We start from the raw sequence: 57,671 nt of genomic DNA, 5'->3' as shown, positions 1-57,671 counted from the left end.
ATAAGCATAAGATTAGGAGGTTTAAATGACAAAGNNTTAAATTTAATAAAATCTAACCCTTTAATATCTCAAAATGAGCTCAGTGAAGTTCTAGGGATTACCAGATCCTCAGTCGCAGTTCATATTGCAAATCTTATTAAAAAAGGATATATATCGGGTAAAGGTTATATAATTAATGATGAAAATTTTGTCACTGTAATTGGTGGCGCTAATGTAGATATTTTGGGATTTTCGTCTAATGAATTAAGATACAGAGATTCTAATATTGGAAATATAAAAGTCTCATTAGGTGGAGTGGGAAGAAATATAGCAGAAAACTTAGTTAGACTTGGAATTAATACTAGATTGATAACGGCAATTGGTGATGATATCTATGGTACAAAGATATTAAATGAATGTAGAGATATAGGTATTGATTTAGAACATAGTTTAAAATTAGAAGGATATGATTCATCAGTATACATGTCAATTTTAGACTCAAGTGGAGATATGCATTTAGCTATATCGCAAATGGATATTCTAGATAATATGTCTATTGATTTTATAAAGCAGAAGAAAAATGTAATTGAAAGTTCAAAAATATGTATTATAGATACTAATCTTCCTAAAGAAATTATTGAATATACAGTAAATAATTTTAAAGATACAAAATTTTTCTTAGATACTGTTTCTACTGAAAAAAGTAAAAAAGTTAAAGATATTATTGGAAGATTTCATACTATTAAGCCAAATAAATATGAAGCAGAAATATTGTCTGGCATAAAGATTACTAGTAATGAAGACTTACCAAAGGTATGTGATTATTTCTTAAATAAAGGAGTAGAAAGAGTAGTTATTTCTCTAGGAGCAGAAGGAGTTTACTATAAAGATAAGTCTACATCTAAATATGTGCCTAATTCTAAGATAAAAGTAGTGAACTCAAACGGAGCAGGTGATGCTTTTATTTCTGGGCTAGTTTACAGTTATCTAAATAATTTTGATATTGATAATACAATAAAATTTGCTATGGGATGTTCTTATTTAGCACTATCCCATGAAAATACAATTAATCCTAATATAAATTTAGACAGTGTTAATGAAAAATTAAAGGAGATGGAATTATGTTAAAAAACTATTTAGAAATAAGTGAAGAAGTATCAAAAGCATTAAGTGAGGGAAGACCAGTAGTAGCATTAGAGTCTACAATAATATCTCATGGTATGCCTTATCCAAGAAATGTTGAAACTGCATTAAATGTAGAAAAAATAATAAGAGAAAACGGTGCTGTACCTGCAACTACAGCTGTATTAAATGGAAAGATAAAAGTTGGACTATCTGCTGAAGAAGTAGAATACTTAGGAAAAGCTAAAAATGTTATTAAAATGAGCAGAAGAGATATGCCATTTATAATAGCAAATAAATTAGACGGTGCAACAACAGTAGCAGCTACTATGATAATTGCGCAATTAGCAGGAATTAAAGTTTTTGCTACAGGCGGAATAGGTGGAGTTCATAGAGGAGCACAAGAAACTTTTGATATATCTGCAGATTTAGATGAATTAGGAAAAACTAATGTAGCAGTAGTATGTGCTGGAGCAAAATCTATATTAGACATAGGTTTAACATTAGAATACTTAGAAACAAAAGGAGTTCCTGTTTTTGGATTTAAAACAGAAGAATTACCAGCTTTCTTTACTACTAAATCTGGATTCAAAGTAGATTATAAAATTGATAGTGAATTAGAATTAGCTAAAGCTCTAAAAGCTAAATGGGATCTAGATTTACAAGGAGGAGTAGTTATAGCTAATCCAATACCTAGTGAATACGCTATGGATTTTGATAAAATAAATAATGCTATAAATGATGCTGTAAAAGAAGCAGAAGAAAAGGGTATAAAAGGTAAAGAAAGCACACCTTTCTTATTAGGTAAAGTTAAAGAAATTACTGAAGGACAAAGCTTAGAAGCAAACATTCAACTTGTTTACAACAATGCAAAATTAGGTGCAAAATTAGCTGCTGAGCTTAGCAATTTAAAATAGAAGATAATTTATAAAGAAGCAAGTTCACAAATATAATAATTTGTGAACTTGCTTCTTTTATATGCCTATATTAATGTAGAGAATTTTGTACTAGAGAAAGAAATAAAACTATGCTATTATGAATATTGGGAAAAGTTACATATATTTTATTTGGGGAGGAAGTGACATATGGAGAATAGCTTAGATAACAAGAGAAGGTTTTATAAGACAATGTTATCTTTAGCACTTCCAATTATGATTCAAAATTTAATATCATCATCATTAAATATGGTTGATACTATGATGATTGGAAAATTAGGAGAAGCACAAATTGCATCTGTAGGTCTTGCAAATCAATTTTATTTTTTATTCTCCTTATTTATTTTTGGATTAAATAGTGGATGTGCTATATTTATAGCTCAATTTTGGGGGAAGAGAGATGTTAAAAGTATAAGAAAGGTATTAGGATTATGTATAATCTTAGGTAGCTTAGGAGCGGTATTCTTTACAATAGTAGCATTGATATTTCCTGAAAAAGTTATGAGCTTTTTTACTAAGGATAGTATGGTTATTTCATTAGGAGCAGATTATTTGAAAATTGTAGGGTGGAGTTACATAATAACTGCCATTAGCTTTGCATTTTCTTTTGCATCAAGAAGTATAGGAAGAGCCAAATTACCTATGGTTACTAGTGCAGTTGCACTAATATGTAATACCGTTTTTAATGCAGTACTTATATTTGGTAAATTAGGCTTTCCCGTTTTAGGAGTTAAAGGTGCAGCTATAGCTACGGTTATAGCAAGAGTAATTGAGATGGTACTAATTCTATCTGTTACATATACAAGAAAAACTGCTTTAGCTGGTAAGCTGAAGGAATTTTGCGATTTAAGTAAGGAATTTATATTTAACATAATTAAGACTATATATCCTGTAGTAATAAATGAGATATTTTGGTCTTTAGGTATAACTATGTATTCTGTAGCCTATGCAAAAATTAGTACTAATGCATTAGCCACTTTTCAAATTGCAGGTACAGTTCAAAATATATTTACTGTAGCGGCTTTTGGACTTGCTAATGCTTGTGCTGTAATGATAGGAAATGAAATTGGTGCTAATAGAGAAGAAAATGCTATGACTTTTGCTAAAAGGTTTATTAAAGTAAGCTTTTCACTGGGAATACTCATAGGTGCATTATTGTTTATTTTCTCATCATCAGTAGTTTCAATGTATAACGTATCACCAGAAGTTATTCGTAGTGCTAAGATAATACTTAGAGTATTCTCCTTTGTTATACCTTTTAGAATGATAACTTCACTGTTCATTGTAGGAATATTGAGAAGTGGAGGAGATACAAAATACTCATTAATTCTTGAGATGAGCGGGGTTTGGCTAGTGGGAGTTCCTATTGCATTTTTGGGGGCCTTAGTATTTAAATTGCCTATAGAACTTATAGTTTCGTTAGTGTACCTAGAAGAGATAGTTAAAATATCTTTTTGCTTTCCAAGGCTTTTTTCTAAAAAATGGATACGCAATTTAGTAAAAGATATTTAAAAAACTTTAAAATAGTATAAAATAAGAAAGTCTATACATATAATATGCATAGACTTTCTTTAATTATTTATTTGATTTGTAACAAGTCATAAAGAATTTTAATATGTTTACTGCAGCTAGTCCAACTAAAATATATACAAGTCTACTTAAAAATACAGTAATAGATGGTGATGGAATTAATGAAAAGAATTTCGCTATTAAATTGAAATTAAATAATCCAACTAATCCCCAATTAAAAGCACCAATTATTACTAATACAAAGGAAATTTTGTCTAATAAATTGACTCTATACATAATATTCCCCCTAAAACTGATATTTATATGTTCAGGAATATTCAAAAATAACTAGTCAGTACGCTCGTCTATTTTTCGTTATACTGCGTCACTAGAACTCCATGATAGCTTGACTATCATGAAAACCTGATGCAAAATATATTTCGCATATTTGACTAATTATTTTCTTTAATATACCCTATATAAATATATGTTTTAAATTGTGTTTTAGAACGAATTAAACACGAACAAATATATTACTTTTTTATATTAAGTATGTTATAATGTGAATGATATTATAATAATAATAAATTAAGTACGGAGGAGACTATGAGAAATTTATATAGTTCACCATTTAATAAAAGATATTCTTCAAAAGAAATGTCATACATATTTTCAGACGAAATGAAATTTAAGACTTGGAGGAAACTTTGGATTGCACTAGCAGAAGGCGAGAAGGAATTAGGTCTTAATATTACGGAAGAGCAAATAAATGAGCTAAAAGAAAATATAGATAATATAGATTTTGCAGCGGCAGAAGCAAAAGAAAAGGAAATACGTCATGATGTTATGAGCCATGTTTATGCTTATGGTCTAGTAGCACCAAAAGCAAAGGGAATTATACATTTAGGAGCTACTAGCTGTTACGTAGGAGATAATACAGATCTTATAGTTATGCGAGAAGCCTTATATTTAATTAGAAAAAAGCTTATTAATGTAATTAATCAATTAAGTATTTTTGCTATGAAGTACAAGGATATGCCTACCTTAGGCTTTACACATCTTCAACCAGCTCAATTAACTACAGTGGGAAAAAGAGCTACATTATGGATTCAAGAATTATTGATGGATTTAGAAAATCTAGATTTTGTTATTGAAAATATGAAATTTAGAGGAGTAAAAGGAACTACAGGAACACAAGCTAGTTTTATGGCTTTATTTAATAATGATGAAGATAAAGTTAAAAAACTAGATAAGATAGTTTCTGAAAAAATGAAGTTTAAGGCTTCTTACCCAGTAACAGGTCAAACTTATTCAAGAAAATTAGATTCTATAATTTTAAATACCTTATCAGAAATTGCTCAAAGTGCATATAAGTTTAGTAATGATTTAAGAATACTTCAGAATATGAAAGAAATGGAGGAACCTTTTGAAAAAAATCAAATAGGTTCATCTGCTATGGCTTATAAGAGAAATCCTATGAGAAGTGAAAGAATAAGTTCACTTTCAAGATATATTATAGTAAATTCATTAAATCCAGCTATAACTGCAGGAACTCAATGGTTTGAAAGAACATTAGATGACTCTGCTAATAAGAGGATATCGGTAGCAGAAGGTTTTTTAGCTTTAGATGGAGTTTTAAACTTATACTTAAATATAACAGAAAATATGGTTGTATATCCTAAAGTAATAGCATCTCACGTTAACAACGAACTGCCATTTATGGCAACGGAAAACATATTAATGGAGGCTGTAAAGCGTGGTGGCGATAGACAAGAATTACATGAAAGAATAAGAATTCATTCTATGGATGCAGCAAGAAAAGTTAAAGAAGAAGGGGAGAGCAATGACTTAATTCAAAGGATTATAGAAGATGATAGCTTTAACCTTACAAAAGATGAAATTCTTTCAATTATAGATCCAAGCAAATTTACTGGTAGAGCTAGTGGTCAAGTTGATGATTTCATTCAAGAAGTTGTTAATCCAATATTAAAATCCAATAGAGAATTATTAGGAGAAAGTATTGAAATAAACGTATAGAGCTTATAATAATGTACACTCATAGAAATTAAAGAGTATATAAAAATAAAATTTCATATAAAATTGCAAAAGTGGATTCCCAAGAATCCACTTTTTTGTATATAATCTTATTACATAGAAACTAAAATTATAAAAGAGAATATGAAAAAATAAACTAGTAGATTAAGAGGAGTGAAAATAAAAATATATGAAGGATTTAATTGATAAATTATATAAGACACGTAGCTTAGAAAGAGAAGAGTTCATATTTTTGATAGAAAATTTTAATGCTGAAGTTAGTGAATATCTTTTTACAAGATCTAGATATTTGAGTGAGAAACACTTTGGAAAGGATATTTATCTTAGAGGACTAATCGAATTTACGAATTACTGCAAAAATGATTGTTATTATTGTGGAATAAGAAGAAGTAATAAAAATTCTAATAGATATAGACTTAGTAAGGAGGAAATATTGTCATGTTGTGAAACAGGATATAAGTTAGGTTTTCGTACGTTTGTCTTACAAGGCGGAGAAGATGGTGCTTTTACTGATGATATAATAGTTGATATTGTTAGTAACATTAGAAAGAGTTATCCTGATTGCGCTATAACACTTTCAATGGGGGAAAAAAATTATAAAAGTTACTTAAAGTATTTTAAGGCAGGAGCAGACCGATATTTACTTAGACATGAAACAGCTAATGAAAAACATTATGAAATGCTTCATCCCAATGATCTTTCTCTAGAAAATAGAAAAAATTGCTTATATAATTTAAAAGAAATTGGATATCAAGTAGGTACTGGATTTATGGTTGGCTCACCTTACCAAACAGCAGAACATATAGCTAATGACCTGTTATTTATTAAGGAGTTATCTCCTCATATGGTAGGAATAGGTCCTTTTGTTTCGCATAAAGATACAAAATTTGCAAATTTTCCATCAGGCAGTGTAGATTTAACATTATTTTTAATAGGACTTTTAAGACTAATGCTTCCAAAAGCTCTCATTCCAGCAACAACTTCACTTGGAACTCTTGATAGTAAAGGTAGAGAAAAAGGAATATTATCCGGAGCTAATGTATTAATGCCAAATCTGTCTCCTGTAAGTGTTAGAAAAAAATATGACTTATATGACAATAAAATATGTACTGGGGAAGAGGCGGCAGAATGTAATGTTTGCCTGAGAAATCGTGTAGCTTCAATAGGTTATAATATTGTAGAATCACGAGGTGATTATAATGATATTTCTACTAGGATAGATGAAGGAGAAAAAATATATCCAAAAACTATTGTAACATTATAAAGAGAAGTATTTAATAATTTTGATATAGAAAAAATTAAAACACTTGTTAAAGATGGGATTGAAATAGGGGATAGGAAATAGAATAGGTGTCAAGAAATCTTTATGATAATGTAGATTATAGAGAGGAAAAGGAGAACATTTTAAAATTTTAAATAAATTATTATTTAAAAGCTGTTAACAAAGCATATTTGTTAACAGCTTTTTATATTTATCTATTAACAAGGGCAGACAAGTAAAGTTTAGCTTCCGTACTCAGTTTTATTAAACCGTAATCTTAAGAAATCTTAAGATTTAATTATAATTTTCTTAAAGTTCTTCTTGTAATATTTGTAATATAAGGCATTGAAAAGTATGAAAATACAATATAAAAAATAAAGGGGAATTAATTATGAAAAGAAAAGTTTTAACAGTTTTAATATCGGCAATACTTTGTATATCGCTGGTAGGGTGTAATAAGTCTACAGGAGGAGATTCAAAACAAGCTAAAAATGAAATTAAAAAAACAGATACTACAAAAGAAAATGCAGAAAGAAAATTTGAAGAGTTAGGAATTAAATTCAAGCTTCCTAATAAGTGGGAAGCGAAAGAAAGAAATATAGATATGTATGGAACCTTACCAGAAGAAAATGTAGAAGGACAGCTAATCATTAGTTTTATACTTGATGAGACTATGGATAAGGCACAAAAATTAAATAAGGATTCAGAGAAAATTCCAGAAACAGACAAAGCAAAAATCAAAGAAATTGCAGCAGAAATTATGGATTTAACTAAAGAGTTTAAAGAATTATGTACTGTAGTAAGTATAGATAAGAACAAAGCAGAAGGCAAAGTTCAAAAAGAATTATTCTCAAAATATGAAAATAAGGATTTAATAGGTAAAGAGGGTAACCTTGAGTTTTATTTATTATATAATAATAAACCTGATACTAATGGTTTATTAGAAAAATCTAAGAAAGACTATGAAGAAATACATGGAGAAATTAAAAAATTTAAAAGTTTAATTAAAGTATTTAAACCAGTATCGGAAAAAGAAAAATTAAGCAAATATAAGAAATTCGAATTTAAAACTAAAACTATAGATGGTAAAGAAATAGATAGTAGTATTTTAAAAGATAGTAAACTTACAATGGTAAATATATGGGCTACATATTGTGGACCATGTATAGAAGAAATGCCTGATATTCAAAAGCTTTATGAGGAAGTTAAGGGTGAAAAAATTAATGTGATTGGTCTTATTTCAGATACACCAGATGAAGACAATGAAGAATTAGCTAAGAAAATTTTATCAAAAAAAGCTGTAAAGTATACTAATATTATTCCAGATGAGAGTATTAAAAATAACATATTAAAAGATATTTCAGGAGTTCCTACTACATTTTTTGTTGATAGTGAAGGAAATATTATTGGAGATTTTTTAGTAGGCTCTAATAGCAAAGAAGAGTTTAAGAAAGAAATTGAAGATAGATTAAAAGACATACAATAACAAAGTACCTACCTCATCTTACAATAGGTGAGGTAGGTAGCAAAATTAGAATTCATATATCAATAAAGGATGTGAAATCTATGAATATAAGTAAATTCAATAAAAATAAAAGTGAAGTATTTATAAAATATAGTATCTTAATTATGAGTATTTTATTCATTTTTACTGGAATATATAGAAATGAAGTGAGAATTGTATTAAAAAAAGCAATAAACATATGTCTGGAGTGTATAGGAATTGGATAAAAGAAGAATAACACAAATTATTGCAGCTATAACCACAAATGCAAATATAAATGGATTTTTAAAAGGTAATATATTTAAAGGAAATACAAAAAAAATCTGTGTTCCAGGTCTAAACTGTTATTCTTGCCCTGGAGCTATAGGATCTTGCCCTATAGGCTCTTTGCAGGCTGTCATTGGAACTGTAAGGTATAATTTTTCATTATATGTAGTTGGACTTATGTCTTTATTTGGTATTATATTTGGTAGATTTATATGTGGGTGGTTATGTCCCTTTGGTCTTATTCAGGATTTATTATATAAAATACCGTCTAAAAAGATAAGAGTAAATCAAAAAGTAAATAATGTACTTAAATATCTAAAATATATTATATTAGCATTATTTGTTATAATATTACCTATGTTTTTAGTAAATGAATTTGGAATAAGTCCTCCTTATTTTTGTGAATATATATGTCCAGCAGGAACACTAGAAGGTGGGATACCGTTAATTTCATTAAATAAACCTTTAAGAGGAGCTATAGGATACTTATTTGCCTGGAAGATATTTTTGCTAATTATCATTATTATAGCATCAATATTTATATATAGACCGTTTTGTAGATATATATGTCCATTAGGAGCATTTTACTCATTATTTAATAGAGTAAGTTTCTATAAATATGAGGTAGATAAAAATAAATGTACAAGCTGTAATGCTTGCACATATAAATGTAAAATGAATATAGAAGTTTATAAAAATCCTAATAGCTCTGAATGTATTAGATGTGGGGAGTGTATAAAAATATGTCCTACAAAATCTATAAAAAAGAATTTAAATTTTAAAATCTCAAATATGAATAAGCTAAAATCCAATGAGGTTGATGTAATTAAGAGATCTATGGTAAAAAATAGGCATTAAAAAAGTAGATAATGAATTAAAATGAAATCAATATAGTTTAAGTCAATCTACAAGAACAAGAAGTTGAAATTATATCTAAAAAATAAGAATAATAAAGTTTTAATTAATATAAAAGTTATTGTATAGATTAAATATAAAACATTATAAAAATTGGGTTTCCTATGCTATACGTATGAAAGAGTCAAGGCCGAATGATGTAATAGACTTTAAATCAGTTATTGCTCCTCCATTAGTAGATTTTGTTGTTAAATATAATAAAAATAATCAAGAAGCGAATCTGATGGTCTTTAATATTAAAAATTAAGACTAAAAATCTAATTCAATTTAGATAATAAAAGAATATTAGATGTAGTATCTTTAATATTAATTTTACTGCATCTAATATTTTTTTATTAACAATATTTAGCTATTAACATAATATAAGTATATAAATAGATAATTGTATATGTATAGAACTATTATTGCTTATTTTTTAGAACGTATATTGACAACATATAGATAATAATCTATATTATATACATAGACAGCCATCTATGTAATGATTGATTAAAGTTAATTTAAGGTATGAATAATATTTAAAAATAGTTGAAATGTTATACGATTTAAACAAATAAATATTGTTACTTATGCAGATAAAAATACATCTGTAAAAATAAATTTTATTTAATAGAAGGAGTGAATTAATATGAAAAGAATGATTATATTTGACCCAGCTATGTGCTGTTCGACAGGGGTTTGTGGCCCAAGTGTAGATCCAGAATTATTAAGAGTTTCAACTGTATTAAACAATTTGAAAAACAAAGGAATATTAATTGAGAGGTATAACCTTACTAGCAATCCGCAGATATTTGTTGATAATAAAGTAATAAATGAAATTTTAAACAGACATGGAGTAGAGGTGCTTCCAGTAATAATGGTGGATGGTGAGGTTGTAAAAACAAAAGCTTATCCAACTAATGAGGAATTTTCTAAATTACTAGATATACCAGAAGATTATTTAAAAACTACAATCAAAATAAAATCTAATAATTGTTGTTGTGATGGTGGATGTTGTTAATATAGAAAAGAGGGATACAAATGTTTAGGAACTTTAAAGTATCAGATATAAATCTAACTAAGTATTTATTTTTTACTGGAAAAGGAGGAGTTGGGAAAACTTCAACAGCATGTGCAACGGCAGTAGCCTTAGCTGATGAAGGTAAGAAGATTATGCTCATAAGCACTGACCCAGCTTCAAATCTTCAAGATGTTTTTAATACTGAACTGACTAATAAAGGTGTCGCTATAAAAGAAGTGGAAAATCTAGTTGTTGCGAATTTTGATCCTGAGGAAGCAGCCGCTGAATATAGAGAAAGTGTAATAGCTCCATATAGAGGAAAATTACCGCAAACTGTTATAAATAATATGGAAGAACAACTTTCAGGCTCATGTACTGTTGAAATAGCTGCATTTAATGAGTTTTCAAGTTTTATAACTGATGAAAAAGCAGAAGAAGAATATGATCATATTATATTTGATACAGCCCCAACAGGTCATACTCTTAGAATGCTTCAACTTCCTTCTGCTTGGAGTAATTTTATTAGTGAAAACACTCATGGTGCATCATGTCTTGGGCAGCTTTCAGGATTAGAAAGTAAAAAAGAAGTTTATAAAAGTGCTGTTGCTACTCTAGCTAATAAAGATAAAACTACCCTTATTCTTGTATCACGCCCAGAGGCTTCACCATTAAAAGAAGCTGAAAGAGCATCTAAAGAACTTCAAGATATAGGAGTTAACAATCAAATTTTAGTTATAAATGGAGTGCTTAAAGAATATGATGATTCCCTTTCAACTGCTATTTATAATAAACAACAGGATGCATTAAAGAATATACCGGAAGGAATTAAAAATATTGAAGCCTTTGAAATTCCATTAAGGCCTTATAATGTAACAGGTATTGAAAATGTAAGAGCATTTTTAAAAGAAAGCAATGTTAGATTTAACAGTGAAGAGTTAAATGTTACTGACATTTCTAATTTAAATAATGTAATAGAGGACTTATATACCAATGACAAAAAAGTAATATTTACGATGGGTAAAGGTGGAGTAGGCAAAACTACTATAGCTGCTGCAATTGCATTGGAACTTAATAAAAAAGGTAAGAAAGTTCATTTGACAACTACTGATCCAGCAGCACATTTAAAGTTTGTGTTAGAAGATGATTGTGGTATTACATTAAGTAATATTGATGAAAAGAAAGAGCTTGAAAAGTATAAGGAAGAGGTACTAAGTAAAGCTAGGGAAACCATGAGTGGAGATGATATTGCTTATATAGAAGAAGATTTAAGATCTCCTTGTACTCAAGAGATTGCAGTGTTTAGGGCATTTGCTGAAATAGTAGAAAGGTCGGAAAATGAAGTTGTAGTTATTGATACTGCACCAACAGGTCACACACTGTTACTATTAGATTCAACTCAAAGCTATCATAGAGAGATACAACGCTCACAAGGGGATATTCCAGAGTCTGTTAAAAAACTTTTACCTAAACTAAGAGATGAAAAGGAAACAGAGGTTATTATTGTAACACTTGCTGAAACAACTCCGGTTTATGAAGCTATGAGATTGCAAAAAGATTTAGAGAGAGCTGACATAAACAGTAAATGGTGGGTAATTAATTCAAGTTTCTATGCAGCTAATACAACTAATAATATTTTAAAAGTAAAAGCAAGTAATGAGGTGCAATGGATAAATAAAGTTAATGAAATATCAAAAGGAAACTTTGCACTTATAGAATGGATGCCAGAAGAAATAAAAGGAGATAAACTTTATCGGTTAATCGATTAGAACTAAAATTCCACTACAAAACAATAAAAAATCTTTGTAGTGGAATTTTAAAAATAATAAATCAGATAGGAATTATTTTATAGAAATATAATTATATAAAAAAATAAAATGTTTCAGTAAAAGGAGTGATAAGTATGAGTAAAGAGAAAGCATCTGGAATAGGATTTTTTGAAAGATATCTAACAATATGGGTTATAGCTTGTATGGTTTTAGGTGTGCTTATTGGAAAGTTTATTCCTGCTATTCCAGACTTTTTAAATAAGTTTGAGTATGCTAATGTTTCTATTCCAATAGCAATACTTATTTGGTTAATGATTTATCCTATGATGATGAAAGTAGATTTTCAAAGTATTAAGAATGTGAGAAAAAATCCAAAGGGGCTATTTGTAACATGGGTTACTAATTGGCTTATTAAGCCATTTACTATGTTTGGTATAGCATCATTGTTTTTTTATGTAATATTTAAAGGATTAATTCCTGCAAATCTTGCAAAGGATTATCTTGCAGGAGCAGTATTATTAGGAGCAGCACCATGTACTGCTATGGTTTTTGTATGGAGCCACCTTACAAAAGGAGATCCTGCATATACAGTTGTGCAAGTAGCAACTAATGATCTTATTATTCTTATCGCATTTATACCTATTGTTAAATTCTTATTGGGAATAAGTGATATATCAGTACCATGGAATACACTTATTTTATCAGTTGTTCTTTTTGTAGTTATTCCATTATTAGGAGGTATTTTAACAAGAATATTTATTACTAAAAACAAGGGAAAAGAGTATTTTGAAAAGGAGTTTATTCCTAAATTCAATAATATAACAGTGATAGGATTACTTTTAACTTTAATAATTATATTCTCATTCCAAGGGGATGTAATTATTGAAAATCCATTACACATTATTTTAATTGCAATACCACTTATTATACAGACTTTCTTAATTTTCTTTATTGCTTATATAGCAAGTAGAATACTAAAGCTACCACATAATGTTGCAGCACCTGCAGGTATGATTGGAGCATCTAATTTCTTTGAATTATCTGTAGCAGTAGCAATTGCATTATTTGGAACAACATCACCAGTAGCACTTGCTACAATTGTGGGAGTTCTTGTAGAAGTACCTGTAATGTTGATACTTGTTAAGATTGCTAATAATACAACTGAATGGTTTCCTAAATAAGTAGATGGTATGATAAACAGGATATAACATTTTAATTAAAAACCCACTGTTTAATACAGTGGGCTTTTAATACAGTGATTATTGACACAATATGTGGGAAAGGATATATTAAGAAGATATAAACATCTATATAAAAGAGGTGATTAAATGAGCTTAAATTATGAAGAAAATTCAAAGATTATCAAGGCTGTGTCTGATCCAAATAGATTAAAAATAATTGATATTCTATCCTGTGGGGAAAAGTGTGCTTGTGATATATTAGAGTATTTCAATTTTACGCAACCAACACTATCTCATCACATGAAAGTATTAATTGATTGTGGTCTCGTAGATTCTAGAAAAGAGGGCATCTGGAATTATTATTCATTAAACAGGTCTAACTGTAATAAATTAGTGTTATTCTTTATGAATCTTATAACAGATACGGATGATTGTATATGTAAAGATAAATCAAAATGTGAATGCAAATAAAAGGTAGAAATTTTTATGAGGATTTTAGTTATAGGAGCTGTAGCAGCTGGAACTTCAGCAGCTACAGCCCATAGAAATGACGATAAAGTCGAGATAATTATATATGAGAAAGATAAAGACATATCTAGTAAAGAGGTTGAAAATCTAATAAATGAGGGAGAAGAGGTTCAGATTGTTGATGCAAGAGTAAATAAACAATATAATGAATCTCATGTGGATACAGCAATAAACATATCACATAGTAATCTTAGAGATGAAGTTGATACTTTAAATAAAGATATTTTAACAATAACATACTGCAATAAAGGAGTAACTGGAAATGCAACTCAAAATATATTAATTAACCATGGTTTTAAAGAGGTATATAATCTTTCAGGAGGACATAAATTTTATAAAGAAACTAAATAGATTAATATATTAAAGTATACATAGAAAAGAAATGCACCAACTTTTGTGTCATTCTACAAAAATAAAGGATTTTACCTCTCTTTTGTAGAATATTTATGTCGTGAAATGTAAGTTTCACGACATTATCATATATTTTGGAGGAAAACATGAATTATAATAATAATTATAAACTTAAGTATGAATCATCTAATTTTAATAAGCTTCCCCCTTTTGTTAAGGATTACTTAAATTATCTTTTAACTGTTAAAGGTGTATCTAAAAATACTATAACTGCATATACTTCTGATTTGACTCTTTTTTTGAAGTTTTTAAAAATACATAAAAATCTCTTACCTATTAATTTTGATGGTGATTTTGATAATATACCAGTTAATGACATTGACCTTTCTGTTTTAAAAGATCTTACACTAACGGATTTTTATAGCTATCTCTCCTTTTTAGAGAAAGAAAGAAATAATAGATCAAGTGCTAAAGCTAGAAAAGTTGCTTCGCTAAAGTCATTCTTCAATTATCTAACTACAAAAGCAAAGTTATTACCTATTAATATAACTGTAGACTTAGAGTCCCCTAAGCTTGGTAAAAGAAGTCCTGTATATTTAACTTTAGATGAAAGTAAAGATCTATTACAAGCTGCACAAAATAGAGAAAAAAATTCTGAAAGAGATTATTGTATTATAACCCTATTTTTAAATTGTGGTTTAAGACTTTCTGAACTTTGTAGTATAGATATATCTAAAATTAAAGGAGATACTTTAACCATAATTGGTAAAGGAAATAAAGAAAGAACTATATATTTAAATAAAGCTTCATTAAAGGCAATAAATCGTTATATGCCATATAGGAATGAAATTAATTTTAGAGTTGATAAAGAAGATAAAGATGCCCTATTTATTAGTGGTAAATATAGAAGGATAAATAAAAGAACTGTTGAACGTATAGTAAAAAAATATGTAGGATTAGCAGGACTTGATAAGGATAAATATACTCCACATAAGCTTCGTCATACTTCTGCTACATTAATGCATAAGCACGGGAAGGTAGATGTTAGAACACTTCAGCAAATATTAGGTCATGAAAATATTGCAACTACTCAAATTTATACCCATGTTGATGATGAGAGGCTTAGAACTGCTATAAATAAGAATCCCCTTTCAGATGAAGATTAGAATACTATAAAATTAGGACTAAAAAAGTATAAGTAGATGCCTTTTTGGTCCTTTTAAAAACTATCTTTTATATATAGTCTATTTTGAAATGGTTGATTCCCCTACCCTAATCAACTTTAGCACTGGATAATTTATTTAAAATTTAGGCTATGTTTAAGAATCAACTATCTGTCCGCCATTTTAAGCATTACTTTAATAGTTGGAATGTTACTTTTGTATGGAAATAACTTTATATCGTTATAACCAAAGGAGATACATTTCTTTAATAATTTCTTAAACAGGATATTTCCATAACCCTTTCCACGGTATAGTTTACTAACTGCGTACCCTAAATTACCGACGCCTATACTTTCTAAATACTTACTTGACCTATGTCTAATTCTTTCTATACCAACAGGGTTATCATCAATGTATAAGAAGTAGGTTGTTTCTGGAATCCATCCATCAGTTTAATATGACTTTATAAAAGACCTGCTAAAGTAAGTTAATTATTTTAGTAGCAATTTTAGTAGCAATTTTAATCCTATTCGTAACTCTAAGTAGTTTTTTTACTTATAATAAACTTTGTTAGAAAAATTGATAATACCTTATATAATTTTAAAAATGGGAACAAATGTTCAACCTTCCTATTCTTAGCTATTTTTTTAATAGTATAACTAAATATTTAGCTATAATCTCCATAAAGTGATCAATTGAGCAACTTTGAACATATGTTCGTAGTGCGTTAGAATAATACTAACTTCTTTAATGATATAAAGATGAAACATCCATACCTTACATAATGTAAGTGATAAATTTGTTGTTGATAACCATAATTTAAATGCTACCTTTAAAATATGATAAATACATGTTAAAGGTAGCATAAATACATCTTTATTAAATTAAAAATAGCTTCATTCTTAATGCTTCAAAATAATCACTACAAGTAAATTCTATAGTATTATTATCTTTTAATTTTACATTAGGATAAAAGCTTGCTTTATAAGCATCTGTATGACGATTATAGCAAATTTCTACTTTAAATTCTTCAGGCATTTTTCCTAAGAAAGATTCTTTATTATAATTTTTAATAGTATTCTCAACGGTTTCTTTAATTTTCTCTTCTACTAATACTGGGTGTAAATGTTTTGCCCCAGCACCTATCCCTTCTTTAACTGCTAAACCTTTTATATTTGGATTAGTATTATTAACATCTTTAATTAACTCCTTATCTCCAGATACAAAGATTACTGGAACTCCTAAAGAAAGAGCTGTATAATAATTTAATTTAAATTCACTTGCTAGTTCATTATTTAATTTTATATATCTAATTTTATTGCTACTTATTGTGTGGGCTAATGGGTTACCATTAAATCCAGCACCACAATGGTATCCAATAAATAGAACTCCATCAAAACTTTCATCTAAGCCTTCCATCATACTATAAGGATGATCATACCATCCATTTATTAATTCAGTTTCTTTAGGTAAAAGTTCATGAATTATATTTCTAGCTGAATCATGTGCATCTTTAATTATAATTTCTTTAGCACCAGACTTAAGTGCGCCCTCAGCAGCAGCCTTTACTTCTTTTGTCATTTGTAATTGAAACGTTCTATAATCACTATGATTTTTATTTGTTTCTGTCCAGTCTACTATACCAGAAACTCCTTCTATGTCTGCGCTTATAAATAATTTCAAAATAATCCCTCCTTTTTTAAATATACTTATTCCATTATGGAGGGATATAGTCCTTTATTTATAATGTGATTTTTATTATGTATTTTTTATAAATAATATATTTCAAATTTATAATTTATTAGTTGGTTTTGGATTCATACCAATTTCCAAACTTTTTTATACAACTATCCTCTTTTAAATTGTCATATGCTATAAAATCCTCTTCAGTAAATTCTGCCAGTGTTTTATTGAAATTTTTTGGTTTAAATATGTACCATAAATCAGACCATTTATTTTTATTATCTTTACCCTGTATACTTTTCGAAATTATTCCTGGAGATTTGCTTTCAAAAAAATTCATATTTACTCCATCGTAATATGCCAAGCAAGATCTAAATTCACAATATCTATCCTCTACTACATACATAAGTTTTAATAGTCCTTTTATTCCTATAGTTTCTAACATATGATTAACATATGCTTTAGGAAAGCCATTTAACTCATTTATAAAAAATCCTGAATCTAATGATATACATGGTTTATTTACAATTTTATATGCCTGTAAAACCTTTTGCTTGGCTATTTCTTTTATATCATCACTTCTTGGCTCAATTAACTCAGCGTTATAGGCTAAAACTACTATGTTTTTTAATTCCCTTTGCGCAGAAGCAATTTTCCCTCTATTAGTTGTTACAAAAATAATTTCCTTCATTGTATCTCACTCCACCTCTTTAGTTATACATATCTCATAAAAATTAATGAGTTTAAAATTAATTACAATTATAGCATAGGAATATAGATAAAATAAATTTATTATTATGAGGAATTATAAAATACTATTCTAAAATATGGTAAATCATGATAAGATGATGTATAGTAATAACGTAATTATAAAGTGTTACGAAGTAAAATAATCTATAGTTTTTATAGGAAACATTTTTTACTTTTTTAGTTTAAATGGAGGGGGAAATTTATGAAGGTTATATTTTTAGATATAGATGGAGTTCTTAATTCGGAAGAATTTTTGAAGAATAACCAAGATGAAGTAATTGATAGAAATAATGTAAATGTTTTAAAAAACATAATTGATAAAACAGGCGCAGTTATTGTTATCTCTTCTGGCTGGAGATTATGGTTTGATGAAAATATGATGCCTAAAGATGGATATTCACAATGCTTATATGATATTTTCTGTGAGTTTGATATAAAGTTATTTGGGAAAACACCTGATTTCAGCACCGAAGAAATCCGGACTAAAAAAACTTTTAGTCATGTAAAAGCCAAAGAAATTATTGCCTGGTTAAGCGAACATAAAACCGTTGACAAATATGTTGTGTTAGATGATTTAGATTTGAATAATGAAGAAATTAACTCGCATTTAGTTAGAACAAATGCTATGGTTGGTATTACTGAAGAGGATGGAAAACGTGCAATTGATATGATTAACTTATGAAAATGATTTTGTTATAATAAAAATTACCATAGCTAACATAGTTAAAATATAATAAAGAAAACCAGGTTTTTATAATAAAATAATAATTATAAGAACCAGGTAAAATTATCACATAACATATTTAGAACTGTGATATTAAAAGAATATTAACCATCGCCTCTTTAATTTGTGTTGTTTTTTAAAAAAGTTATATATACGAATATCATCTATGTCTACACCATTATCATTAATTAATAAACGATTATGAGGATTTTCATCATCAAGTTTAAATACTGGAAATTTATCTGAAACACGCATGGATGAAGCTAGTGAGAAAAGTGTTCCTATATATATTCTTTCATCTCCAATCATAACTACACAATTTTGATGTATACCACCACCAATTACTGGAGACATTTTGAAATCTTTTTTAAAGTTTATTATATGTTTTTTCCAGTCATAGTTAGCTATATTTTCATCTGTTATAATTGGTGATTCTTCTAATGTTAAATCATTTATATCTTTTTCCATTCCTTCTATAGTTTCATCTCTGTCAACTAAATAAATTGCAAATTTTTCTTTAGAATTGTTGTTATTATTACTTTTTTCAATATTGAAAGAAACTATTATAAGGATTATTAATGATAAAACTAATAAAAACTTCTTCATAATTAACCTCGATTATATAATCTGTGTATATTAAGGATATATTCAATATTGAACTTCTTATGACCTTTATTTTAATTTTAAATTTTTATTAATTATCAGAAGTAACCTTATTTACTATCAGATTAATATAAATTCATGAAAAATAGATCCACCTCTAGATGGCCTATTCTCAGCCTCTATATTCCCAATAGCTTGAATTATTACATAAAAAATATATCAAGCTCATTTATTAATAATAGGATATTTTGATAAAAATATTTATTTTTAGAAAAGTATTAGACTTATACATAAAATAAAAACAAGAGTACTACAACTCTTGCTGATAAATAATATAAGAAAGTTGTGTAGCAAGCTCTACATGTTATCAATTCCAAGGTAATCTTTTCTAAATGCATCGATTGAATCATAGGTAAGTACTTGCAGCTGTAATTTATCATAATCTTTCTTATATAACTGCATTGCTTCTTCAAATGCATTGGTAAAAGAATTTAGGTCATTTGCTTGAAAATGTTTCATTAGATTAATAGAGATAGTACCGTATTCACTATGCATTAAATCATAAAAATTCTGGCAACTAACACCAGAAGAAAAAGCTAGAAATATATCTGTATGATCTGCTGCATATTGTATTTTATTTTTCCAGTTTGACCAGATTTCTTCATATGTTCCTTTAAGATTGTCTTTTGTTGGAACTGCTTTTTTCAATGTTTCTTCTTCTATTTCATCTTACATATCTTTAACTGTTTTAATTAATTTTGTAGTAGCTTCTTTAATATCAAACACTGATGTTGCATACATAACCTCATTAAAATACTGCTGAAAATATTTTGGAACACGTTTCATAGCAAGCATTTCTTCCAAATAATGCTTAACTCCAAGTTTAAAATAGCTATGATTCAGAAAGCATACAGTATTGGTCAAGTGAGAGATAACATCTCCGGATAATTGTCTTATAGCACCTATTTCTTCCTCAAACATCATTTTACCATATGTAAGAGTAGCATTATCTAGATGTTTCTTCGCTTTTTCAAGAATTTCTGTAGTCATAGGACTGTTTATAATATTTAGAGTCTTTTGCCTTAGCTGTATAAATCGTTCCATATGTTGAGGTTCCCTGCAATAGACAATATCAACATCGATAAATTGTGATATAAATGTATCATCAAATGATGCGATTCTCTCAAGTTTTGCCCATGTTTAACCATAGAAATCATATCCAATGCCATCTAATATAAAACATGTTGAAAATCCTCACCCTTTTTCATTATTTAAAACTACTAATAAATCCAAATCTGATTTTTCATGAAAATCGCCAGTAAAAAAGGAACCAAAAACACCAATCAAATCGATATCATCTTGATATTCTTCCTGAACCTTCTGTATTACAATATCTATCAATTCTTTATTCTTTTGTTTCAGTTGATTTACTGCACTATTATTCATTTTTTTATCCTCCTAACATACAAAATCAGCTTTTATACCTATTTATTCTTTTTATAAGATTTACTTTAATAAAATAATTTTACAATATAAGTAAATAGATTGAAATGTAAAGAACTATTCTGAACTAATTTGTACACTAGTGTTATGTTCTTTATATAGCGCAAAGTATATCCTAAATTTTATTTCTTCGTTGACCATATCCCTAATAGGGATAGCATCAACATTTCGATAAAATCCACTCTAAGGACCAACATGGGTAATTACTCTGTAAATCACCACAATTAAAGTATAGTGATTCTTTGTATGTAATGGTATAATTTAGTTATGTACAATACAATGTTACATATGAAAGCTGTAAAACAACTCAATAAATAGTAATTTGACGAGGAGATTATTTATATAATGGGAGGGTAAAAAATGTCAATAATTAAAGGTTTAGAAAACACATTTAACTCTGTTTTCACTGAATACGACAAGTGGCGTCCGGATTATGTTAAAGAGCTATATGATGATATTTTTGATGTAAAAGAAATAAATCCGTCAAGCAATGTGCTTGAGGTTGGAATAGGAACTGGACAAGCTACGTTGCCAATACTTAAAACAGGTTGTAGTTTAACTGCAATTGAATTAGGTGACCAATTAGCGGAATTTTCAAAACATAAGTTTAAAGATTATAATAAATTTAATGTTAAAAATTTTGCATTTCAAGATTTTGAGTGCCCTCCTAATTCATTTGACCTAATCTTTTCAGCAACAGCCTTTCACTGGATTCCTGAAGATATAGGATATACCAAAGTATTTGATATACTAAAAAGCGGTGGTGTTTTTGCACGATTTGCTAATCACCCATATAAAGATAAGAAACGCAATAACATTCATATTGCATTTGAAAAATATATATGAAAAGTATATGCCAGGTTCATTAGGTGGAGATGAATATAGCGAGGAAAATGCCAAAAATATAGCTAACATAGCATACAAATATGGATTTATAGATGTAAGTTATAGACTCTATCATAGAACAAGAACTTTTACAGCCGACGAATATACATCATTATTAGGTACTTATTCAGACCATATTGCTATTGAACAAACGACAAGAATGAAATTTTTTGATGAAATAAGAGAAGCAATTAATGATAACGCCGGTATTATTACTATATACGATACAATAGATTTACAACTTGCAAGAAAACCATAACTTCCTGTTATGAGCATAACAGGAAGTTCGCTAAATTCCAATTTGTAGAGTTGATGTAATATAATTTTAGGTTCAGTTGTGTCGTATCATTCTTATATTACTCATCAACAAGAATTGAAATGCTCTTGTTTTTATTTTTATAAAAGCACCATAAACGGTCGTTTTAAGAACTAGAAGAATTTGATATTCTTTTAGTTCTTTATCAAATGTTATTCTTTATTTCCAAGCAGTAATTTTCTTATAATTTCCGCATCCTCCTGTCTTTTATTTAATAGTTCCATTATTTTGTTGTTTAGTTCATCTTCCCTATTCTTTAGTTCCTCCTTGTGTTTTTCTTCAATTAATAATATCTTTTTACTTGTTTCAAGTTGTTGCTTTTCTATTTCAAAATTAAATTTTTCCTTATTTTTATTATTAAGTTCTTCTATATCTCTTTGAAATCTTTCTTTTATTTCTTTTAACTCTTTATCTTTGTTTAAAAGTTTAATCTCTATTTCCTCTAATTTAGACTTTAATACAGAATTATCATTATTTAAGTTTAATAAATCACTTTTTAAAGTTTCTATCTCTTCCTCTTTTTCAGTTATAGTTTGTAATGATGACTTAGCTGAAGTTAATTCATTGTTTAAGTGATTATTCTTTTCTTGCAACATATTATTTAATTCTTTTGTTTGAGCTAGATTTTCTTTAACTTCTTTAATAATTTCTTCTTTTTTCTTTACTTCCTCATTTAGCTTAAAAATTTTCTTGTTTTCTTCTCTAATAGATGCCAATTCTTCCTTAAGTTTTTGAATTTCTAAATTTTTCTTCGATAATTGATCTTTATTTGTATTGCCTAGTTCTCCAATTTTTATTTTAGCTTTTTCCATAGAATTTATATAGATGTCTACAATCCTAGAAGTTATATCTTGTAGTTCAGTTATATCATCTGAAATATTTAAATTGCTATCTTTTATGGAGTTTAATTCATAGAACTTTATAACTTGTTCCATAAACTCCTTGTTATTTATGCCCTCCTTTTGGGCTAATTCATTGAATTTTGACTTTAAATCGTCATTTATTCTTACGCTAAAAGTTGTATCCATAATTTCCTCCTGAAATGTTTACTTATTTTATTAAATATTTACACGTAAACATATTAAATATACTTGTAAACTTAATGTTTACAAGTATATTATACCATGGATTTAGAATAAAATGAATAAAAAAGGCTAAAATAAGATTTAAAACTTAACTCAATATAACTTTTATTATATCGAGTTAGAAAATATAAGATTTTGAGTGATATAAAAATGATATAAAAGATGATGTGAAAAAAGTAATTGAAAATATGGATATAGAAGTGATACAAAAAGAGGGAGCAAGTTATATGGAGTAATGGTGAAATTGATGTTATTAAGGATAAAACAGAAGAATTTGTGCCATGTACTGAAAATTAATTAATAAAGTAGATAGTAATCTATAACTTGATAGAATATTAGAAGATTTTAACGAGAAGTATTTAACTATTATAGAAAGAATAAGTCAATTAAAGAGAGTAAGGAAAAATAATTTTTTTGTTTTTTTCTGAAAAGTATTGCAAGAAAAAGTTCCTATTATTTTTTAGTATTATTTCTAGGATTTTTATAGTTTAGCAACAAAAGAAGATGACTATTCCTTTACAGAGTAGTCATCTTCTTTTAATATTTTTTAGTTAGATTTATATGCAATATCTCATACTGTAAGCATGTCTTACAGTTAATTGAACATTATTTATGGTATTCTTTAGTAAAAGTATCATTATGTGAAGAAAATACTTTTATTTATTGCAGTATACCTTCCCTAACCTTGTACCCAATCTACTTAATAATTCATTTGTTATTGTGTTATTATGATATGCCATTTCTTCTGCCGAAATAACACATTCTTTTTCTTGTCCTATAAAGGTGACTATATCCCCCTGTTTTACATCTTTTATATTAGTTACATCAATCATAAGCTGATCCATACAGATGTCACCAACGATTTTTGCTAATTTTCCTTTGATAATGGTTTTTTGTCCAGTTAAAGTTCTTGGTATTCCATCAGCATAACCAATAGTGACAGCAGCTATAATTCTTTTATTTATAGCTCGAAAATTTCTGCCATATCCAACAGTTTCTCCTACATCTATTTTATGAATAGATGCAATTCTGGCTTTGAGAGCAAGTACAGGTTTCAATTCCAGAGAAATTTTTGTTTTAATATCAACACTACTTTGGATACCATAAAGAATAATGCCTGGTCTTACATAGTCACAGCTAATCTCTGGATAGTTTAAAATTCCATAACTAGATTGTAAATGGGTCTTTATATTATGGTGTCCTTGTTTATTTAGAAGTTCTTTTACTTTATAAAAATATTTTATTTGTTGGTTGGTAAAATCCTCATCTGTATCTTTTAAACTATCAGAAACACATAAATGAGAATAAATACCTCTAATGTCTAGATTTTTAAATTTTAAAAGTCCTTTTATTACATCTATATTTCGAAAGTCTAACCCAAGGCGGTGCATTCCTGTATCTATCTTGATATGTACCATAACTTTTTCACCGAAATTATTCAATTGTTCGGCATAATCAGCATCTACCACAGTTTGTATCAGATTGTAAGCTACAATATCTTTAAAATACTCTATATGGGTATATCCTAATATCAATATATCTCCTTCTATACCATTGTTTCTCAAGTGGATGGCCTCATCTAGTGTAGCAACCCCAAATGTATCTATTCCCATTAGGCTTAAATATTGAGCGATTTGAATATCACCATGGCCATAAGCATTTGCTTTTATAATTGCCATAATATTGCATTGGTCTGATATCATATTTTGAATATTTTTTATGTTATGCTTTAAAGCTTTTAAATTTACTTCTATCCATGCTCTATTCATTTGTTTATTCTCCTTCGTCGATTTATGATTTTTGTAGAGAAGTAGGAAAAAATTGTTGTTGAAATTAAAACCACCATGTAGTGTATAAAACTATTATCAACAATTAGCCAAGTGAGTCCTGTTATTTTTGCAAACCCCCTCACTAGTATGATAAAGAGAGGATGAAAAAGGTAAATAAGAAGTGCTACATTTTTTATATTTCCAATTCTTTTTCCTTCTATAGATAACAAGATATGAAACAGATATAACATACATGGAATTAAAAAAATGTACATACTATCATGCCGTTGTATATGATAAATGTGCAAAAGTACTCCTTCTATATTCAGGAGAAGAAATGATAACAGAAAACCTTTTGTGATGACTATAGAATTCATATCCTCTTTTTTTAACCGTATTTTAGTTAGGTATGTACAATATCCTAATAAAATAAAAATAGGAGAAAAAAATATTCCATTCCTTGTATAGTCTGAAAAGAAAAATATACCTTGATAAAATAATTTAAAGAAATTTACTTTTTCCACTATTCCATAATAACTATCTCCAAATAATCCAATTAAATATAAGATTATTGCAACATAAAAAGTCTTTTTATAATGCAGCTTTTTTAATAAGAAATAAATAATCATTGTTCCTAGTATTGAAGCAGGAAGATACCAAAGATGATAGAATGTACCATCAAAAATAATATCTTTTATAATATTAAACAATAGATTAGATTGACTAAAATATTTAGTATAAACATTAATTGGGACATATAAAATAATAGCAAGTACATAAATTTTGCTTATTTTAACTATGTATTTTTTCAGGTTTACATTATTACATTCTTCTTTTAAGCATTGAGGTAAAACGAAATAGCCTGTTATCATAAAAAAGAATGGAACTGCTAACCTTGCCCATATTCTAGTAAAAATAAAATCTAAGTTTCCATTAAAGGAAGTAAAGGGTGATGTGTGGATAGCTATTACTAAAAATGCTGCTATTATTTTAAAATAATTAATTCCTATATACTCTTTTTTTACTCTCATATTCCATTCTTCCATATAGTGATAGCAAAATTAGCTACACTGTTTCCTAATATTTGATAAGACAAATCTTCTGATAGGTATAATTCTTCTAATATTTTGATATTTTTTTGATAAAATGCTTCAATATATCTATGGGCCTTTGATATTTTATTCATTATCTATCGCCGTCCTTATTATTTGTTCTATAATCTCCTCAAATTTCATTCCAATACCTTTTAGCATATTAGGATATCTGCTATGTGAAGTGAAACCTGGAATTGTATTGACCTCGTTAAATACAATTGTTCCATCTGCTTTTAAAAATATATCTACTCTTGCAAATCCTGAGCATCCTAAAACTCTATATATAGTAAAAGCTGCTTTTTTTATACGTTTTGCCATATTCTCTGGTATACGTGCAGGCATACGTATTTTTGATGATTTCAAAGTATATTTCTCAGTATAATCAAAGAAACCTTGCGATAACTCGATTTCATCAATCTCACCTATAATTAGCTCGTGATTTCCAAATATGGCACATCCCACTTCAAAACCTTCAACGTTTTCTTCAATAATAACTTCATTATCATGGGTAAAAGCCAGTTCTACAGCTTGAAGTAATTCTTCTTTTTTCTGTACTTTTGTTATTCCAAATGATGATCCAGATTTTATAGGTTTTACGAATAAAGGCATTTTTAAATATTTTATTTTCTCATATAATATATTTTCATTTAAATATTCTTTTAGAATAACTGATTTCGGAACTTCAATACTGCTTGATTGTACAATTGAATGTGCCTTATTTTTATCCATGCATAATGCAGAGCACAATGTATTGCAACCGATAATTGGTATTCCAGCGAGTTCACAAAGTCCTTGCACTGTACCATCTTCACCATTTTTTCCATGTAAAACTGGAAAGATGGCATCTACCCTAATTTTTTCTATATGTTCTGGGTATAATATAAAAATTCCATGATCACATTTATTTGGTGAAATCATAGCAGGTACACATGTTTTATCATTCATCCATGTATTTTCCATAATCTTGTTAAGTACTCCACTATATAGATACCATGTTCCTTCTTTTGTTATTCCAATTGGTATTGCCTCATAAAAATCTTGGTTTATATGTTTTATAATTGTGTATGCAGATTGTAAAGAAACTTCATATTCTGTAGAACAGCCACCAAATAAAACTACAATTTTTCTTCTATTCATTTTTCATTTCTCCCTTCATAAATAGCTGTATTGATGATAAATATAATTTGTATATACCTACTTAGAATCACTTATAAGATACTTAATATTTTTAGTAGCATCATTTTCGAAAATTTGATTATAGACAGTGAAAGCATCCAAAATATTGAACTGCTTTGTTTGAGGATTACCGTCTGCATTAGCAGTCACTAAAATATATTCTTTATCATCTATTTTTGCTAAACTGGCAAGGCATAATTTAGCTTCTTCCGTATAACCAGTTTTTCCACCTTCGATAATACCGTTATTTATATCTGCTGTATCCATATGCTTGAACATCGTACTTTGAAGAGTGATTCCCTCGGGATTAATATTGGTTGCTTTTGTCGTATAACCTTTTGAAGTATATACTTCTCGAAAAGTACGGTTTTGTAATGCATATTCTAGTAGTTTTGCAATATCATTTACGGTACTATAATGATTTCTATCATGTAGTCCTGTAGAATTAGTAAAATGAGTATCATTCATTTCTAATTTTTTAGCCTTTTCATTCATCAACTTTACATAGTTTTCTTCTGAACCTGCAATTGCCTCTGCTAATCCGATACAACTTTCTGCTCCGGATGGTAATAATACCCCATAAATTAAATCAATTGCTGCCACATTTTCATTAGGTGAAAAGCCAGCCATAGAAGCACCTTCCGAATATAACTTTTTAAACATCTCCTCTTGTAGATAAATTCTTTCGTTTAAATCTGATAAATTTTCAATTGCAAGTATTGCTGTCATAATTTTTGTAAGAGATGCTGGATAGATTCTTTCATCACTTGATTTATCTAATAATATATCATTATCATCTAACCGAATAAGAATGGCATTTGAGCTATATAAATCATTAGCCATTAGACGATTTAAGAAAAATAAAGCTGTGATACATACAGCACATATGCATAGTATTGAAAGAACACATTTTATCTTTCTCTTTTTTCTTTTGCATTTTTTTCTATAAGCTGTCATTTTAATATTCCTCCTTAAATGTAAATTGAAATATTGTCTTATTTTTATTAAAAATTTTTCAACAACATAAAATTCGTATTCCTTACTCTCTTATATTAAAAAAAAGAATTTAAAAAAATTATAATTAAACCTTAAGATTTCTTAAGATTACAATTTACTAAACAACATTATTTCAAAGCATACACATTAATAAAAATAAGCGTATAAGATAAACTGTATAAATCTAAATAAATCAAATTGATTACTTCTACTCTTTTAATTTGATGAAAAGATATAAACATTTTCACAATATAATTCCGGAAACATATTCTCAGGTAGGTTTTCAATTGCTAGTATTGCTGTCATAATTTTTGTGAGATATTCTGAGTAGATTCTTTCATCATCTGATTTATCTAATAATATCTCATTAGCATCTAAACAAATGATAATGACCTTTGAACTATATAAATCATTAGCTATTAGAGGATTTAACTTGAATATTTTTTTGTGTAAACAATGGTTATAGACTTATTAAGCTTTTTTATAGATTTTTTAATATTTTCAAGATTTTAAAATATAGTAAAAATAAAAAAACACTCTTCCTCTATGAATTTTCATATCATAAAGGAAAAGTAGTTCTTAGTTGTTTATTACTCTTAGAATTTTTATATGGAATATAGCATAATCATTTTTACTTTCTGCATGAGCTTCATATTCATAAAGAACTGTGAATAGAATGAATTATGAGGTCTTTAAGAGATAAATTGGGCTATAAAGAAATATGGCTAGTTGGTACAAATAGGTATAAGAATCTTGATGCAGATTTAATAGCTAACTTTAAGGAAGGAAGAGAAGAAAATTATAGAACACTGACCCATGTACAATTTACTTGATGTCTTGAAAGAAGTAAATCTTAGAATTAATTTTACTGATAACAGCATATGAGAGATTAGACAGAAAAATAATTGAAAAATGCCTTATTCTTAAGTGCGGATATAATTATATGTAAACATGAAAGCCAGAGAAAGATCTCTGACTTTTGTGTTTATTATATTAACTTAACACCATGTTCAGGATTCCACTCATATTCCATGATACTTGCTGTATTCAAGGCTTTTTCTTTTCCGAAAATTCTTTCTACAATATATAAGGACATATCTATTCCTGCAGATATTCCAGCTGATAATACAATTTTTCCATTATCTATAAACCTAACCCCTTCTCTAACTTTTGCACTTGAAGGAGCAATTTCTTTTAAGACTTCTAAGGATAGATGATGAGTGGTTATTTCTAAGTTATCAAGTAAATCAGCCTTTGCTAATAAAAAAGCACCAGTACAAACGGAAAGAACTAGTTCTGCATTTTTTGATACTGATTTAATCCAATTAATAATAATAGGATTGTTCATCTCTTTTCTTGACCCTTTTCCACCTGGAATTAAAACAATATCAGGCTCAGGACAATCGAAAATACTATAGTGTGGATTTACACTTAATTTATTATAAGTCAAAATTGATGTTGTTTTTTCTGCTACCGTATAAACATTTAAATTTGTATCACGAGCTGTAATAGAAAATACCTCAAAAGGACCACAAAAATCAAGAATTTCTACATCTTCAAATATTAAAATCGCTACATTTTTAATCTCCTTCATTAACATACCCTCCATATTTTCATCTTCTTTAAAATTTTAGTATATTATTATAAGTTTCTTAAAAATTACCAAGTATACTAAAATTCTAAGCTATAATTTTAAAGTATTCAAGTTAGAAATTCTTTTAATTATATTGAAAACTATAATTATTATCTTATAACCTTAATATTTAATATTTTTACAATATAAAAAGCCTTATTACTTATTTTGTAATAAAGCTTTTTGTATCTACATTTTTTCTACTTCTTTATATTCAACACCAAAAGTATCAACTGTTACTTTTTTCATTTTAACATCTTCTTTTGGTTTGTCTTGTGCAACAGTTTCTACTGTTGCAATTTTATCTACAACTTCTATGCCTTCTATAACTTTACCAAAAGCAGCATACTCTCCATCTAAATGAGGTGAATCTTTGTGCATAATAAAGAATTGAGAACCAGCTGAGTTTTTATCCTGAGCTCTTGCCATAGAAATAACTCCTCTATCATGCTTTAAACTGTTCTCAAAATCATTACTTGAAAACTCTCCTTTAATAGCATATCCAGGACCTCCTACTCCAGTTCCTTCAGGATCTCCACCTTGAATCATAAAATCAGGTATTACCCTATGAAAGATTAATCCATCATAAAAATTGGAATTAGCTAGTGAAATAAAATTTCTAACTGTATTAGGTGCTACATCTGGGTATAATTCAATTTTAATTTTTGAACCGTCCTCCATTTCTATAGTAGCTATTGGATTTTTATCATCCTTACCTTTTTCTGTTTCTACATTATTAGGTGAAGTAGTATTTTTATCATTATTTTCTTCTTTTTTGCTACAACCTATGAATAATGATAAAGATAAAACTATTACTAATAATAAGCTTATATTTTTTCTAAGTTTCATATTTTATCCTCCTTTGCACTTAAACTATAAAATTTATTTTAACATATTAAAGAAAAAATTTGTAATAAAATTATCATTTAAAATCATTATCATAGAATTAAGAAAAAATGGTATGCTAAGATTAACAATTAGCATACCATTTTATTATAAAAATTTAAACTTTTATATTTCCTCAAAAGCTACAGCTTCGTATCCATAATCATCTAAAGCAGTTTTAACCTTATCTTGGTCTAGTTTATCCTCTGATTCTACAATAGCAGTTTTAGAATCTAGATCAACTTCTACAGATTTTACATTTTCAAGTTCTGATAGACATTCTTTAACATGATTAACACAATGCATACAGCTCATACCATTAACAATTATTTTAGTTTTCATATTTATTACTCCTTCCAAATATTATTTTATTTTAAAGCTTTTAAGTCTAAGTGCATTTAATAGTACTGATACTGAACTTAGACTCATTGCTAAAGCAGCAATCATAGGATTTAATAGTTTTCCACCAAGAGCATACCAAACACCCATTGCTACAGGAATTCCTAAAGTATTATAGGCAAAAGCCCAAAATAGGTTTTCTTTTATATTTAGTATGGTTTTTTTACTTAATTCTATAGCCGTTGGTACGTCCATTAAATCACTTCTCATAAGAACTACATCTGCTGATTCTATAGCTACATCTGTACCTGAACCTATAGCTATACCTATATCAGCTTGTGCTAAAGCTGGGGCATCATTGATACCATCTCCAACCATAGCAATTTTTTTACTTTCATTTTGAAGTCTTTTAACTTGCTCTGATTTTTCATTTGGCAGTACTTCTGATATGACAATATCAATTCCAACTTGCTTTGCAATAGCATTTGCTGTCTTTTTATTATCTCCTGTTAGCATAGCAACTTTAATTCCCATTTTATGAAGTTTTTCAATAGCGCTTTTACTATTCTTTTTAACAGTATCTGCAACAGCTATTATTCCAGCTAAGTTATTATTTATAGCTATAAACATAGGAGTTTTACCTTCGCTTGCTAACTTTTCGAAAGAATTATTAAAGCTTTGTATGTCTATATTGTTTTCATTCATAAGCTTTTCATTACCTAGTAATACTGTCTTGCTATCAATTGTAGATATTATACCTTGACCAGGTATAGCTTTAAATGTTGATAATGCTTTTAAATTAATAGCTCTGTTTTCTGCTTCTAAAACTATAGCTTCTCCTAAAGGGTGCTCTGAACCTTTTTCTGAGGAAGCTGCGAGCATTAATAGCTCATCTTTATCTATATCATTAGTTATAATATCTGTCACTTTAGGTTTTCCTTCAGTGATGGTACCAGTTTTATCAAAAACAATGGTTTGTATTTTATGAGTTTCTTCTAATGCAGAACCATTCTTAAATAATACTCCCAGTTCTGCACCCTTTCCTGTACCTACCATTATTGCTGTTGGAGTAGCAAGACCTAAAGCGCAAGGACAAGCAATGACTAATACAGATATAAATATAGTTAATGAGAATACTACATCACCTTTAAAGAAATACCAAACTATTGCTGAAAGAAAAGCTAGTGCAATTACTATAGGCACAAAGTAGCCAGATACTATATCTGCAAGTCTTGCAATAGGAGCTTTAGAACCTTGAGCATCTTCTACTAACTTAATTATTTGAGACAATGCAGTATCTTTACCTACTTTTGTAGCCTTATATTTTATAAGACCATTTTTATTAATACTTGCACCAATTACATTGTCATCTACATTTTTTTCTACAGGTATACTTTCCCCTGTAAGCATGCTTTCATCTATAGATGTAGATCCACTTATAATTACACCATCTACCGGAAGTTTTTCACCAGGCTTAACGATAATTATATCCCCTACTTCTACATCATCAATAGGAATATTTTGTTCCTGTCCATCTTTTTCTACAGTTGCAGTTTTGGGGCTTAATCCCATTAAGGTTTTAATTGCTTCTGAAGTCTTTCCCTTAGTTTTAGCTTCTAAATACTTACCTAAAGTTATCAAAGTTAATATTACTGCAGCAGATTCAAAATATAATTTAGTATGAGCAATATTATGATTTCCACTAAAATATATTTCAAACATAGCATAAATACTATAACCATAGGATGCTAAAGTACCAATCGAAATAAGAGAATCCATATTTGGACTTCCTTTTATTAAGGATTTAAATCCAACTTTGAAAAATTTCTTGCCTATAAATATAACAAAAGTAGTTAGTATAAATTGTATAAGCGCAAAGTTAAAAGGACTGTCTGTAGGATTAATAATTGTAGGAAGTTCTAAGCCTACCATAGATCCCATGGAAATTATAAGCAATGGTACTGTAAATATTGCTGAAAAAATAAATCTTTTATATAGCGATTTTTCTTCTTTATTTTTTCTTTCTTTATCTTCATCTATATTTAAATCATCATTTAGTGGAGTATAGCCAGCTTTTTCTATTGCTTTTTTAATTTCAGAAAGCCTAATCTTATCGCTTTCAAATTCCACCGTAAGCTTTTCAGTAGCTAAATTGACATTGGCAGCTATAACACCATTGAGCTTTTTGCATGCCCTCTCTACCGCTTTTGAGCAAGAGGCACAGGTCATACCTTGAATTTTTAAAGTCTTTATAATACTATCATTTTTAGCTTTATAACCTGCTTTCTCTATAGCTTGTTTTATATCTTCAATGGATACTTTATTTTCATCAAAGGTGATGTTCAATTTTTCAGTAGCTAAATTAACATTTGATTCCTGCACACCATTTAACTTTTTTGTAACTCTTTCTACTGCCTTAGAGCAAGCGGCACAGGTCATACCTTCTATTTTTAGCATCTTTTTAGTCAATTCTATCACCTCTTTACTTATTTATTATCTTTTCTATTAAAGTATCTATTTCTTCAATTTTCTCATCTATATCTCCATTATCATATGCATTTTTTACACAATGTTTTAAATGCTGCTTTATAATAACTGAGTTTGCCTTTTTTAATATAGATTGAGAAGCTATTATTTGATTTGAAATATCAATACAATATCTGTCATCCTCAATCATTTTTATTATACCTTCTATTTGGCCCTTTGCAATATTTAAATATTTAATTGCATTTTTTCTCTCAGGATTTATACTTATAGTTTTATTACTCATAGTTACCTCCTTTTTATTCATAATTACATTTTTATTATACTCTATACCCCTGTAGGGTATACTTAAATAGTAAATCTAATATTATAAATAGTCAATAGTAAAATTAATTACTTTTGCTTTTCCTTGCTTTAACAATTTTCTAGCTTTACCAGGTTTGCATGGCATTAATGGATTTTCTTTATTATTTAATACATATACTAACATAAAGTATATCTCCTTTCAGAGTTATTATCCTTAGACAAGGTTATTATAACTTTGAGATTAGATCTCCAAACTAGGTTGACTTCTCCTACCCATCAGAGATGTTTACAGAGCCTATATAGAGCTTAGAACTAGGATAAACATTCTAAGGTATAATAATTATAATAACGTAGTAAATTAATACTTAGTCTAGTCAACAATGGCTTTACAAGCCTGTCACTTTAGTGATGGGTCGTTGACAAGTTCTAACTACACCGCCCTTTTATTGGATTCTATTGTAGTTTGCTCTTATTAAGATAAATCCATGTATAAATATGTTCCTTTAGAATTTAGTCTATATGTTTATAACATTGATTAGCTGTAGCGGAGAACAGTGTTCTCCATAAAATCCTTGGATATGGAAAAAGAGCTGGCGAACACTGTTCGCCCCTACAATGTTGTCAGCAATTATATTGCTAGTTTAAAATTTATTGGATATGGGGATGATTCATCACAAATTATAAAATGAAAATTATTTTAAAAATAAATTCTCTCTTTTTCTTGGCTATCTCCATTAATATTTGCTTAATTTTTTTGATATTGTTCCGAACTATACTGCACCTCAAGGGAACCCTAAAAGGCTTCACTACTGTTTCCCAGAGGTAGATTAAATTCACAATTCACAATTATTAAAACTAGATGACTTTAACTAATTTTACTTCAAAATAATGTTTCAAAATTTCTCCATTTATACCATATTGATTAATTTGCTTATTTATATTATATTGAAATAATGTATGTAATAAGGGAAGGTGTATAAATTGTTAATTGATAAAAATTCATTTAATAATATTGAGAGTTTTATTGAGCATTTGAAGAAAAATGAAAATATTATCGGTATAGTAGAATATGGTGGAAGAACTTATACAGATATGGAGGTAGGCGGAGATTATGATTTAACTGTAATCTTTGATAAACCTGTGTCTACTAATTTTACAGGAGTTCATTTTCATATTAACGGCATTCCAGTTGACTGTATGATTTTATCTAAAGAAGATTTTATGTTAGATAACCCATTAAATGAGTTTTTGCTTGTTCATCTTAATTGTAATATTTTATACGATAAAAACAATATTACATCAGAATTATTGAAGAAAATTCAAACTACATGGGCAGCAAAAAATAAATTATCTGATTCACAAATATCTCTGTATAGATTTACTTTTAATCATATACTTGATAAATTAGAACATAGACTTCATGATAATGAACTTTATACGAAATATTTTATTTATTCATCTGTTGATTGGTTTTTATCCTGTTATGCTAATATTAAATGCTGGGAAATTGGAAAACCAAAATTGTATTTAAAACTTATTCAGAATCAAGAACCTATACTATTTGATATTATTTCAAGGTTGTATTCAGAAAGTTCCTTAGAAACACAATTTATATTACTTAAGGAATGTGCAGAGTATATGCTGAAAGATATTGGAGGGCTATGGAGAGAAAATGAAGTTTTATTTCATTTATCGCCAGAAGGTAAAAATGACGAAGATGAACAAAATAGACTTTTAAACATCTTGTTCAATTAATAAAGTTAATTTTATAGAATAATTTTAAATTATTGTTTATTAAACTAAAAAAATAATTTAAATAAGGTTGTCTATCTGAAATATGGGGACGGTTCATTACAAATTATAAAATGAAAATTATTAAAAAGAATGAATCGTCACTTCCTCTTGGTTATCTCCATTAATATTGGCTTGATTTTTTTGATATTGCTCCGAACTATACTGTACCCTTCGGCAATTTAGAATTGATTAGCTGTAGCGGAGAACAGTGTTCTCCATAAAATCCTTAGATATGAAAAAAGAACTGGCGAACAATGTTCGCCCCTACAATGTTACTAGCAATTGTATTGCTAGTTAAGACTTTCCTCTTGATTTATTTTATTATATCTTGGAATTCTCCATTTATAACACTTAAAAGATTGTCTGGAGATATCTCTATTTGCATTCCTATTTTTCCGCCGCTTACAACAATCTTTTCTATATCTTTAGCAGTAGAGTCTATAAATGTTTTGTAACTTTTTTTCATTCCTATTGGTGAACATCCTCCTCTTATGTATCCAGTTAATTTCAATATATCATTAACAGGTATCATTTCAACTTTTTTCTCTCCAGCTGCTTTGGATGCTTTTTTTAAGTCTAACTCTTCTTTAACGGGTATTACAAAAACATAGATCTCTTTACTATTCCCTTGGGTTACTAATGTTTTATATACAAGAGATATATCCTTGCCAATCTTTGCTGCTACAGAAATACCATCTATTTTACCGTCATTATTATCATAAGTTATAATTCCATAATCTATATTTTTTTGTTCTAAAATTCTCATTGCATTTGTTTTTGCTTGTGCCATAATTTAACCTCTTTTCGTAAATATATATTACTGCATAAATTTATATCTATAAATGCTAGCTTGTCTTATATAACCATTATAAACATATTTTTATTATAATATATAATTTTATAAAAATATAACCTCTTTCAAAGATACTTAATTTTCCATAATAAAAAAGAGCAATGTTTTGCTCTTTTTTATAACTTACTATAATTAAAATTTATTTGGGAATTGCTTAATTATACCATTTGAAATAACATCAGCAAATTTAATCATATGCTCTTCACCTTTATCAAAGGCATCTATATCTCCTGCCCAATTACTATTTAATCTATTAGTAACCTGAGTTGTTATAAAATCTAAATGTTTATATAGCATATCTTTTAATTCTTTATTTGACCATTCTGGATTTAGATCACTTAAAAATTTAGCAATATCATCTGCATTCTTATGCCAAAGCTTATTATATTTATCTAAATCTTCTTTATTTCCACTTTTAGCAGCATCAACAACTTGGCCTGCAAGGCTAATATGTTCCTTTAAAAGATCTGTAAGCTTTTTGCTATTTTCTGCACCATAATATGGTTTAATTAAATTTCCAATATCCTCTTGGTTCTTAAGAAGTCTATTTAAAACATCACTCTTATCTTCAAGATTAGATAAGTCACTTTTTATAAAATCTCTAGTCCAGAAAACATGTTCAATCCAAAACCTTCTCCCTTGTTCTCTTAAGTTCTCAGCCTTTTTGCTACAACTATCCTTATAAGCAAAAGCACTTTCTACAGCATAAGCTTCCTAAGGTACTGTTAGTATACTAAAAGATAATAAAGTAAACAGTAAAATTGATAATATTTTTTTCATTTTTCTACTCTCCTTTTAGGCGTTTGAAAAAGAATAGCTAATCAAATATACTAGTTGACTAGTTATTTTTTCAAGTTGCTTTAATTTTTAATGTAATAATATTTTGCTCAAAAGTAAAAAAATTATTAAAAAGCAATTTAACTCTTACAATATATAAAAATATATTAATAAATCTTCAAAAAAATAACAAACCAGTATGTTAGCCTATTTTTCATCATACTGCTTGTAGCAGCCCTCTTATAGCACCACTATGAGCAGGTTCTGATGCCTTGTCTGATATGAGGCATATTCAAAAAATAGATAGTCAGTATGCTTATCTATTTTATATCTTTAACTAGCTATTTTATTTCATATGCCTAAAATATACTAACATCTTTGGTCTATTATTTTCTTTCAGATGCCTAAATTCCAAAGATTCTTAAATATTTTTTTAATTATCATATATTAAATCAAAATTAACTTCTTCACCCAATAGCCCGTACTTAATTATCTCTTCTATACTTACGCCATTATAACTTTCCTTCATGTTTGAAAACTTCTTTTTTAACTTATCAAAAAGCTTTATCATATATCTTCTTCTATATGGAAAATATTTTTCTATTTCTTTAAAATAACTTTTACTATATAAATTCTTATTTGCTGCTATAGCAAAATAGATTAATTGTAAGCAATTCTTCTTTATTAACTGTTTTAGCTCTTTTATATTTCTACATTGGAAACATTCTACATCCTCTATTAAGTTAATAGTAAAATTTATTAGTCCATTAGTGATATTGTCTAAATCCCACTTTTCAGCTAACTGAGATATTATAGTCATATGATTATTTTCTAAATCTTCTGTTGCATCTTGCAAATCATCACATATTTGAAGAAGTATTCCATATCCATAACAAAATCTTGCTTCTTCATAACTTAGTTTCCCTTTAACTAAATAGCCATCAGCTAAAACAGAGCTTCCACCCTTTTCTATTGATATACCTAAAATATCGGTTTCATAAGGCGATGTTCTCTTTCCTTGCTGAATCATACTCTTTACTTGACCATTATAAATATATATTAGGCTTTGAAAAACCTCAGGATAAATTTCTCTAGCAAAGGTGTTTTCAATTTTTGATACCAAATCAAATACCCTCTTTTCATATTCATTATTTGGTTCAATTAACTCACCTTTTAATCTTTTTTCTAGTCTTACGTTAGTATTCACTTTTTCTTCTTTTGATATTTTGGGATTATCTAAATAGTTATCTGTATAAGGATATAACATGCTATATCCAAATATTGAGTCAGTAAATGCTACCTTCATCCCAAATAACATTTGAAGTATATTCATTATCCATACATTCCTCATAGCTTGACCTATATCTTCTGTGGAAATATTACTGTCAAAAGTTTTTGCTACATTTATAAACTCCTCTGTACTTTTTAGTAATTCTCTACTCAATAAAATTTCCTTATCTTTACTATTAATTAAAGGAGATTTATTTATAAACTCATCTATTATATTATTAAATCTATCTCTCCATTGATTCTTCCTTGTATCTTCATTAGGAAAACTTTCTATTATCTTTATAATTTCATTAATAAACTTATCTGTCTGTTTTTCCATTTTTATTTTTTCAAAATAACTGACCTCTCCATCTAACTTTGGAAAATCTTTATTTGTGTTCCACCAAACATTTTTATATAAATCATTTAACCCCAATGTGTCTTTTGTCATTAAATTCGTATTCTCCCTCATAAATTATTACCCCTAAAAACAGCTTAAGCAATGGATAATTGAGAATGGACAATTGACAATTCAAGTTGAAATTAACTCTTTACGAATTAATTTCTTTAATTGATTTTTTTACTAGCAATTATATTGCTAATTTTTTATAAGAAGTTACTACGTAACTTGAAAAAAAGATCAATTCAGAACTTCTCCTATAAAGGAGAAGTATCCATAATTCTCCATTGTCCATTGTCAATCCTCAATTGTACAAGTATTACTATATTTATATCTAATCTCTACTCTATTATTACATATATTGCATAAAATTGAAAAATAAAAAGTTAAAGATGTAATTACAATATATAATATAAAATTAAAATAGAAATTTTATTGCCAATTTTTTATAAAAAGTTATTTCATAACTTCAAAAAATAAAATTAAAACTCCTCCTACAAAGGAGAAGTTTCCTAAATTATCTATTATCAATCCTCAATTCTCAATTGCATAGAGCATTTTGCTTTTATTCCTAATTGAAAGATCTAAACTAATTTAAAACACTACTACATAACTTAAAAAGAAATAAATCTAAAACTTCTCTCTAAAAGAGAAGTATCCTAAATTGTCCATTTTCAATTGTCAATTACATATCATGCTCCTTTTTCATTATGAATTTTACTATTTTCTACTTCCTTTTGTTTTTCTTCTAAATAATTGCATATTTCTCTAAAATCACTAATCCATTTTATCTTAGCCAGTTCTCTTAAATCTAGTATTATTCCTGTATCCTTTTGTTTTATATATTCCATATTATAAATTTCTGTTTCTATAAAACCTTTTTTATAATCATATATGCAGGGAACAAAATACTCCCAATTATTTTCAAAATATTTCGTCTTTGCAAAACATAACCTATATATATGAAATATCATCCCTAAGGCTGAAGTTTTTTTAGCAAATTTATGACTGAAGTACTCCTGTACAGGATATTTTTCCTGTATTCTCTCCCAATATAGTCTTCCATTTGGATGAAGATCATATTTATCTAATATTCTACACTTTTCCTCCCCTAATTCCTCTCTCATAATCTTCTCTCTAATTTCTGGTCTTAAGCTTTTCAAAGTATCATTATGCAAAGAAATCTCCTCCTTAATACCATAAAACTATAACTCTGTTAAATATATATAGATTTTCTCTTACTACTATTAATAATATATAAAACTTACTTTACCTTAATTCTAATAATAATTCTCTTTGATTTCCAATACTAATTATTTATGAACAAGATATCATCTATAAGTTTTTTAAATAAATAAAAATATAACTTTATGATTTAGGCTATCTAAAATACAATAATTTTAAAAATCTTTTAATTAGCAAAAAATAATCTCTACAATAAGGTTGTCCTTAATTGTAGAGATTATTTTTATGACTTTGAAGTTTTGATTTAATACATTTCACTTTTATTCTACATTAATAATTACATCTTAAATATTCCAAAAGGTTTACCAACTGGTAAAAACTCTCTTCCAAAGTGTTTGTTTAAAACTGCAGCACCTGAACCATAAAATGAAAGTATAGAAATTATAAATTCAGAATATGCAGCAATCTCATGACCAAGCTCTGGCATAATTCCAAGGGAATTCATACTTAACCCTAAGAATAAAAAATCAATAAATAAAAAAATACCAAATAATACCTTATGAGTTTCCATAGCTCCAATAGTCATGAATATAGTAAAAATTAAATACCCTACAAATGCAAAACCTAATTGCTTAGGGTCTACTGATGTAGCAAGTTTTTCCCCAAATACTCCATTTTGGATTAACCATGTAAATGCCATTCCAAACCAAAAAAACGCGTATCCTCCAAAAGCTGTTGCTCCAAAAGTGTTATTGTGCTTAAAGTCATTGATACAAGCAAACAATTGTGCAAAAGCTCCTAAAAATATTGCCCAAGGTAATAATAATGATACTCCTTGAGTAATTCCAAGCTTCTGCGAAGAAGCTACAAGTGTAATTATTGCTAATCCAAAAAGCCCTAGTCCAGATGGGTCAGCAGTAACTATTTTTACTTCTTTTGATTCATTCATAAATTTTCTCCTTAGATTTCATTTAAATTTTATTAAATATTTTAACTAGGAAATTTTATCAAAGAAAATTTATCATGTCAATTAAAAGAATAAAAATATTATGCTTATATAGATTTTAATTCCCATAAGAAAGTTTTTTGAGAAATTAAAAATTAAGATAGTTAAAACTCCAACGTCAAAACATTGGAGTTTTTTTAAATAAATTTTATTTNNGAACATGCGCTCCTCTTAATTTACGATTACCTGGAATTACAAAGCCTTCCTCTTTAATTATAATATCTGCTCCCATTTTGTTTAATTCAAAACAATGATTAATTCTATTTGGATAAACAGTATCTTTTATCATACTATGACTATTTGCTTCTACAAGCATTGCTGTTAATGGTTGTTGAAGATCTGTAGCAAATCCTGGATACATAGAAGCTTTTACATTTATACCTCTTAAATTACCTTCTTTAATTGCTCTTATATAATTTTCTCCTGTTTCAATATGTAATCCTGTTTCTTCAAGCTTGGCTACACAAGATAATAAATGTTCAGGTATAACATTTTCTACTGTAATATTTCCTCCAGCAATTCCTGCACTCATTAAAAAAGTTCCTGCAATTAATCTATCTGGAATAACGCTATGATTACATTTTTTAAGCTCATTTACTCCCTCTATAACAATTGTACTAGTACCTGCTCCTTTAATATTAGCTCCCATTTTATTTAAAAGAATAGCTAAATCTACGACTTCAGGATCTCTTGCAGCATTTTGTAATATGGTTTTTCCTTTTGCTCTAGCTGCCGCAAGCATAAGATTAATAGTAGCACCACTAGAAATTATATCAAAAAATATTTCTGCGCCTTTTAGCTCTTCTGCTTCTACTACATAATAATCATTATAAAATTTAAACTCCGCTCCTAAAGCTTTTAATCCTTTAATATGCTGGTCAATAGGTCTACTTCCAAAATTATCTCCTCCAGGATATCCTAAAGTAACTTTTTTAAATTTTGAAAGTAATGCTCCAATAAAATAATAAGATGCTCTATAAGCTGAAGCTTTTTTAGGATCAATTTCAGCTCCTAATATATTTGTTGGGTCAAGTAATAAATGATCTTCTTTACTAATTATATTAAATCCAATATCTCTGCTTATATCTTCTATCAAAGTTACATCAGAAATATGAGGTACATTTTTAAGTATAATTGGTTCATCACTCAAACAACACGCTGCCATCAATGCAAGCGAACTATTTTTAGCTCCTGGTATATTCACACATCCATTTAAATGTTTCTTCCTTTTAAGCTCTATCCATCGCATATAAAAAAACCATCCTTAATTGTATTCTAATTTCTATTATATTATACCATCTAACCTCAGCTTTGTTAATATTTGTTAACAATTATAAATTTTTATTAATATTTTTTACTATTTATTCATTTTTATTATCTTTATTATTTTTATTTAACATATGTTTTTGTAAAAGGAAACTACTTTAATATAAATTCTTATAAAGCATCTCCATTATACAATTGAGAATTTAAAATTAACAATTATTGATACTTCTCTTTTATAGGAGAAGTATCAATTGATTTCTTTTTTGAAGTTATGTAGTAACCTCTCATAAAAAACTAGCAATTGTATTGCTAGCAAAAAAATTAGTTTAAGAAATTAATTCCTAAAGAATTAATTTCAACCTTAATTGTGAATTTTGAATTGTGCATTGTGAATTAATTAAGATAGTGTCTATATATAATCATAGGTTATGTTATGTATTTAAGTAGGAAGGTATTCATATGTGCGTAAGGTTATGTAGTATTAACTTTAAAAATTAAAAAACCTATAGGAATTGCTTCCTATAGGTGATTTATTACTGTTTAATTATCTTTGGAATCCTCTGTTGTTTTGTTGCTTTCTAGCTCTTCTACAATCAGGGCATCTTTGTGGTTCATTTTCGAATCCTTTTTCTTTGTAGAACTCTTGCTCTCCCTCAGTGAAAACGAATTCTTTTGAACAATCTTTACATACTAAATTTTTATCTGCCATTTTAAACATTTCTCCTTTTTATTTATATTAAGATTTAAAAAACGATCTACTCTATACACCTAAAAAGGGAATGTTTTAATCATATTAAATCTTTATGTTTCAGTTATTTAACTGATAACTTCTTTAGTATATCATGCTTTTTTATACAAGTCAATACTTCTTTAAAAGAATTTAATAAGTATTTTTACAGTGTTCCTGCTTTTACCATGGCTTTGCAAATTCTCTTCTGTAATCATCACACCATGCTATTAATCTTGGTCTTAATTTGGCTAACCAATCTGGATCTTCCACAAAATCACTATCTTTCATAGACCTCATTAAGATTGCAAAGGATAATAAATTATCATACCTTTTAAGCTTTGGTATTAATTCTATATACTCACCTTCTATTTTTTCAACGGAACAATATCCTTTTAAAAAAGATTTTAAAATTATTTTTGACTTGCCATCTTCAAGCTCATCTAACTCTAATGCCCGCACAATATCCATCATATACCAATGATATATACTATCATCAAAATCTATGATATTAAAAGAACTTGAGCTATCATTCCAAAAAACATTATCTAACTGAAAGTCATAGTGAATTAACCCAAAATTTTCATTAGATATTGGCATGGAATTTAGCCATTCATAGACTCTTTGCAACTCATTTACTGCTGATTTCTCCTCTGGAAAATCCTCTAATATACTTTTCACATATTTTAGCTTATCTTTCCAACTATTACGAATATAGTTTTTAGGTTTATATTTTTTAGATAAATTGTGAAGTTCAGCTAAAGATTTCCCCCATATTTCAAGTTGTTCTGTAGACATTTCAGTAATATCTAAATTTTTACCTTTTACAGCCTTAAATACCACCGCATAGCATGTTCCTATCTCTGTTTCTACTGTTTCAATATACCTTCCGTTTATAGATTTAACAGGACAAGCAACCGAATAGCTATTCTTATTTAAATAGAGTACAAAATCTAATTCAGAAGTTATTCTTTCTATAGAACTTTCATCTTCATGAGAAAATCTTAAAAAATACATCTTATTATTATATTTAAATCTATAAATAAAATTAGTACTAGCACGCCAGAATATAACTGTATTCTCATCATGGTGCCAATTATTTAAAATTTCTTCTGCAGTTCTATCTGTATCAAGAACCATTTTTTTTAATTGCATCATAGTTATATCTCCCCTACATTATATTCTTTTTTTCATTTTTCTATTCATATTTATTTGAAATTGTCTTTGACTCTTACTTAATCTTTGTAGTTCACCTAATTGCTTTTTGTAGCTTTCAAATCTCTCATTGGTAATGATTCCATCTTTAATAGCTCTTATAACTGCACATCCTTGTTCTTTTTCATGAGTACAATCTTTAAATCTACAATTTATAGCTATACTAGTTATATCTTGAAAGCTATCCTCTAGTGCATCTTCACTTCCCCATAATTGAAGCTCTCTTAATCCAGGAGTATCAATTATCATGCATCCTGAATTATGAAAAAATAGTTCCTTACTTGTGGTGGTATGTCTACCCTTTCCATTTGAGTTACTAACGGAACTTATTTTTTGTTTTTCTTCTCCTAGCAAGTAATTAATTATAGTTGATTTTCCTACACCAGAAGATCCAAAAAACACTACTGTTTTACCTGATAATAAATACTCTTTAAAAATATCCATTCCTAAATTTTTTATAACACTTATCGGATGAATTGGTATATCCTTTGCAATCTCTTGTACTCTGTTTTGATAATCAGTAATATCATCACAAATATCCACTTTATTTAAAAGGATAACAGGGCTAACACCACTGGCATAGGCTAAAGTAATATATCTTTCAATTCGATTAATATTAAAATTTCCATCTAATCCACTTACAATGAAAGCAGTATCTATATTGGATGCAATAATTTGCTCCTCAATTGATCCTCCAACAATAATTCCATTTTTTATCTTTCTTCCACCAGATATAGGTAGTTTTCGTGCAAAATAATTTTTTCTTGGTAACACTCCATATATTATGGCCTCACTGTTATTTTCAATTAATTTAATTACTACCCAGTCGCCTACTGCTGGAAAATCTTTCTTTAAAGCTGCTTTATATCTAAACTTACCAGCAAGTTTTGCACTTATTATTTCTTTTTCAAAGTGCACAAAATAATTATTTTTCTGCTCTGATAACACTCTTGCAGGAAAAAACCCCTTAGTTAAATAGTCTTTAAAATGTTCTTCAAAGTAATCATTCCAACCTAAAAGTTCTAAATTCATATACTCACCTTCTCTATGAAAATAATAAAATATATGAAGGCTTAATTTTTTAAACAAAGCAGTATTAAGGTTTCTTGGAACAACTTAATATTTGACTTCTTTAAAACATATAGAAAAAAATTACTATGTTTTATATAAAATAAAAGTTATTTTTCCTTCTACATAATCAAATAGAATGGGTTTTTACTTAAAAATAAGTAAAAAAATTCCACAAAGAGATAACCCCTTTGTGGAATACCTAGAATTTTTAGCATAAAAAAAACAGGCTAACCTGTATCCTGTTAATTGCCTCTAATTAATTAGGCTGAAAGGTTATACTTAGACTTTCACAAAAGACACCACAAATAAAGGAAAATAATTCCCCATTTAAATTGCCTTTTGTTTCATATGCAGTTAATTCATAATCACCTCAACTACTACTGTCATAATAACACTCCTTTCACCTATTATATTTTAAGCTTTCAAATTTATTATATTATAATTTTTCTGAAATTTCAATAATTTCTCTATATTTTCTTTAATCCTTCATAGAATTTCTATCAATTTAGAAGCGCCATAAATATTGAGGACTAAATAAAAACAGAACCTGCTAATAAGTTTTCTATTAGCAGGTTCTGCAAACAAATATTACGAAAAATAGTTTATAATACTGACTATCTATTTGGGCAGATGATTTATAGTACTTTTACTATCTCATCATATCCTCTTCTAGCTCTTCTAGGATATAATGTTTTATCTTCTTTTAAATATCCTAGTGCTATTGTCATTACTATTGTTTTATCTTCACTTAATTCAAATTCTTTTTTTATACCTTCAAAATCAATTCCACTCATAGGATGAGAGTCTACCCCAAAATTTTTAGCTGCATACATTATAGACATTGATAATAATCCGCCGTTACTTTCAGCAAATTTAATTTTATTTTCCTCTGAAGTTCCATATAGATTATAAGCGGCTTGCTGTGTATTCTTAACTGCTTCCTCATCGTCATTTACAATTTTACGAAACTCTTGCCATACTGGATTATCCTTACTATATCCATTTTTATCTCCAACTATGATTAAAGTTACTGGCGCTTCTAAAACTTTTGGTTGATTATTTGAAAGTTTATAAAGCCTTTCTTTAGCTTCCTTTGATCTTACTGCAATTATACTCCAAGGTTGAAGATTAAAAGCAGAAGGTGCAAGCACTGACAAATCTATTATCTTCTTTAAAAGTTCCTCACTAATGTCTTTGTTAGTGTCAAAGAAATTTATTGCTCGTCTTTCTTCATATACTTTTTTTAAATCCATAAAAAATCCCTCCTATTTATCAAAAACTCCATTATTATAATCATCTATTGCTTTAATTATTTCATCACTGGTATTCATTATAAAAGGTCCATATCTTGCAACTGGTTCTCTAAGTGGATTTCCACTTATATATAAAAATCCGCCTTCCCCTGTAACTTCTATATTCCCACCACCAGTTATAAAGCACATATTGCCAGATTTTACAGCTACATTTTCTCCTTGTGCTTCTACGTTTATCTCTCCACTATGAGCATATAAGAGAACTATTTCCATTCCTTCCTTTTCAAATCTTCCACCATTAATTCTAACATCTATATAATCTACTGGTACTGTGGGATTTGTAGCTCCATTTTTATCTTTATAGGTTCCTGATATAAGTTTTACTAGAACCCCTTTTTCCTTTATAACAGGAATTTCTTCATTACTTATATGCCTATATTTAGGTTCAATCATTTTCTTTTCCTTTGGGAGGTTAAGCCAAAGTTGATATCCCCATAATTTTCCGTCTTCCATTACTGGCATTTCCTCATGAAGTATTCCTCTTCCAGTAGTCATCCACTGGACATCTCCTGAATTTAACACGCCTTCGTTTCCTTTTGAATCTCTATGCTTAAAACTGCCCTCTATCATATAAGTTATAGTTTCAATTCCTCTATGAGGATGCATAGGAAAACCTGCAATATAGTCACTTTTGTTATCACTTCTAAACTCATCAAGAAGATAAAAAGGATCTGCATTATCTAAATTTCTACTTCCTATAACTCTATTAAGTTTTACTCCAGCTCCATCTTTAACAGCTTCACCATTTATAATCTTTATCATAGGATTACCTCCTCTTCCATATTGTATATATTTTCTTTATTAATTATTCTTTATTGACTTTCTTATAAAATTAATTGAAATTATTTAACTTACCTTATGTAAGTATTGTACTAAAAGTAAGTATATATTGTCAAGTAAGTTTTTAATCTTTTTATATTTACTTTTATTTTTATAGAAATTAAATTATAATTGTAGTAGTAACTCTTTAATAAATTTAAGCATTTATAACATACTAGAATAAGAGGTGATATGATGAGTGAATTTCATATGTGTCCTAAATTTGAATATGCTTTTACATTACTAGGTAAAAAATGGACTGGACTTATAATAAAAGTACTTTTAAGTGGTCCTAAACGCTTTTCTGATATAAAAACTATGATTCCAGAGCTTAGTGATAGAATGTTAGCAGAAAGATTTAAGGAATTAGAAGGAGAAGGATTAATTAAAAGAATAGTTTACGCTGAAACGCCTGTAAGAATTGAATATGAACTTACTGAAAAAGGTAAAGAACTTGAAAAAACTATGGTAGAAGTCCAAAACTGGGCTGAAAAATGGGTATAGAGAATTTCTGTACGGATTTTAAAAATTAAAGTTACTTGATTTATAATTGCTGCTACTTATACAATTGAGAATTGACGATGGACAATTGACAATTATTGATACTTCTCCTTTATGGAGAAGTTTTAAATTAACTTCCACCCCTGGGGTATATAACATATTAAAAAATATTAGAGAAATTAAAATGCCTGAATAAGCCTAAAACATAAACTAAACTCTAAAATATACCCCTGGGGTGCAGTATGATATAAAACAATATTTAACACCTTAACTAATATTTTAATTATATTAGTTATCTCCATTAATATTGGTTTGAATTTTTAGGTATTGTTCCAAACTATACTTCACCTCAGGGGAACCCTAAAGGGCTTCACTGCTGTTCCCCAGAGGTGGAGAAAACTAGCAATTATATTGCTAGTAAAAAATAGTTAAAGAAATTAATTCGTAAGAATTAATTTCAACCTCAATTGTCAATTGTCCATTGTCAATCTTTCATTGAAAATATCTACTTTACTCTTGACTTAAAACCAACTTACTTCTAGAATTAAGTTAACTTGGTATACTTGGAGGTAAGCTTATGTATGAAAATTATTCAATGCCTATATATCAAAAAATAGCTTTGGATATAGCCAGTGGCATATATAAAGGAGATATTGAGGAAGGGAAAAAATTACATGGTCGCTCCACTTTAGCAGGAAAATATAATGTTTCTCCTGAAACTATAAGAAGAGCAATAAAGCTTTTAGAAGATGTGAATGTAGTTCAATCATCTAAAGGAAGTGGAATAACTGTTCTTTCAAAAGATAATGCTTTTAAATTTATAAATAAATTTCAAAATATAGAAAGTATTGCTTCTTGTAAGACTACCCTTGCGGACTTAATTGCTAAAAAGCGAAAACTTGAAGATGAGATAATGGAAACTATAAATAAAATAGTAGACCACTCTGGCAGATTAGGCAATATAACTCCAGTAACACCTTTAGAAATAAAAATTCCCGATAGCTGTAAGCTAATCGGTAAATCTATTTCTGAAGCTAAGTTTTGGCAAAACACAGGAGCCACTATTGTAGGAATAAAAAGAAATAGTTCTCTTATACTTTCTCCTGGTCCTTATGCAACCTTTAATAAGGGAGATGTGCTTTTACTTATAGGTGATGAAAAAGTATATAATTCTGCAGAAATATTTTTATCCGATGATTAGAAAGTATATCCAACTTAAAGTTGGACATACTTTCTAATCATCGGATTTTTAATTTAATTCACAACGTAAAATGCAAAATTCACAATTATGGATATTTCTCAGCAGCGGCTGAGAAATTTAGAATTAATTCTCATATTAATTCCCCAACCGTAGCGGTGAACATTGTTCGCCATAATATTTTTATATTAATATTAAATTTTGATATGTATAAAAAAAGCAACGAACAATGTTCGCCGCTACAAAAATCTATTAAAGAAATTAATTCGTAAAGAATTAATTTCAACCTTAATTTTCAATTGTCCATTGTCAATTCTCCATTGACTAAGTACTACTTAGATATTAATCCCTGTTCTATTAAGAAATCTTTAGCTACTTTTTCAGGTGATTCTCCAAGTTTATCTACTTTATAGTTTAAATCTCTCATTGTATCATCATTTATTTTACCGGAGAGCTTGTTCATAACTTCTTCAAGCTCTGGATGTTTTTTTAATGTCTCTTCTCGTATTATAGGTACTGCATAATATGGTGGGAAAAAGCTTTTATCATCCTTTAATACCTTTAAATCAAAGGCTTTTAACAATCCATCTGTTGCAAAGGAATCTATAACATCACTTTTCTTATTATCTATTGCAGTATATCTTAGTCCACCATCTACAGGTTTTAAGTCTTTAAAGCTCATATTATAATCTTTAATAAGACCTAAATATCCATCCTGCCTATTAGTAAATTCTATTGTCGGACCTATTACTAAATCATTACTTACCTTTGCTAAATCTGAAAAGCTCTCTAAATTATATTTCTCGGCTGTATCCTTAGTTACTGCTAACACATAAGTATTATTAAATCCAAGAGGATCAAGCCATTTTATATTATATTTATTCTCAAATTCTTCTGATACTATATCATAAACTTTATTTGGATCATTTACTATATCTTTTTTCAATATATTCACAAGACCTGTTCCTGTGTACTCTACATAGGCATCAACTTCTCCAGCAGTCATGGCACTAAAAGCAATATTAGTTCCACCTAGATTTAATTTTCTTTCAACTTTCAAATCAGTATCATTTTCAATTAAATCTGCTAGCATATTTCCTACTATAAGTTGTTCAGAGAAGTTCTTAGAAGCAATAACTATTTTATCGTTATTTCTACTAAATGCAAAAATAGTACCTGATACAATCACTATTAATAGTAAAGCTGCTATTAAAGGATTCTTATTAGATCTCTTTCCATTAGATACCTTTTTTATTTTCATAGTACCATCAGCCATCTTAATTCCACTAGGCGCTACTACTTTTTCCACTTTTCCAACTATGAAGTCAATTACTAAGGCTAATATACAAGCAGGTATAGCTCCAGCTAAAATCATATAGTTATCTACCGTTTGTATTCCTGAGAACACCATGTATCCTAACCCACCTGCACCAACAAAAGCTGCTATAGTCATAAGTCCAACTGCTGTTACTGCAGAAATTCTTATTCCTGCCATTATTATTGGAAGAGCTAAAGGGATTTGTATAAGTCTAAGGATTTGCCCTTTGGTCATCCCTATTGCCTTTGCAGCTTCTAGCATATCTGGATTTATATTAGTAAGACCTGTGTAAGTATTCTTTATTATAGGTAATAAAGAATATAGCACTACCATTAAAATAGCTGGCTTACTACCTATTCCTATTATGGGAATTAAAAATCCTAATAGTGCTAAGCTTGGTATAGCTTGAATGAGGTTTGCTAACATAAGTATTGGCTTAGAAGCTTTTTTAACCCTTGTTATTAATATACCTAAGGGAATCCCAATTAATATGGCAATGAATACTGCAAATACCGTAAGTTCAATATGTTCTAATAAAAGCTGAAAAATTTGCCCTTTTTTATCTACTAAAAATTCTAAAAAACCTTGCACTAAGCATTCACCTCCATGTCTATGAATTGTTCACTCAACACTGAAATTAAACTGCTTCTAGTGACTAATCCTACAAGCTTATCTTCATTATTTACAACTGGAACATATCCAATTTCATATTTATTCATAGTTTCTAATATATCTATTAAGTTATCTTCATCGTGTACACGTATAACGTTCTTTTCCATAACATCTTCAAGTTTTAAAACCATATTTGGATTTTTCTTTATATTTTTCAATGTAACTAATCCATTTAGAGTTCCATTTTTATCAGTTATTAATAAGCTGTCTACCTTCATACTTCTCATAATTTCGATTCCTTGAAGTATTGTTCTCTTACTACTTATTCTAACTGGATCTTCAATCATAATATCCTTAGCTTTTATATACTCAGGATTATTCCAAATTTTATTCTTTCCTATAAATTCTTCAACATATGTTCCTATTGGATTTCTTAATATGTTTTCAGGAGTATCATATTGTAATATTTCTCCCCCACTCATAATGCAAATTTTATCAGCAAGTTTTAATGCCTCATCCATATCATGAGTTACAAACACTATAGTTTTTTTAACTTCTTGATGAAGATTAAAAAGCTCTTCTTGAAGATCACTTCTAGTTATTGGATCAAGAGCACTAAAAGGTTCATCCATTAATATTATTTCTGAATCTATAGCAAAAGCTCTTGCAACACCTACCCTTTGTTGTTGTCCTCCACTTAATTCACAGGGATATCTATCTATAAATTTATCAGGATCTAATCCAACCATTGACATAAGTTCTTTAGTCTTAGCCTCAATCTTACTATCATCTAGTTTTTGTAACTTTGGTACTAACTCTATATTTTCTCTAACAGTCATATGAGGAAATAGACCTGTTTGTTGAATTACATATCCTATTCTTCTTCTTAATTCAATAGGATTTTCACTCTCTATATTTTTTCCGTCTATAAAAATTTCTCCAGATGTAGGTTTTATAAGTTTATTTATCATTTTTAATAAAGTAGTTTTACCGCATCCACTAGAACCAATAAAAACTACGAACTCACCTTTATCTATTTTTAGACTTATATTTTTCAAAACAGATGTATCCTTATAAGATTTTTTTATATTTTTAAATTCTATCATATTCTTCCTCCTTTTCTACAGAATATTTTACACTTTTCAACAGTAACAACTTAATTGTAGCATAAAGTTGTTACTTTTGCAAAATTCACTATTGGTATAAGAAAAATTTTATAGTTAGTAATACTATAGAATTTAGTATTTTCTAAGATAGCTTGTACTTATACATTAAAATTAAAAACCTATGAGAATTATAGAATTATNNATAATTCTATAATTCTCATAGGCCAAATTTTCAATATGCCTTACATTCTTTTAAAATTATTCTGCTGGAGCTACAAAGGTTCTACTTGCCAATTCTTGATCTAATAAATATAAAGAAGGACCTTCCACAAGTTTTAATTTAGAAATAACTAAATTTACAGTTGCTTCTTCTTCTATTTGTTCATTATTGAACCACTCCAGAGCACTAACAGTAGCATAGTCCTTTTCTGCCATAGCCATATCAGTAAGATCATAAAATCTTTTAGTAACTAATTGTTCATGTTTCAACGTTTCATCAAATATTTCTTGTAAAGAATTAAATTTTGTTTTGGGTGCTGGAATCTCTTTTAGTTCTACAGCAGCACCTCGTTGATTTATATAATTAAACAGCTTCATAGCATGAAATCTTTCTTCTTCATTTTGCACTAAAAACCAATTTGCGAAGCCATCTAAATTTTCATTATAACAATATGCTGCCATGGATAAATATAAATGAGCTGAATAAAATTCGTAATTGATCTGGTCATTTAATGCTTCAATTAGTTTCTCACTAAGCATAAGTACACTCTCCTTTTTTATTGTTAGTATTTGATTAAATTTTTTTTCTATTCTATACAAATTCGATCATCTGATCATATATGTAAATATTTTTAACTTTTGTTATTTATCAATGCTTTTTAATTATAACTGCTCCTAAACCTATTATTAATATTCCTATCCCCAATATTGATTTGGATGGGAATATATTACCGGTTTGAGGTAGTAGCATATTGATATACATTTTATCTTTAAACCCTGTCTTTACTTGTTCTGCAACTAAAATATCCTGTATAGATGTATCAAATGGCTCATAATATTTTTCAATATAACTAGTTAAATTAGTACTAATATCAATGTCAATATTTGAAATTTTATTTGTTTTTGGTGTTTTTACGTAAAATTCCCTATCTACAATCACTGTATCACCAACAGCTTCTCCATTACCATATACCAATGTTGCATTTTTACTTAGTAAATTTATTTTTATTTCTTCCGTTCTTTCAATATCTCCCTGTATTTTTATTGGTCCAAAATAATTAAAACCTTCCTTCTCAAAGGCAATTTTATTTATGGTGTCTTTATTATATTGAAAAGTAATCAAACTTTCTTCTTTATTTTCTTCTGCTTTACCTATAAGATATTTAACACCTTGTAATATTCTCTTATCTGCTATATCCTCTTCTACTGAAAATTTTATTATATCCCTATTAGCTTCTGTATAATGCCAAAGAGCTAATTGAGTTACTGCATAAGCTTCTTCTAAAGAGTAATAATTTTTTGGATCAAGACCACATTTTTTTGATAACATCTCTGGACTGACAACTGGAAAGCCATTTACAAAAACCTTATTTAGCTTATTTCTATCTATACTACTTGATAATTCTCCTAATTTATACTCTGTTCCATCATAGGAAGGGTATTTCTTATACATATCAATACAATAAGCATATAAATCTTTATTTTCTTTACTACTTATTATAAGAATTGTATCCTCTCTAATTCTTTTACCATTTTTTACATAAGAAAAATGCACATTAGCACTTTCTTTAGTAGGTCTTTTAGAAATAAATTCTCTTGCAACATCCTGAGCTTTAACAATATTGCAACTGAAAATAAATGCTACTAAAAATATTGTCAAAAATCTTTTTAGTTTTTTCATTTTTTCATCTCCTCAACAATTAATTGATCTTTAATAAAATTTTCCACATGTATTTTAATGAATAAATTAAGTTATATTTCTCTTATAAACATCTATAAAACTTCACTAATAAGCATGTTTTTTTTATTATTAGTTATATATAAGGTAATTATTCCTAAAACTTACCTCTTCCCCCTAAAGTAAATAAAAAGTAACTCTTACTTAACAAAAGTAAGAGTTACTGATTTGAAATTTTTTCGAATATTAATGATTTTCCTATTATTTTTTCTGTTTTTTTAGAGTATATTTTAAATTTTCACATTGGAAACCTATAAGGTCTCATCGAAAACTAAATATTTTTGTGATTTATTAACTGCTGCTTAACAGGTAAAGTAATTATAAAATTACTGCCTTCATTTATTTCACTTATTACTTTTATATTTCCTCCGTGCAATTCAACTAATGATTTTACCAAGGTAAGACCTATTCCACTACCTACCTTCTGCTTTGATATAACATTATTTACTTGTCCAAATCTATCAAATATTATTTCATGATATTCTTTCGCAATACCACTTCCATTATCCTTTACTGATATTTCGATGAAATCATCTTTATCATATATGTTAATCCATATAGTTCCACCTTCTTCAGTAAATTTAACAGCATTAGATATTAAGTTTATAATACATCTCTCTATGTCTCTAGCATCACATTCAATAAATTTTTCTTCAACTTCTGGATCTATTATAAGCTCTATACCGTTACTTTCTACAAATTGTTTCATAGACAATGCTATATCTTCTACTAAATATATGATATTTTCCTCATTGATATTTAATCTGTAACTTCCAGATTCAATTTTGGAGGTATCTATAAGCTCATTAATAGTATTTAAAAGACTGTTGGAATTACGCTTTATTATACCAACATATTTACTTAATATATCTTTTTCTAATACTACATCCTCTTTACACATCTTTTCAAATAATTGAACTGCAGATAATATTACATTTAGTGGACTTCTAAGCTCATGAGATAAGTTAATAAAATATTTATTTTTAAACTGTTCATTTTTTATGAGCTTTTTATATAATTTATCATTTTCTTCAAGCTTATTGTTTAGCTGAATAGTTCTTTGTCTTACTAAACTTTCAAGTATGGTTACATAGTTCCACACTATGTATATAACTATTAGAATTAATAAAGTATATAATAGGTATGCCCACCAAGTTTTCCAAGGAGGTCTTAAAACTGTAATAGGTATTTCCGTAACTTCACTCCATATACCATTACTATTTCTTGCCTTTACTTTAAAAGTATATTTTCCATGTTTAATATTAGTATAGCTAGCATAATTTCTATAATTCGAATATACCCACTTCTTGTCAACACCTTCTAATTTATAGGCATACTTTGTTTTAGTTGGGTTTTCATAATTTGGTAAGAAAAAATCTAAAGAAAAATTCTCTTGATTATGATTAAGTTTTATTTCATTCCTGATATCCATAGGTTTACCATTTATAGAGAAAGACTCTATCACCACTTTAGATGAATAATATTCTTTCGATAAATCTTCCGTATAAAAGCTATTTAATCCATTTACCCCACCAAAAAACATTTCTCCTGATTTACTTTGAAAATATGAATATCCATTGAATTCATTGCTTTGCAAACCATCGTTAATGTTAAAATTTATAATTCTATTATCATATACATCTATTTGAGCCAATCCCCCATTTGTACTTACCCATGGATTACCAAATTTATCTATTAGAACTCCGTAAACGTAATTATTACAAAGACCATCATCCTCAGTATATCTAATAAATTCTTCTTTCTCTTTATTAAATTTATTTACACCATAATGAGTTCCAATCCATAAGTTTCCATTTTCATCTTCTGTTATGGATTCTATACTATTATTACTAATGCTATTGCTATTTTCTTTATCATATTTATAATTCTTTATCTTATTAGTTTTTCTATTAAATTTAATTAATCCACCTTCTACTCCACATCCTAGCCACAAAATCCCATTAAAATCTTCATAAATTGCAGAGATATAATAGTCTTTTACCCCATTACTACTAAGTAGCCAATTATAATTAGTAAATTCTTCTTTTTCCTTATCAAAAGAATCTAAACCATGACGTGTACCAATCCATATAATCCCTTCACTATCTTCATATATATATCTTACTTCATTGTTTATTAAACTATTTTTATTATTGTTATTATTAAAGTATCTAGTAAATTTTTCTGTAGTCTTATCAAATTTATTTAATCCATAACTAGTAGCCATCCATAAATCGCCGTCTCTATCTTCAGTAATTGACCAAATACGATTATGACTAATGCTTTCGTCATTATTAGGATCATTTGTATATTGTTTTACTTCTCCATTTTTTCTATTAATAGAATTAAGCCCTCCACTATTAGTACCAATCCATATTACATCTTTATCATCTACATATATTCCATTTATCATATTGTCATTTAAGCTATTTTTTTCAGTTGCATTCTTTTTATAATGGTTAAACTTAGAAGCAGGATTTAGCATACTTATACCGCTATATGTTCCTATCCAAAGCATACCAGCTTTATCTTCATGTATATTTAATACATTATTATCTATTAAACTATCTGAATCATAATATTTATTTTTATATGTGAAGAAGTCATCAGCATCCCTGTTGTATTTACTTAATCCGCTTTCTGTTCCTATCCATAAAATTCCCCTGCTGTCCTGAAAAATAGTTTGAATAGAGTTAGATTGTAATTGATTCTTTTTATTACTGCTTTTATAATGTGTAAATTTATTAGTTTTTTTATTATATTTGCTTAATCCACCTATTAAAGTACCTATCCAAATATCTTTATTTTCATCTTCATAAATTTCAGTTATATAATTATCACTAATGCTATTCATATTTAAGCTGTCATGAGTATATCTTATAAATAAATTTTTTTCAGTATTAAAGCTATTTAATCCATTCTTAGTTCCAACCCAAATTAATCCATCACTGTCTTCATGTAATGAAGTAATAAAATCATGACTTAAACTATTACTATCATTTTTATCAAAGGAATATCTTATAAAGGTATTTGTTTTTTTATCATATTTATTTAATCCCTTATCTGTTGCAACCCATATATATCCTTTACTATCCTCCATAACATCCCATACATTATAGGATGATAAACTATTGATATTATTAGAATCATTTACGTATCTAGTAATTTTGTTTGTATAGGTATCTAACCTATTTAATCCTTTAGTAGTACCTACCCATAGAAAACCCTCGTTATCTTCTATAATTGAGTTTATGTAATTAGATGTTAAGCTGTTATCATCATTAAGATTATACTTATAAACTTTAAATTCATGACCATCAAATCTATTCAATCCGTCTGTTGTACCAAACCACATATAGCCCTTACTATCTTGAAAAATGCACTCTACGGAAGATTGAGATAAGCCATCCTTAATAGTTATTCTTCTAAACTTAAAGTTATTTTCTATAGCTTGTACAAGAAATTCATTAAAAAATAAGCTAAAAATTACTGCAATAATAAATACATTTAATTTTTT

At 28.0% G+C, this 57,671-nt stretch carries 57 protein-coding genes and 1 pseudogene; 22 read left to right on the top strand and 36 right to left on the bottom strand.

Going from position 1 to position 57,671, the window contains the following annotated elements:
• Nucleotides 1–6: 6 nt before the first annotated feature.
• From B3603_RS13320 to B3603_RS13310, 3 genes are all read left to right on the top strand, one after another.
• A complete protein-coding gene (locus B3603_RS13320) occupies nt 7–1,107 on the top strand; it encodes a PfkB family carbohydrate kinase (protein WP_291565784.1) in 1,101 nt (366 codons plus the stop codon).
• Complete coding sequence (locus B3603_RS13315) at nt 1,101–2,018, top strand: pseudouridine-5'-phosphate glycosidase (RefSeq protein WP_291565694.1); 918 nt, start codon at nt 1,101–1,103, stop codon at nt 2,016–2,018. The genes B3603_RS13320 and B3603_RS13315 overlap by 7 nt, the downstream gene beginning before the upstream one ends.
• Before the next feature lie 168 nt (nt 2,019–2,186).
• Complete coding sequence (locus tag B3603_RS13310) at nt 2,187–3,548, top strand: MATE family efflux transporter (RefSeq protein ID WP_291565692.1); 1,362 nt, start codon at nt 2,187–2,189, stop codon at nt 3,546–3,548.
• Nucleotides 3,549–3,611: 63 nt separating this feature from the next.
• Here the strand turns inward: B3603_RS13310 and B3603_RS13305 are convergent, their stop codons facing one another.
• Nucleotides 3,612–3,842 carry a DUF378 domain-containing protein gene (locus B3603_RS13305; RefSeq protein ID WP_291565691.1) on the bottom strand — a complete coding sequence of 77 codons (231 nt, stop codon included), beginning with the start codon at nt 3,840–3,842 and terminating at the stop codon, nt 3,612–3,614.
• A gap of 309 nt (nt 3,843–4,151) precedes the next feature.
• On the opposite strand from B3603_RS13305, the gene purB reads away from it, so the two are divergent.
• The 12 genes and pseudogenes from purB (at nt 4,152) to B3603_RS13245 (ending at nt 15,539) form a co-directional block, all read left to right on the top strand.
• The gene (gene purB / locus B3603_RS13300) at nt 4,152–5,582 is read left to right on the top strand and encodes an adenylosuccinate lyase (protein WP_291565689.1); all 1,431 of its coding nucleotides are present in this window, start codon (nt 4,152–4,154) and stop codon (nt 5,580–5,582) included.
• A 187-nt stretch (nt 5,583–5,769) separates the two neighbouring features.
• Nucleotides 5,770–6,864 (top strand): [FeFe] hydrogenase H-cluster radical SAM maturase HydE, encoded by a 1,095-nt coding sequence (gene hydE, locus B3603_RS13295; RefSeq protein ID WP_291565687.1) that lies wholly within the window; start codon nt 5,770–5,772, stop codon nt 6,862–6,864.
• A 388-nt stretch (nt 6,865–7,252) separates the two neighbouring features.
• A complete protein-coding gene (locus B3603_RS13290; RefSeq protein ID WP_291565685.1) occupies nt 7,253–8,347 on the top strand; it encodes a TlpA family protein disulfide reductase in 1,095 nt (364 codons plus the stop codon).
• 80 nt (nt 8,348–8,427) lie between these two features.
• Complete coding sequence (locus tag B3603_RS23135) at nt 8,428–8,592, top strand: CD1871A family CXXC motif-containing protein (RefSeq protein WP_349676819.1); 165 nt, start codon at nt 8,428–8,430, stop codon at nt 8,590–8,592.
• On the top strand, nt 8,585–9,490 hold the full coding sequence (locus tag B3603_RS13280) for a 4Fe-4S binding protein (protein ID WP_291565683.1): 906 nt from the start codon (nt 8,585–8,587) through the stop codon (nt 9,488–9,490). Before B3603_RS23135 ends, B3603_RS13280 begins: the two co-directional genes overlap by 8 nt.
• A 172-nt stretch (nt 9,491–9,662) precedes the next feature.
• Complete coding sequence (locus tag B3603_RS13275) at nt 9,663–9,794, top strand: hypothetical protein (protein WP_291565681.1); 132 nt, start codon at nt 9,663–9,665, stop codon at nt 9,792–9,794.
• A gap of 381 nt (nt 9,795–10,175) precedes the next feature.
• Nucleotides 10,176–10,547, top strand: a complete 372-nt coding sequence (gene arsD / locus B3603_RS13270) for an arsenite efflux transporter metallochaperone ArsD (protein WP_291565679.1) — start codon at nt 10,176–10,178, stop codon at nt 10,545–10,547.
• Between the two features lie 20 nt (nt 10,548–10,567).
• On the top strand, nt 10,568–12,313 hold the full coding sequence (arsA, locus tag B3603_RS13265) for an arsenical pump-driving ATPase (protein ID WP_291565677.1): 1,746 nt from the start codon (nt 10,568–10,570) through the stop codon (nt 12,311–12,313).
• 134 nt (nt 12,314–12,447) lie between these two features.
• A complete protein-coding gene (gene arsB / locus B3603_RS13260; RefSeq protein WP_291565675.1) occupies nt 12,448–13,494 on the top strand; it encodes an ACR3 family arsenite efflux transporter in 1,047 nt (348 codons plus the stop codon).
• Nucleotides 13,495–13,641: 147 nt separating this feature from the next.
• A complete protein-coding gene (locus B3603_RS13255; RefSeq protein WP_291565673.1) occupies nt 13,642–13,965 on the top strand; it encodes an ArsR/SmtB family transcription factor in 324 nt (107 codons plus the stop codon).
• Nucleotides 13,966–14,085: 120 nt separating this feature from the next.
• Nucleotides 14,086–14,373: pseudogene (locus tag B3603_RS13250) on the top strand (rhodanese-like domain-containing protein); the annotation flags it as partial.
• A gap of 146 nt (nt 14,374–14,519) precedes the next feature.
• Complete coding sequence (locus B3603_RS13245) at nt 14,520–15,539, top strand: tyrosine recombinase XerC (protein WP_291565669.1); 1,020 nt, start codon at nt 14,520–14,522, stop codon at nt 15,537–15,539.
• 164 nt (nt 15,540–15,703) lie between these two features.
• On the opposite strand, the gene B3603_RS23265 is transcribed toward B3603_RS13245, so the two are convergent.
• The 3 genes from B3603_RS23265 to B3603_RS13235 form a co-directional block, all read right to left on the bottom strand.
• Nucleotides 15,704–15,976, bottom strand: coding sequence for a GNAT family N-acetyltransferase (locus tag B3603_RS23265; RefSeq protein ID WP_396152212.1), 273 nt, complete (start codon nt 15,974–15,976; stop codon nt 15,704–15,706).
• Between the two features lie 439 nt (nt 15,977–16,415).
• Nucleotides 16,416–17,219 carry a M55 family metallopeptidase gene (locus B3603_RS13240; protein WP_291565667.1) on the bottom strand — a complete coding sequence of 268 codons (804 nt, stop codon included), beginning with the start codon at nt 17,217–17,219 and terminating at the stop codon, nt 16,416–16,418.
• 118 nt (nt 17,220–17,337) lie between these two features.
• Entirely contained in the window at nt 17,338–17,910 is a 573-nt protein-coding gene (locus tag B3603_RS13235) for a non-canonical purine NTP pyrophosphatase (protein WP_291565665.1), read from the bottom strand.
• A 261-nt stretch (nt 17,911–18,171) separates the two neighbouring features.
• Here B3603_RS13235 and B3603_RS13230 point away from each other — a divergent pair, with 261 nt between their 5' ends.
• On the top strand, nt 18,172–18,651 hold the full coding sequence (locus B3603_RS13230) for an HAD domain-containing protein (protein ID WP_291565662.1): 480 nt from the start codon (nt 18,172–18,174) through the stop codon (nt 18,649–18,651).
• Nucleotides 18,652–18,786: 135 nt separating this feature from the next.
• Here the strand turns inward: B3603_RS13230 and B3603_RS13225 are convergent, their stop codons facing one another.
• The 4 genes from B3603_RS13225 to B3603_RS13210 all read right to left on the bottom strand — a co-directional run bounded on the left by B3603_RS13225 (nt 18,787) and on the right by B3603_RS13210 (nt 20,742).
• Nucleotides 18,787–19,299: a hypothetical protein gene (locus tag B3603_RS13225; RefSeq protein WP_291565659.1), complete on the bottom strand. Its 513-nt coding sequence runs from the start codon at nt 19,297–19,299 to the stop codon at nt 18,787–18,789.
• Nucleotides 19,300–19,653: 354 nt separating this feature from the next.
• A complete protein-coding gene (locus B3603_RS13220; protein WP_291565657.1) occupies nt 19,654–20,004 on the bottom strand; it encodes a hypothetical protein in 351 nt (116 codons plus the stop codon).
• A 21-nt stretch (nt 20,005–20,025) separates the two neighbouring features.
• Nucleotides 20,026–20,400: a hypothetical protein gene (locus tag B3603_RS13215; protein WP_291565655.1), complete on the bottom strand. Its 375-nt coding sequence runs from the start codon at nt 20,398–20,400 to the stop codon at nt 20,026–20,028.
• A gap of 150 nt (nt 20,401–20,550) precedes the next feature.
• Complete coding sequence (locus B3603_RS13210; protein WP_291565653.1) at nt 20,551–20,742, bottom strand: nucleotidyltransferase family protein; 192 nt, start codon at nt 20,740–20,742, stop codon at nt 20,551–20,553.
• A gap of 417 nt (nt 20,743–21,159) precedes the next feature.
• Between B3603_RS13210 and B3603_RS23130 the strand changes: the two genes are divergently transcribed.
• Nucleotides 21,160–21,645, top strand: coding sequence for a class I SAM-dependent methyltransferase (locus B3603_RS23130; protein WP_312573424.1), 486 nt, complete (start codon nt 21,160–21,162; stop codon nt 21,643–21,645).
• Complete coding sequence (locus B3603_RS23125; RefSeq protein ID WP_349676818.1) at nt 21,629–21,943, top strand: hypothetical protein; 315 nt, start codon at nt 21,629–21,631, stop codon at nt 21,941–21,943. The genes B3603_RS23130 and B3603_RS23125 overlap by 17 nt, the downstream gene beginning before the upstream one ends.
• A 209-nt stretch (nt 21,944–22,152) precedes the next feature.
• On the opposite strand, the gene B3603_RS13200 is transcribed toward B3603_RS23125, so the two are convergent.
• The 6 genes from B3603_RS13200 to B3603_RS13175 all read right to left on the bottom strand — a co-directional run bounded on the left by B3603_RS13200 (nt 22,153) and on the right by B3603_RS13175 (nt 28,081).
• Entirely contained in the window at nt 22,153–23,028 is an 876-nt protein-coding gene (locus B3603_RS13200; RefSeq protein WP_291565652.1) for a ribbon-helix-helix protein, CopG family, read from the bottom strand.
• Between the two features lie 713 nt (nt 23,029–23,741).
• Nucleotides 23,742–24,854 (bottom strand): serine racemase VanT catalytic subunit, encoded by a 1,113-nt coding sequence (gene vanT / locus B3603_RS13195; protein WP_291565651.1) that lies wholly within the window; start codon nt 24,852–24,854, stop codon nt 23,742–23,744.
• Nucleotides 24,851–25,885, bottom strand: coding sequence for an acyltransferase family protein (locus B3603_RS13190; RefSeq protein ID WP_291565648.1), 1,035 nt, complete (start codon nt 25,883–25,885; stop codon nt 24,851–24,853). Before B3603_RS13190 ends, vanT begins: the two co-directional genes overlap by 4 nt.
• The gene (locus B3603_RS13185) at nt 25,882–26,040 is read right to left on the bottom strand and encodes a hypothetical protein (RefSeq protein WP_291565646.1); all 159 of its coding nucleotides are present in this window, start codon (nt 26,038–26,040) and stop codon (nt 25,882–25,884) included. The genes B3603_RS13190 and B3603_RS13185 overlap by 4 nt, the downstream gene beginning before the upstream one ends.
• A complete protein-coding gene (gene vanG, locus B3603_RS13180) occupies nt 26,033–27,085 on the bottom strand; it encodes a D-alanine--D-serine ligase VanG (RefSeq protein ID WP_291565644.1) in 1,053 nt (350 codons plus the stop codon). The genes B3603_RS13185 and vanG overlap by 8 nt, the downstream gene beginning before the upstream one ends.
• A gap of 57 nt (nt 27,086–27,142) precedes the next feature.
• The gene (locus B3603_RS13175; protein WP_291565642.1) at nt 27,143–28,081 is read right to left on the bottom strand and encodes a D-alanyl-D-alanine carboxypeptidase family protein; all 939 of its coding nucleotides are present in this window, start codon (nt 28,079–28,081) and stop codon (nt 27,143–27,145) included.
• Between the two features lie 722 nt (nt 28,082–28,803).
• Between B3603_RS13175 and B3603_RS13170 the strand changes: the two genes are divergently transcribed.
• Nucleotides 28,804–28,953, top strand: a complete 150-nt coding sequence (locus B3603_RS13170) for a hypothetical protein (protein ID WP_291565640.1) — start codon at nt 28,804–28,806, stop codon at nt 28,951–28,953.
• A 155-nt stretch (nt 28,954–29,108) separates the two neighbouring features.
• On the opposite strand, the gene B3603_RS13165 is transcribed toward B3603_RS13170, so the two are convergent.
• The 6 genes from B3603_RS13165 to B3603_RS13140 all read right to left on the bottom strand — a co-directional run bounded on the left by B3603_RS13165 (nt 29,109) and on the right by B3603_RS13140 (nt 33,951).
• The gene (locus tag B3603_RS13165; RefSeq protein ID WP_291565638.1) at nt 29,109–29,714 is read right to left on the bottom strand and encodes a DJ-1/PfpI family protein; all 606 of its coding nucleotides are present in this window, start codon (nt 29,712–29,714) and stop codon (nt 29,109–29,111) included.
• Nucleotides 29,715–29,942: 228 nt separating this feature from the next.
• Nucleotides 29,943–30,434 (bottom strand): peptidylprolyl isomerase, encoded by a 492-nt coding sequence (locus B3603_RS13160; RefSeq protein ID WP_312573430.1) that lies wholly within the window; start codon nt 30,432–30,434, stop codon nt 29,943–29,945.
• Between the two features lie 330 nt (nt 30,435–30,764).
• Nucleotides 30,765–30,980, bottom strand: coding sequence for a heavy-metal-associated domain-containing protein (locus B3603_RS13155; protein ID WP_291565633.1), 216 nt, complete (start codon nt 30,978–30,980; stop codon nt 30,765–30,767).
• Nucleotides 30,981–31,001: 21 nt separating this feature from the next.
• Nucleotides 31,002–33,446 carry a heavy metal translocating P-type ATPase gene (locus tag B3603_RS13150; protein ID WP_291565630.1) on the bottom strand — a complete coding sequence of 815 codons (2,445 nt, stop codon included), beginning with the start codon at nt 33,444–33,446 and terminating at the stop codon, nt 31,002–31,004.
• A gap of 13 nt (nt 33,447–33,459) precedes the next feature.
• Entirely contained in the window at nt 33,460–33,726 is a 267-nt protein-coding gene (locus B3603_RS13145) for a metal-sensing transcriptional repressor (protein ID WP_291565779.1), read from the bottom strand.
• 102 nt (nt 33,727–33,828) lie between these two features.
• Complete coding sequence (locus B3603_RS13140) at nt 33,829–33,951, bottom strand: RRXRR domain-containing protein (protein ID WP_291565627.1); 123 nt, start codon at nt 33,949–33,951, stop codon at nt 33,829–33,831.
• Nucleotides 33,952–34,748: 797 nt separating this feature from the next.
• On the opposite strand from B3603_RS13140, the gene B3603_RS13135 reads away from it, so the two are divergent.
• The gene (locus B3603_RS13135; RefSeq protein WP_291565624.1) at nt 34,749–35,522 is read left to right on the top strand and encodes a hypothetical protein; all 774 of its coding nucleotides are present in this window, start codon (nt 34,749–34,751) and stop codon (nt 35,520–35,522) included.
• Nucleotides 35,523–35,874: 352 nt separating this feature from the next.
• Here the strand turns inward: B3603_RS13135 and ybaK are convergent, their stop codons facing one another.
• The 11 genes from ybaK to B3603_RS13080 all read right to left on the bottom strand — a co-directional run bounded on the left by ybaK (nt 35,875) and on the right by B3603_RS13080 (nt 47,405).
• Nucleotides 35,875–36,351 (bottom strand): Cys-tRNA(Pro) deacylase, encoded by a 477-nt coding sequence (gene ybaK, locus B3603_RS13130; RefSeq protein ID WP_291565621.1) that lies wholly within the window; start codon nt 36,349–36,351, stop codon nt 35,875–35,877.
• A 195-nt stretch (nt 36,352–36,546) separates the two neighbouring features.
• On the bottom strand, nt 36,547–36,711 hold the full coding sequence (locus B3603_RS23120) for a hypothetical protein (protein WP_312573426.1): 165 nt from the start codon (nt 36,709–36,711) through the stop codon (nt 36,547–36,549).
• A 913-nt stretch (nt 36,712–37,624) separates the two neighbouring features.
• Complete coding sequence (locus tag B3603_RS13120) at nt 37,625–38,932, bottom strand: class 1 isoprenoid biosynthesis enzyme (RefSeq protein WP_291565618.1); 1,308 nt, start codon at nt 38,930–38,932, stop codon at nt 37,625–37,627.
• Nucleotides 38,933–39,552: 620 nt separating this feature from the next.
• Nucleotides 39,553–40,038, bottom strand: a complete 486-nt coding sequence (locus B3603_RS13115) for a hypothetical protein (RefSeq protein WP_291565615.1) — start codon at nt 40,036–40,038, stop codon at nt 39,553–39,555.
• A 344-nt stretch (nt 40,039–40,382) separates the two neighbouring features.
• Entirely contained in the window at nt 40,383–40,994 is a 612-nt protein-coding gene (locus B3603_RS13110; RefSeq protein ID WP_291565613.1) for an acetate uptake transporter, read from the bottom strand.
• A gap of 205 nt (nt 40,995–41,199) precedes the next feature.
• Nucleotides 41,200–42,300, bottom strand: coding sequence for a UDP-N-acetylglucosamine 1-carboxyvinyltransferase (murA, locus tag B3603_RS13105; RefSeq protein ID WP_291565611.1), 1,101 nt, complete (start codon nt 42,298–42,300; stop codon nt 41,200–41,202).
• A gap of 561 nt (nt 42,301–42,861) precedes the next feature.
• Nucleotides 42,862–43,026, bottom strand: a complete 165-nt coding sequence (locus B3603_RS13100) for a zinc-ribbon domain-containing protein (protein ID WP_291565609.1) — start codon at nt 43,024–43,026, stop codon at nt 42,862–42,864.
• A 201-nt stretch (nt 43,027–43,227) separates the two neighbouring features.
• Complete coding sequence (locus B3603_RS13095) at nt 43,228–44,202, bottom strand: phosphotransferase enzyme family protein (protein WP_291565607.1); 975 nt, start codon at nt 44,200–44,202, stop codon at nt 43,228–43,230.
• Nucleotides 44,203–44,220: 18 nt separating this feature from the next.
• Nucleotides 44,221–45,291: a ribosome small subunit-dependent GTPase A gene (gene rsgA, locus B3603_RS13090; RefSeq protein WP_291565605.1), complete on the bottom strand. Its 1,071-nt coding sequence runs from the start codon at nt 45,289–45,291 to the stop codon at nt 44,221–44,223.
• Nucleotides 45,292–45,965: 674 nt separating this feature from the next.
• Nucleotides 45,966–46,583, bottom strand: a complete 618-nt coding sequence (locus B3603_RS13085) for a nitroreductase family protein (protein ID WP_291565603.1) — start codon at nt 46,581–46,583, stop codon at nt 45,966–45,968.
• A gap of 12 nt (nt 46,584–46,595) precedes the next feature.
• The gene (locus B3603_RS13080) at nt 46,596–47,405 is read right to left on the bottom strand and encodes a pirin family protein (protein WP_291565601.1); all 810 of its coding nucleotides are present in this window, start codon (nt 47,403–47,405) and stop codon (nt 46,596–46,598) included.
• Nucleotides 47,406–47,657: 252 nt separating this feature from the next.
• On the opposite strand from B3603_RS13080, the gene B3603_RS13075 reads away from it, so the two are divergent.
• Both B3603_RS13075 and B3603_RS13070 read left to right on the top strand, forming a co-directional pair.
• Complete coding sequence (locus tag B3603_RS13075) at nt 47,658–47,966, top strand: winged helix-turn-helix transcriptional regulator (RefSeq protein WP_291565599.1); 309 nt, start codon at nt 47,658–47,660, stop codon at nt 47,964–47,966.
• A 574-nt stretch (nt 47,967–48,540) separates the two neighbouring features.
• Nucleotides 48,541–49,164, top strand: a complete 624-nt coding sequence (locus tag B3603_RS13070; RefSeq protein ID WP_291565597.1) for a TrkA C-terminal domain-containing protein — start codon at nt 48,541–48,543, stop codon at nt 49,162–49,164.
• A gap of 328 nt (nt 49,165–49,492) precedes the next feature.
• On the opposite strand, the gene B3603_RS13065 is transcribed toward B3603_RS13070, so the two are convergent.
• The 5 genes from B3603_RS13065 to B3603_RS13045 form a co-directional block, all read right to left on the bottom strand.
• Complete coding sequence (locus B3603_RS13065) at nt 49,493–51,070, bottom strand: glycine betaine ABC transporter substrate-binding protein (RefSeq protein WP_291565595.1); 1,578 nt, start codon at nt 51,068–51,070, stop codon at nt 49,493–49,495.
• Entirely contained in the window at nt 51,070–52,197 is a 1,128-nt protein-coding gene (locus B3603_RS13060; protein ID WP_291565593.1) for an ABC transporter ATP-binding protein, read from the bottom strand. Before B3603_RS13060 ends, B3603_RS13065 begins: the two co-directional genes overlap by 1 nt.
• A gap of 258 nt (nt 52,198–52,455) precedes the next feature.
• Complete coding sequence (locus B3603_RS13055; protein ID WP_039630758.1) at nt 52,456–52,956, bottom strand: ferritin; 501 nt, start codon at nt 52,954–52,956, stop codon at nt 52,456–52,458.
• Between the two features lie 109 nt (nt 52,957–53,065).
• Complete coding sequence (locus tag B3603_RS13050) at nt 53,066–54,097, bottom strand: thioester domain-containing protein (protein WP_291565590.1); 1,032 nt, start codon at nt 54,095–54,097, stop codon at nt 53,066–53,068.
• A 328-nt stretch (nt 54,098–54,425) separates the two neighbouring features.
• Nucleotides 54,426–57,671, bottom strand: a 3,246-nt coding sequence (locus B3603_RS13045; RefSeq protein ID WP_291565589.1) for a ligand-binding sensor domain-containing protein, incomplete at its 5' end; no start/stop codon positions are given.

The sequence above is a fragment of the Clostridium sp. UBA2485 genome (assembly GCF_002341865.1).
In the GTDB taxonomy this organism is placed as follows: Bacteria; Bacillota; Clostridia; order Clostridiales; family Clostridiaceae; genus Clostridium_J.
Note: the sequence above shows the minus strand (reverse complement) of the source record. Positions and strands in the feature narration are given on the sequence as shown.

Coding starts and splice junctions, on each gene's coding strand:
- B3603_RS13315 (WP_291565694.1), top strand. CDS start 1,101: ATGTTAAAAAACTATTTAGAAATAAGTGAAGAAGTATCAAAAGCATTA.
- B3603_RS13310 (WP_291565692.1), top strand. CDS start 2,187: ATGGAGAATAGCTTAGATAACAAGAGAAGGTTTTATAAGACAATGTTA.
- B3603_RS13305 (WP_291565691.1), bottom strand. CDS start 3,842: ATGTATAGAGTCAATTTATTAGACAAAATTTCCTTTGTATTAGTAATA.
- purB (WP_291565689.1), top strand. CDS start 4,152: ATGAGAAATTTATATAGTTCACCATTTAATAAAAGATATTCTTCAAAA.
- hydE (WP_291565687.1), top strand. CDS start 5,770: ATGAAGGATTTAATTGATAAATTATATAAGACACGTAGCTTAGAAAGA.
- B3603_RS13290 (WP_291565685.1), top strand. CDS start 7,253: ATGAAAAGAAAAGTTTTAACAGTTTTAATATCGGCAATACTTTGTATA.
- B3603_RS23135 (WP_349676819.1), top strand. CDS start 8,428: ATGAATATAAGTAAATTCAATAAAAATAAAAGTGAAGTATTTATAAAA.
- B3603_RS13275 (WP_291565681.1), top strand. CDS start 9,663: ATGAAAGAGTCAAGGCCGAATGATGTAATAGACTTTAAATCAGTTATT.
- arsD (WP_291565679.1), top strand. CDS start 10,176: ATGAAAAGAATGATTATATTTGACCCAGCTATGTGCTGTTCGACAGGG.
- arsA (WP_291565677.1), top strand. CDS start 10,568: ATGTTTAGGAACTTTAAAGTATCAGATATAAATCTAACTAAGTATTTA.
- arsB (WP_291565675.1), top strand. CDS start 12,448: ATGAGTAAAGAGAAAGCATCTGGAATAGGATTTTTTGAAAGATATCTA.
- B3603_RS13255 (WP_291565673.1), top strand. CDS start 13,642: ATGAGCTTAAATTATGAAGAAAATTCAAAGATTATCAAGGCTGTGTCT.
- B3603_RS13245 (WP_291565669.1), top strand. CDS start 14,520: ATGAATTATAATAATAATTATAAACTTAAGTATGAATCATCTAATTTT.
- B3603_RS13235 (WP_291565665.1), bottom strand. CDS start 17,910: ATGAAGGAAATTATTTTTGTAACAACTAATAGAGGGAAAATTGCTTCT.
- B3603_RS13230 (WP_291565662.1), top strand. CDS start 18,172: ATGAAGGTTATATTTTTAGATATAGATGGAGTTCTTAATTCGGAAGAA.
- B3603_RS13225 (WP_291565659.1), bottom strand. CDS start 19,299: ATGAAGAAGTTTTTATTAGTTTTATCATTAATAATCCTTATAATAGTT.
- B3603_RS13215 (WP_291565655.1), bottom strand. CDS start 20,400: ATGGAACGATTTATACAGCTAAGGCAAAAGACTCTAAATATTATAAAC.
- B3603_RS13210 (WP_291565653.1), bottom strand. CDS start 20,742: ATGAATAATAGTGCAGTAAATCAACTGAAACAAAAGAATAAAGAATTG.
- B3603_RS23130 (WP_312573424.1), top strand. CDS start 21,160: ATGTCAATAATTAAAGGTTTAGAAAACACATTTAACTCTGTTTTCACT.
- B3603_RS13200 (WP_291565652.1), bottom strand. CDS start 23,028: ATGGATACAACTTTTAGCGTAAGAATAAATGACGATTTAAAGTCAAAA.
- vanT (WP_291565651.1), bottom strand. CDS start 24,854: ATGAATAGAGCATGGATAGAAGTAAATTTAAAAGCTTTAAAGCATAAC.
- B3603_RS13190 (WP_291565648.1), bottom strand. CDS start 25,885: ATGAGAGTAAAAAAAGAGTATATAGGAATTAATTATTTTAAAATAATA.
- B3603_RS13185 (WP_291565646.1), bottom strand. CDS start 26,040: ATGAATAAAATATCAAAGGCCCATAGATATATTGAAGCATTTTATCAA.
- vanG (WP_291565644.1), bottom strand. CDS start 27,085: ATGAATAGAAGAAAAATTGTAGTTTTATTTGGTGGCTGTTCTACAGAA.
- B3603_RS13175 (WP_291565642.1), bottom strand. CDS start 28,081: ATGACAGCTTATAGAAAAAAATGCAAAAGAAAAAAGAGAAAGATAAAA.
- B3603_RS13170 (WP_291565640.1), top strand. CDS start 28,804: ATGAGGTCTTTAAGAGATAAATTGGGCTATAAAGAAATATGGCTAGTT.
- B3603_RS13165 (WP_291565638.1), bottom strand. CDS start 29,714: ATGAAGGAGATTAAAAATGTAGCGATTTTAATATTTGAAGATGTAGAA.
- B3603_RS13160 (WP_312573430.1), bottom strand. CDS start 30,434: ATGGAGGACGGTTCAAAAATTAAAATTGAATTATACCCAGATGTAGCA.
- B3603_RS13155 (WP_291565633.1), bottom strand. CDS start 30,980: ATGAAAACTAAAATAATTGTTAATGGTATGAGCTGTATGCATTGTGTT.
- B3603_RS13140 (WP_291565627.1), bottom strand. CDS start 33,951: ATGTTAGTATATGTATTAAATAATAAAGAAAATCCATTAATGCCATGC.
- ybaK (WP_291565621.1), bottom strand. CDS start 36,351: ATGGCACAAGCAAAAACAAATGCAATGAGAATTTTAGAACAAAAAAAT.
- B3603_RS23120 (WP_312573426.1), bottom strand. CDS start 36,711: ATGCTATATAAACATTTAGATTTTATAACAACTCAGGTTACTAATAGA.
- B3603_RS13120 (WP_291565618.1), bottom strand. CDS start 38,932: ATGAGGGAGAATACGAATTTAATGACAAAAGACACATTGGGGTTAAAT.
- B3603_RS13110 (WP_291565613.1), bottom strand. CDS start 40,994: ATGAATGAATCAAAAGAAGTAAAAATAGTTACTGCTGACCCATCTGGA.
- B3603_RS13100 (WP_291565609.1), bottom strand. CDS start 43,026: ATGGCAGATAAAAATTTAGTATGTAAAGATTGTTCAAAAGAATTCGTT.
- B3603_RS13095 (WP_291565607.1), bottom strand. CDS start 44,202: ATGATGCAATTAAAAAAAATGGTTCTTGATACAGATAGAACTGCAGAA.
- rsgA (WP_291565605.1), bottom strand. CDS start 45,291: ATGAATTTAGAACTTTTAGGTTGGAATGATTACTTTGAAGAACATTTT.
- B3603_RS13085 (WP_291565603.1), bottom strand. CDS start 46,583: ATGGATTTAAAAAAAGTATATGAAGAAAGACGAGCAATAAATTTCTTT.
- B3603_RS13080 (WP_291565601.1), bottom strand. CDS start 47,405: ATGATAAAGATTATAAATGGTGAAGCTGTTAAAGATGGAGCTGGAGTA.
- B3603_RS13075 (WP_291565599.1), top strand. CDS start 47,658: ATGAGTGAATTTCATATGTGTCCTAAATTTGAATATGCTTTTACATTA.
- B3603_RS13070 (WP_291565597.1), top strand. CDS start 48,541: ATGTATGAAAATTATTCAATGCCTATATATCAAAAAATAGCTTTGGAT.
- B3603_RS13060 (WP_291565593.1), bottom strand. CDS start 52,197: ATGATAGAATTTAAAAATATAAAAAAATCTTATAAGGATACATCTGTT.
- B3603_RS13055 (WP_039630758.1), bottom strand. CDS start 52,956: ATGCTTAGTGAGAAACTAATTGAAGCATTAAATGACCAGATCAATTAC.
- B3603_RS13050 (WP_291565590.1), bottom strand. CDS start 54,097: ATGAAAAAACTAAAAAGATTTTTGACAATATTTTTAGTAGCATTTATT.